We start from the raw sequence: 45,983 nt of genomic DNA, 5'->3' as shown, positions 1-45,983 counted from the left end.
TGTTCTTTGCTGTGGGCCGGGACGGTTGTAGGCGCTCCCAGCGCCGACAACCTAAAAATTCGTCCTGAATTTTTCCCTAGATTGGGGGTAACTCTGGTTTGTAGCTCATGATTGGACAGATACAATTAAGAGCAGTTGCAACATTGTCGTTTCTTAGACGTCTGTTGGCTCGATTAATCTTGCACTAGGCATTTCGTCCGATAACACATGAAGTAAATCATTCATGGATATAAAGGCGAAGTGCATTAGTTTATGATTTTTACACTCTTCTGTGCTATGCGTTCTGGCCGCATACAAATCAGCCCACTTGGATCCTGAAATAATCAAAGTCGGATACGTCCAGCTCGTGAAATTTTCTGTTGAACATTTTGGGAGTGTGTCAGGTAGATCAATAAGTCCATATGACTCATCCTCCCATTGCAGGGCAATCGGCTTGTCGAAAGTAAGCTCAAGATCCTTGCCACAGCCTCCAATAACTCTGGAAAAATACATGACAATAATTAAGCGAGCACCGTGCTCAGAAACCCATTGGTAGGATATGTCTGAACATGGAGCATCAAGATCTTTAAATATTTCCCACTTAATGATGATTATCCTTATGCGCCTGGGCGAATAACTTGGGCTTCCTCTTATCAGGCTTAGCCAAATATAGCTTCAGTATCCACGGTAAAGATCATTAAGGCAATGCGTCCATTCACGAAACCACTACGGATTGCTTCGTTTCAGAGGATCAATAAACAGGTGTTTTCAGTGGGACAGAGGTATGTCGCGCTTAAGTTTGGTACATCTCTCAGCATTGTGTGACGCCGCACCAGTACTCTTTGGTGTGGTCCGGGACGGTTGCAGGCGCTCCCGGCGCTGACAACCTAAAAATTCGTCCTGAATTTTTCTCTGGGGTTGGGGATTACGTCAATGTGGCGCAGACGATGAACAAGCGATTTCAGGTAAAGCTGAAAGTATGTCGCGCTTGAGTTTGGTGTATCTCTTGGCATTGTGTGACGCGCGCCAGACACTCTTTGTTGGGCCAAAGAGTGCCCAGAAAAGCCCTTTTTGTTCTTTGGTGTGGACCGGGACGGTTGTAGGCGCTCCCGGCGCCGACAACCTAAAAATTCGTCCTGAATTTTTCCCTGTGGGGGATGGAATATCCTAATTTGTAACTCGTTTTTGGAAATTTCCGAGTTAAAGCCTTAACTCTAACTCATAAGTTTCGGATAAAAATTTCTATGGATGAACGCCTCGAACACGGGCGAAGTTTACTGCGTCCGCGTGTTTTGACTTGTTACAATTATCTATCGAAGGTTTAATGCCTTAAGCAGACCATTGTGAACAACGGAGGTCTTTCTAGGTGAAAATACCGCTTTTTTTCGTCTATGCTTCCACGCATAGCGAGGACTATCAAATTTTTCCCATACATTACCAATCCAAGAAGTACTGAACATAATACCGAGTATTTTTTCGGCATGTTCTTCATCAAGCCCGTACTCCTCTAGACTTTCTTTGAAATTCTTAGTTTCAAATCTTGGTCCAATCTCCGACAATATAGCCTCAACATTACTCCTCACATCCTCTTCAACTAAACCTACAAGGGCGTCGCTCAATTCTGATGCAAACCACTCTGAATATGAATTAAGAGCTGAGAATACATCCTGATCAGTAAATGGTGGCTCCTTTTTGATGGACTGCATAGCCCTAAAGAAACTAATTAGATCCCTAGGCAAATATCTTGTGCTATCCAAGACAAAGAGAATACTATCTTTTCCGGCTATTTCTGCTGGGAACCATTCTTTCCATAAATACTTAATATCTTTGTTAAATCCGGAAAGGTGGGCTCTACTTTCAATGACCTGCAAAAGATAACTATCAAATGGCCTTCCTTCTTTATCATACCAATCCAGTGCTATTCCGTTATCGTTGGCTCTTTTTGTAAGGTTAGGGTCAGGCACCAAATCAAGCACTTCATCACGAAACAAAATTATTACCTTACTGTTATTGCCTTTCTCAGAAAAGAAGTTGTTAACCTGTCTTATTGCTGCGACTAAATCTGCTAAGTAACCCGCATAATTTCGGCCATTTCTCAACAAATAATCTAGACCATCAAGTATCAAAAAATGTGACGCTTCTATCTTAGGGAGCTCAGAAAGAGCTAATTCAATGGACTCAACTAATTCTGCTGGGTCTTTAACTTTTGAATCACTAGACTTATCATATTTTCCTTGAATTGAAGAAATTGTAGCGGAAAATTTGGCATATAGCCCCTTTCTTGAAGTCTCTTGAACTACTTGTATCAGACTTTTGGAGCCAAGCAATCCATATTTTTTAAGGTCATCAAATAACGCTACTGCGGAGCTGCCAGAATCATTTATTAACCCATTGTCTTGGTAAAGTGATACAATCCGAATGTACAAAAGAAGTTTCCACACGGTCACGCTACCACCGATTTTTTCTCCCGATGTTCCCCCAGTTTTCTTTAAAAGGTTGAACTCGAATTCTTCTAGGTCGTCTACATCACAAAAGAAATCCCACTGTGATTTCGACATCGCTTTCAACTTTGAGGCAAGTGCAGATTTACCTGCACCTTTAGGGCCATAAACAAGGTACTTATTTGGCTTGAATATTTCTTTAGTAATACTGTTTATATCAACATACGCCGCTTCAATTAATTCAGGCGCATGAATACGTTCCTCTTGTGCATCTGTATATTCAAAATTAATTTCAGAGAATTTCACTTAGCCCCCTATATCCTTATGGATTGTAACGATCATAACGCAACAGCGCGTTTTTCCGAGTCCGTTGCCGTGGCTTGTTTTGTAAGAAGCAGATTACGTAAGAGGATCGTATGATGATGGGTTATTTGACTTCCTTGCATCTGAACTCTACGTATTCCGCCGACATTGAGAATGTTTGTTCCTCACTTGAAGCTGCCTAGCGGTGGCTGCGTGCAAGCTCTCTTCAACTGCGACGCTAACGCTTCAAACGTGCCTGAAAACAACAAGCTTAATCAACTTTGTCTCATTACTAAAATTTGGTCAATCTTTGGATGTCAGATTTAGCCTAAAATCACATGCTGAATCACTTTGGGGCAATAACGAGTTACAAGCCCAAACAGTGCCACTCCCCCAGGGAAAAATTCAGGACGAATTTTTAGGTTGTCGGCGCCGGGAGCGCCTACAACCGACCCGGACCACACCAAAGAAAACAAGGGCTTTCTGGGCACTCTTTGGCCCAACAAAGAGTGTCTGGCGCGCATCACACCATGCCGAAAGAAGCACCAGACTCAAGCGCGACATACCTCACCCAGCCTTAAAAGTCACACTCGCTGCACGGGAATAACAGCTTGAAAATGTACATTGATGGCACTTCCTAGGGAAAAATTCAGGACGAATTTTTAGGTTGTCGGCGCCGGGAGCGCCTACAACCGCCCCGGACAACACCAAAGAACCCAAAGGCATTTCTGGGTACTCTTTTGCCTCAAAAGAGTACCTGGCGCGCATCGCACCATGCCAAGAGAACCACCGAACTCAAGCGCGACATACTCACCCAGCCTTAGAAACCGCACTCGCTACATGGATTCCCGCCTGTCGCGGGAATGACAGAGTTGATGTCATTGATGCATGACTGAAATCGCTTTTGCCCAACAAGAATATCTAAATTCAAGAAACCCACTCCCCCAGGGGAAAAATTCAGGACGAATTTTTAGGTTGTCGGCGCCGGGAGCGCCTACAACCGCCCCGGACCACACCAAAGAACAAAAAGGCATTTCTGGTTACTCTTTGTGCCAGCAAAGAGTCACTGGCGCGCATCGCACCATGCCAAAAGAGACACCAGACTCAAGCGCGACATACCTCCCCCGTACCAAAATCCCCAGCCGTACCTTTATGCACCCTAGCCCTGACGCAGTCTTAACTCCTTCTCCCGCCACTCCCGAAACAACGCATGACGCCGTCTCGGATAGGCCTGATCCATCATCAAAGCATCCGCAACCCACTCCGTGCGGAAGTGACGAAAATCCTGCCGCAGTTCGCACCAGGCGGCGAGTACCCTGCCCTGGGCGAAATAGCCGATCGCAAACGGCCAGATCACCCGGGTGCTCTCTTTCCCATCGGCGGCGCGATAACGGATGGCGAGTTTTCTTTCCAGCCGGATGGCCTTTCTGAACAGGGTGAGATCTTCAGTGGCAAGCTCAGCCGGCGAGCCGACGCGCAGCGGCACCTCATTGGCGCCCTGCACCAGATCGGCGGGGAGCACGGCAGTGACTTTCGCCAGTGCGGAGTCGGCGGCGCTGGCCATAGGCACATCGCCAAAGGCTGAGACCCAGCGGACACCCAGCATGATGGCGCTGATTTCAGCTTCAGTGAGCATTAAAGGTGGCAGGAAAAATCCGGGCTTCAGTACATAACCCATGCCGGGTTCGCCGTCGATCTGCGCCCCCTGGGCCTGCAGTGTGGCGATATCCCGATACAGGGTGCGAATGCTGATGTTCAACTCGTCGGCCAGCCGCTGTCCGCTGACAGGCTGACGGTGCTGACGAAGAATCTGGAGTAGCTGGAGTAATCGTTCGGTACGCATATGCAAAAGGATACTGCCACTTTCTGACAGTGTCACGCGCTAATCTCAGCGCTGTACACACCGACGATTAACTCACAGAGGAAAGAGAGAATGACACCTAACCTGTTGCTGCTGTATGTGAAAAACCCGGAAACAAGCGCAGATTTCTATAGCCGCCTGCTTGGCCGTGAGCCTGTGGCGGCGCACCCGACTTACGTAGCGTATGAGTTTGAAAACGGCTTTAACCTGAGCTTGTGGTCGGAACAGGCGCGCAATTTTGTCTCCGGCGGCGAGGGCCACCGCAGTGAATTCGCGTTTATGGTGCCGGGTGACGAGCAGGTCAGGGCGCTGTATGACCAATGGCAGAATGCCGGTGTCGTGATTGAGCAGCCTTTGCATGACGCGGTATTCGGCCTGACTTTTGTGGCACTGGATCCTGACGGGCACAGAATCCGGGTCTGCACACCGGATGAGTAACAGGGAATAAGCCCTTGACCAACAGGCGCATCAGCATGCGCCTGTTGTTATTTGTTGCGATGTCAGTGACGGTTGCGGGTATCAGTCAAAATCGCTGTACAGGCGGGGCACTGAAGGCGGGTAATCGATCGGTTGCCAGCGATCATTGAAGGTAAATCGGGTATACAGCATAAAATGGTTTGGCTCGTAAAAATCAGAGCGCTGCAAGTCCACGGCGACCCCGACATACCAGCGACTGCTGACCCGCTTTTCCAGTGCGCCTTCCAGTGAATAACCAAAACCGCCACCTTTATCTGATTCACCGTCCGACTGATAGGGCGCATCTTCTCGCGACCAGGAATTGGACACAGAAGCGCTGACCAGATAAGACCAGCTGCTGTCGTAGCGGCCATAATAATTCACCGGCAGCGACAGCGACACATAGCGCTGCGGGCTGTAATAGCCGCCGCTGCCCAGTGTGTACTCGCTCAGGTTTTTATCGTAGTCAAAATACAGCAGATTGGTGCCGATACTTAAACGCTGATCATCCGTGGCAATCAGTTTGTAATACCCGCCGCCCAGCAGGGCCAGCCGGGTGTTGTCGGCCACCTTTTCGCCAGTGATCAGATGATGTTGCACACTGCTCCAGAACCCGTACGGGCCGCCAATGTCCCAGCTGGCATTGAGTTTGACACCTGTGCTGACCACACCGCCCCAGAGTGTCCCGGCTGGGTCAGCATTTATTGCTCCTGAGTTACCATCAACCGGAGCAGATCCCGGCACACTCATCCCGGCATACGACAGCACACTGCTGGTTTCCGGTCGGCGCGACAAGGTGCCGGACACACCGAAATCGCCAATATCCCCCTCAAGCGTGACGCCGCCCACCCAGGTTGACTGCGCAAAGCCCAGCGGTGTGGTGCCGATATCGGCCTGCCAGTTGTCCGCCTGCCAGCCGATGCCAAAGGCCAGCCCGGTGTCACGGGCGCGCAGCGGCTCGTACTGCGCATTGGAATCGTCAAACTTGTCGTAATAGTCCAGATCGCCGGAGTCGAGTGAGACATAATCGGCCCGCATGATCAGATGGCCGTCCCATTGTTCGAGTGGGATCCGCGCTTCGATCGGCACCTGACTGGCCTTGTTTTCCCCGTCACGGGCGCTGTAATCCCAGCCGATGATGAGGTGGCCATCGCTGCGATCGCGCAGACGGTCGATGTCAGCTTTAACATTACGGGTCAGCCAGTAATCCTCGGCCTCTTGATACAGCGTCCGTAAATCGGGTGGTTGGGTCTGCACCACCTGTCCATCCGCGCTTTTTTCGATGCGATCCGCATTCAGTGCCTGATAACCTCGCTGCTCTGCCAGCGCCCACTGCTGATTATCCATCGCCAGGGCCATGCTGTTACGGTAATCCATCGCATCCGCGTCTGGCCGCTGGCTCAGTAAGCGGTTCAGTTCACGGGCTTTGTCATCTTCGCCCTGACGGTTCATCACAGGGGCGGCGGCCATTAATTGTCTGGCCGTCAGCAGGGTTCGACTGCCATACAGCTGCTCAGAGACCGGCTGATAGACAGCCTTATCTCCCAATGCGGCACTGGTTTGTAACACGCCAAGCCGGGCATCGGTACGGTAAGGCTCGGGGGCAGGTTTGGCTCCGGTGAGCACATTCTGATAAAGCGCCTGCGCCCGGCGAAACTGCCTTTGTTCAGTCAGGATCGCCGCTTCTGCCAGCAATCGCCGGGTATTAAGCGTACCCAATACGGCAAGCGATGTGACGTCCCGCTGCCCGTTAACACGCGCCTGCCCCTGCTTGTCCAGCCACTGATCAAAGGCACTGAAGTGCTCCAGCTCTATCATCAGCTCACCATAGCCAAGCTGGGCGGTGTCCGACCAGGCGTCGCTCGGGGTTAACTGACGGTAAAGATTCTCAGCCTGCTGGCGTTCGCCTAAACCGGCCCATGTCACCGCCAGCCGCGACAAAACGTCTGGCTGACCGGCATACTGCTGCGCCAGCGAATGCAGTTGCTGGCGCACGGCATCCGGGTTGGCCTGATAGCGGACAGACAGATCAGCCAGTGACTGATCAAGGCGCAGCCGCAGCAAATTACCCTGCATGGCCTCACTGCGTCTGGCAGCAGGCACACGAGACAGCACGGCAATGGCCTCATCGTCCCGGCCGGCCTGACTCAGGTATAAGGCGTAGGCGAACTGCATCTCCGGGTCGCGGCTGCCGGCGGCCCATTGCTGCATCAGAGCGTCAGCCCGGTTGCGCTGCCCGGCAGCGACTAAAGCATCGGCAATATCGCGACGCTGCCAGGGGGAGGAAGGATCCAGTTGGAGTAATTGTTTGGCAAATTGCTCTGCAGCCTGAGTGTCATTCTCAGCCAGCGCGCTGCTCAGCTGTTGCACCACTAACTGGCTTTTCATCTCCAGTAAGGTGCCGCGAATTTGCCGCCGCTGGGCCGGGGGCAACTGCTCTGCAAAGGTAATCGCCGCCGCCAGCCCCTGGCTTTCCAGTGTCAGATTCACTAGGCCGCGCACAATCTGCGCATTACCGGGATCACGCTGCAAAGCTTGCCGGTAAGCCTGTTCAGCGTCAGCAAATTTCTGCTGCTGCTGATACAGTTCTGCCAGTTTGAGGTAAGCATAGGGTTCAGCGGCATTCACTGGCATGGCTTTCTGATACGCGCGCGCTGCCTGATTCAGTTGGCCTTTTTGTCTCAGCGCATCACCTTCATCCAGATACGCCCAGTAAGAAGACGCTTCCACCAGCGACTGCCACTTACTGACATTGTCGGGATCATCGTCGAGCTGCTGCGCCTGTCGGAAGTAATCCAGTGCTTTACCCTGCTGCCCCTGGCGCAGGTACACCATGCCGAGGCCGCCCAGAATGTCAGGATCGTCCGGGCGCGTGGTTAAAGCGTATTCCAGTTGTTTTTTGGCTTGCGGGTATGTCCCTTGCTCTATCAGCGCCAGCCCCTGTAGTTTGGCCAGATAGGTGGGATCTTTGCGCAGCGTCTGCTCAGTTTCCCAGCGAGCCTGCGCATTGCGGTTGGCGCGATTGATAGCGGTATCAGACGGAAAATAGCTGGCGACAATGCCGTACTGTTCGGCCACTTCTGCCGATATCGGCTGCTGATCCAGCGCGCGCAACCAGGCATTGGCGGCCACTGTGCCGATATCCGAACGCAGTGCCAGCTGGCGGTAAGTCGCCAGAATCCAGGGATCGGCAGCATCGCGGCGGCGAATATGGTTTGCCAGCGCCAGCTGAAATGAAGGCACGCCGGGATACGCGGCATTGAGCTGCTCCAGCCCCTGCTTCACGCTTTCCCAGCGTTCACTGAGACTGCTTTCAGCCTGCAGGTATTCCAGCTGCAACTCGGCCGAGGGCATCCCATTGGGGAACAGCGCATCATAGGCTTTCAACGCTTGCTCATAACGACCGGCGCGCACCAGTAATCTGGCTTGCTGCAAGTCGGCTTTTTTGCGGCCGTTAATGGCAATCAGATCATTCAGCGCCTTGAGCTGCACCGACTGCGGCGAGCTGGCTCTTAACTGATTTCGGACTTCCTGGGCCTGCTGAAGCTGGTTTTGTTTGATCAGCAGCCGTGCCTGGTAATACAGCCCGTCCGGGTGCCGGCTGTCAATCGCCAGTAATCGCTCCAGCGCACTCTCAACGATATCATCGCGACCTAACGCCGTGGCCAGCTCAATCTGATTAACCAGAAACGCCACCGAACTGTTATCTGATGGCACGGCGGAAAATGTGGTCACCGCGTCTATCGGCTGATAGACCTGCTCAAGCTGCTGCGGTGTCAGAGGTGTTGCCGGCACAATACCGGCGTAAGCGGACAGGCTGATTGACCCGGCGCTGAGACCCAGTGCAATCAGAATACTTGCGTTTAGCGAAACAGTTACTGACATCCCTTTTCCCATGCTGGCTCCAGTTCACCCTGTACGCCGAAGCGATAACGTTGCTGGTGCCAGCCTTCGCCAAACAGCGCCAGCACATTGTCGTAATAATGATCGTCCTGGTTTCTGATGAGGTGCTGGGCTGCCCGCCCGGCCTGAGCCTGCAACAGCGAGGTTTCACCTGACGCGGCCAGCAAGGGCAGCATGGCGGCAGAAAATCCGGCACTGCCCTGCTCCTGATACTGGCCCGACTGAGTGTTCACCGTGCGTGGCGGGGCCGACAAAGCCGCAGTAGCCGCCACCATGGGCTGCATTGCCTTCACCAGTGTCGTTTTATCTTTCGAATCTTCGCTGAGCATGCCTGCCCATAAGTAGGTACGAATGGCGTTATAGCTGCCCACCGGCCCGGTTTGCTGATCTGCGGTGTAGCGGCCGTTGGCCAGCGTGGCCCAGTCCGGACTGAAACCTGCAGGCATAGTGCCCAGAATCATGGCAAGGCTGGTGCGGTACAGCGACGTCCAGCGGTATTGCGGGTAAAGGTGTGCCATCCGGGCAATCAGCTGCAGCGGCAGGTAACTCGGATTGACCCGATACTGACCGTTCTCCAGTTCAAACCCCACCGAACCCGGCAGCAGCACAGTGCCCAGGCCGTCGATATCCACGGTTTCTTCACGCAATATCCGGCTGGCCATCAAATGGCCCAGCGACTGGTAGTAATGGTTATTCCAGAGGCGGCCCGCTTCTGCCAGCGTGTACGCAATCCAGAGATCTGAATCTGAGGCCGGATTATCATCCAGCACGCCCCAGCGTCCCGATGGCTGTTTTCCCCACAGCCAGGCCGGCAAGCGCGCCGTCAGATCGCCTTCTGCCAGCTGGCTTTGCGTCCAGTCCAGCATGGCGGCAAAGGCCGGTTTGTCATTGGCTATCAGGGCAAAGAACAAGCCGTACGACTGACCTTCGGATGTGGTGATCCGGCGCTCGTCACTGCCATCGATCACACGGCCATCGTTCAGGTAAGCCGATTTGAACTCTTGCCATTGCGGCCATTCACAGCGGTTTGCCAGGCTGTGGGAACTGAACAGCAGACTCAGCACAATTATCAGGCTTTTCATGCCTCTTCCCCGCTGCGTGCCAGTCTTCTGGCGGCAATTTTCCGCAGCACCCGCCACAGGAAGACAGTGACAATCACCACCAGCAACACCGCCAGGCTGGCGACAAGCACAGGGTGATTGGAGAAGTGATACCAGATCAATTTCAGCACCGGCAACTTGCCGACAAAATAATGCTGGCCGACGTTATAACTGGCCACTTCCTGATCACGCAGGATCACCACAGAGCCTGACATGTGCTCCACTTTCCCCGAATCAATGATGGCATTATCCACCAGGCTGAATGCCTGCGGACTGGCAGCCATGATCGCAACCAGACTGCGCTTCTTGGTGAACGGAGATTCCATGCCTGTGATGGCGGCAAACTTGCCGCTGGCATTGACCGACACCAGATCGACAGCCTCCGGATTGTCAGACGCCCTGCCCAGCCAGTTCATGCCTGATAAGGTTTCGTTGCGGCCCGGCAGGCGGATCTGGCGCAACCCGGACTGCAGAACCAGATTCACCTGATCCGGTTCGCCAATCGCCTGAGTGAGTTCCTGTGCCACACCTATGCTCAGGATATCCTTGCCTTTCAGCGTCGCGCTGTCCCACTGGTCTGTCACCGTGACCTTGATAGCCGGGTAACCGACATCCGCACCCAACCGGCCCATGACATTCAAAAAGGTTTGCAGCGCTTCAACTGACGAAGAGGCGGGCAGAACCACTGCCGTGTCCGACAAGTCTGCCATGCGGGTAAACGGGAACCCGGAGGTTGCAAAGGAGCGCAGGTTCGGCATCTGGATATAATGCGGGAAGCCACTGAAATCAATGGTCGAGTCGCCGTCAACCACGGCATACTGTTTGCTCGGCTGAGTGATCTGGCAATTCCCCTCCGTGACAGAGGCAAAGCCAAATTCGAAATCGATGAAATTTTTACTGCCCACTTTGAACGCCGGAATCCGTACCCGGTCGCTGCCGCCCAGCAAACCGTCATCCAGTAATGGCACCCGGACACGCTTGGATTCACCACCCTGACCGGCTGTTGTCAGGTTGAACGCTTCGACAAACTCATCGTTGATCCCCAGAGTCAGCCGAGAGCCAGAGTTATCTTTCATTGGCGGCGAATAACGGTACTGCAGATCCATAGCAATACCGCGGCTCTGCCAGGTGAACAAATCCGGCGGCAGCTGAAAACTCAGCCGTACCGGTGGTGGGGTGCGGCCTTCCACCTGCAACTGACTGCGCTGTTCCACCAGCTCGGTGAACGCCACGGGCCTTGAGGTATCAACCCAGTTGGGCGCGTCATAAGGGACGCGCTGTTTGACCTGAAGCACCTGATTGATCTTCGCCATTGGCCCGGTTAACAACTGGGTACCCAGTGCCAGCCCCTGAACCGCGGTATTGAGATCCTGACTGTCGCGCCCCTGCACCAGCAGCAGCTTGACATAAGGGTTGGTCGGATGGGTGATCACCTGTAAATACGGCCCGTCGGCATCCGGGAAGTCACGCAGAAAATCGGGTTTATTGTCATTAGTGACAAACACCACAGCATGCTGCTCTGGCAGTTGATCGAACAAGAGCGAAAATTGCGCTCCCCGCCACCCCGACAGCGCACCAAAATGAGACGCCAACACACCCGCCGCTTTTATCTCCGGCAGATCATAGTCAGCCCCCATAATGACCGGCAGGGTTAACCTGCCAAAATCACGGGGATCAAAAAATGGCGCCGGCAATACACTCAAATCGCTTTCAAGCTGGGTTTTCTGCACAAACAGTTCGACCCGGCTGCTCTGGCTGATCTCCGCCCAGATACTGGCATCATTGGGGTTAGAGCAGGTTTTATGGGTGTTACCAATCAGCTCAAACCGGATCTGGTTATAGTTACTGAAATAACGTGAGTCCAGCGGCATAGACACGCTGCTTTTTTTGCCCTGCTGGCCATCCGTGACCGGCACGACCCCCATCAGCTCATTGTTGAGGTACACCTTGATGTGAGACACCAGTGCCAGCAGCGCCGGGGATGACGTGACATCAAAATGCAGGTTGGCTTTGGCTATCACCTCATCCAGACGCGATCCAAAGCCGACATTGGCGTTGGCTTCACTGCCGTAAATACCGATAGAGCCATTAAAGCCCAATTGTGAGAAGGGCAGATCTCGCTGGATAACAGCCGAGTGAATATGTGAAGGCGTCGTGACTCCCGCTGAATCGGTGTTAACTGCCGTGGCCTGCGCACTGGCCATTGCCGCCGTACCCAGACTGCTGAGTATGGCAACCGTTGTTTTTATTGTTTTATTGATTTTCATTTTTTAAGCCCTGTTGGGGACATTACGTGGTCTCAGTGACCAAATCAGGCCACCAAAGAGTGAAACACCCTGTGCCAGCGCAGCAACTGGTGCCGGGCTGTGCTGAATCAGGCGGCGGTATCCGTTCCAGCCGACCTGCAGCACAGATTTCATACTCGACATGGGCTTATCAGACTGATAAGACTGCTGCCACTTCGCCCAGATGTCTGCTCTGGCAAATGTACATTGCACGTACTGAATTTGCTGCTGCGTGCTGAGCTCACTGAGCTGCAGCCCCAGCATACCTTTGCCGCTAAAGGCGATGGTTGCCGGAAATACATAGGATTGCAGACCGCGACTCAGCACCACCTCCAGTATCTGATTCACCTGAACATCCAGACGCTCACTGTCCTGCTCACCCAGCTGGACTCGCAAGCCACTGAGCGAGAAATCTTTCATTTCAGCCTGCAGCAGGTGTCCGGATCTGAGTCTCACCGCCACCGGCATAGAAACGTCAACCCGGTGATCACGGCGTATTTGCTTGGCTTCAACAGCCACCGCCACTGCCGCGCCGAGGATCAGCAGGTTGTAGAGGGTCCAGACAATATTCACCAGCACAGTGGCCACTTCGTTCTCCGGCCCCCATCCCAACCGGTACAGGCCCATGCCGAGCCCAACCACATTCAGCAATACCAGCACCAGATAGGGCCGGGAAATCACCCAGTCATAATGGGATTCTTTAACCAGCCCGCCCTTGGCGGTGACATTAAATTGCCCTTTATGCGGGGCAAACAGTGCCACTGTGGTCGGGCGCGCGATATACCAGGCCAGGACGGTTTCATACACTTCACCCCAGAATGAATATCGAAACTCCCCCTGCATCCGCGAGTTGGTCATACTGGCATGCACCATGTGCGGTAACACGTACAGAATGATCGCCAGCGCCGGTGCATAAATAATGAAGCTGTGTAGCAATAAGAACGCCAGTGGCGCGGTCAGGAAAATGATCCTGGGAATGCCCGACAAAAAATGCAGCATGGCATTGGCATAACACAGCCGCTGGGACAGCTTGAGTCCTTTGCCGGTCAGCGGATTATCCACCCGGAAAATCTGCGCCATGCCCCTGGCCCAGCGGATTCGCTGGCCGACATGCGCCGACAGGGTTTCCGTTGCCAGACCGGCTGAAATCGGTTGTTTCAGATACGCCGAGTGATAGCCCAGACGGTGCATCCGCAGTGAGGTATGCGCGTCTTCAGTGACTGTCTCCACCGCTATGCCACCGACTTCTTCCAGTGGCCCTCGGCGCAGAACGGCGCATGAGCCGCAAAAGAAAGTGGCATCCCACAGATCGTTACCGTCCTGAATCAGGCCGTAAAACAAGTTGCCTTCGTTGGGCACATCGCGAAAATTGGCCAGATTACGCTCAAACGGATCCGGCGAGAAAAAGTGGTGTGGTGTCTGAATCAGCGCCAGTTTCGGATCTTTCAGGAACAGGCCCATTGTCAGCTGAAAAAAGGCTCTGGCCGGAATGTGGTCACAGTCAAAGATGGCCACAAATTCTCCCTGTGAGCGCTGCAGGGCATAGTTAATGTTGCCCGCTTTGGCGTGCTCGTTCGTTGGCCGTCGCAGATAATGCACGCCAACTTCCTGGGCAAAATCGCGAAAACTGTCTCGCTTACCATCATCCAGAATATAAATATTCAGCTTATCCTTTGGCCAGTCGACGCCCAGAGAGGCGTACACAGTGGCACGCACAACGTCCAGATCTTCATTATAAGTCGGTATCATTATGTCAATTGTAGGCCAAACTTTTGTCTCTGGTGGCAGTGCAACCGGTTTTCTGTTCAGCGGCCAGATATTCTGAAAGTAGCCTAAAATCAGCACGATCCAAGAGTAAGTTTCTGCCAGTAACAGTAAAACGCCCAGTATGAACGCCAGAGGATCGTCCCAGTTCAGCGTAGAAGAATAGCGCCACCACAGATAGCGGCACGAAGCTGTGACCGACAGGATGATCAACAGCAAGGTCGGAAAATGGCCTGACATTCGCCGGCACATCATGGCCAGCGCCCACAACAACAGAACAAACACCATCTGGGCTTCCAACCCGAACGGCACGGTAAAACAGATCATAGCAAGTGAGACCACTGCTATCAGCAGCAGAACATTGATCATCCGCCCGGTTTTGGTTTCTTTCAATACCGCTTTAAGATCTTCCGTGTCGGCGTCGGTCGCTTTTTTTTCCAGCCATTCAATAAGGCTGGCAATGCGCCCCAAGGGTAAATAGAAAATGCCTTTCACACGGCGGATCAGCTGTTTGGTGCCCGCCTGCAGCTGGGCTTTAAGATGGCCCGGCGATTGCGGCCTAACACAGAGCAGCCACAGGCTCTGCAGCGCAAAACGCACAGGATCCAGCAACGAAGGGGAAGCAAAATTGATGTGCGGGTAGTAAATCAGAGGTAAACGCCATGCAGGCACGCCGGCAATCTGCGGCTTGAGGCACACAAACGCAAAGGTAAACCACAACCCGAGTATGAGATTTCCTGTGTGGGAAGCAGGTGTATTGCGCTCGCGCTCATAAGCAAGCTTGTGCACTTTGAACTGCTCAATAACCCAGGATTTAAAAACCAGATTTAAGGTGTTGAACATAGGCTCAGGAAACACACTGGATGGCTGACAATTGCGACACGCACCAAAAGGCGAGTGACTGATAATCTTTTGCCGCCTGGCTGGTTGGGGCAAACTGCTGCACTGTGGTCAGATTTGCCACACTGTCCATCAGAGCGATGTCCCGGTGTAACAATACCGGTGACATTTCAGCGCCAAGCTCTCTTTTCATCACCAGCATGAAATCGCGGCTGATCTCGGTTTCAGGCTGATACTGATTGAGCACATAGCGCACTTTGGCTGAGACAGGCGCATCGTTAAAAACAGCCTGGGTTTCGAAAACATCTTGCAGCACGCTGTAACAGGCGGCATCAGGGGTTAGCACCACCAAAACGGTATCAAAAAAATAGCCAAAGGCTTCATCCTCCAGTAACGCCAGATCCGACGATCCCAAATGAATCAGTTGCCAGTGATCCTGATTGTCACCCACCTCAAACCGCCCGAGCGCTTCAAGGATCTCAGCCAGATAAGGGCCGCGGTTAGCCTCAAACTGTCTGGCGTTATGCAATGGCAGTTGGCCAAAAGGCAAAAAAGTCACACCATTGGGACTTTCAAAGCCCGCTGACTGCCAATCGGTATTCGCACACATGTGACTGGCCCACCCCTCAACGCTGGAAATAGGCAATCCGAGGTGTAAACGCAGCAAATTAGCATCAACAGCATCAACCACCAGCACATTTTTCTGTACTTGCACTAGTGCCTGTGCCAGATTTGCCGTGACTGTTGTCGCCCCGGCGCCGCCACGCAAGCTGAGAATCCCGATCCTTTTCATACCATATCGGCCTGGCTGCTGTTTTCAGTTCTGGCTTGCTTTGTCCCGTGAGGTGATTTTTTACTTTTTAATATCAACCACTTATTTTTTACTTTTGAATAGGTCTCGCTTTCATTTAATTCGACATAATCATGATTAGTCATGTTATAAGACGCATAAATTGCATCAACATCTTTCGCAGGCATTACCACAATAATTCACCACTACTTAATAGAATTTATCAATGCCATTAATACAAACTATATTTAAGTACATAATTTTCAAAGAAACAAACAGGCACTAACGTTTATTACATTATCGCCTGTTCATTATTAACATTTGGTCCACAAAAAAATCATGTCCCTATTTATTAGATTTAATACTTGCAGCTATAAACGCTAATGACTGTGACCGGAAAACAACGATAATATTACAGTTAATTATGTATGCCTTTCGGTTCATAATCAAATCTCATCATCAGTACATTGCCCACATGTAAAACGAACAGTTCTTTATAGGTTTCAGTCGGTGCAAAGATAAACCAGATGAATGATTCGACATTTTGAGTAAATTCTATATGATCTTATTATATTAGTAACATCTTTTTCTGTCGTGTTCTTACTGTGATGGTGCCTCTGCAAGCTTAAAGAAGCGGGAAAAGTGCCGATAGCGAGCAACTGGTATTTTATATGTCTACAAATCCAGACTTTACACACTTTGTCGAAATAAACAATTTTCCGTCTGTTTATGTCAATCTTTTTGCCCAAAAAACTCTGGCCATTAATTATCTGACATCAATCATTAAACATAATAAAAACAATAGTTTCACTTGCTTTACAAACAAAGATAATTTTTACTCCGGCCTGAGCGAGCAAGATGGTAGTCAAATTTCAGCGGCGTTACAGGAAAAGTGTAAGAAAATCTTATTTCTGAATCGGAATAAAAGCCAAAATGGTATCCATTTTCATTTGCTGCTCGATGATATCATCAAGTTAAAAGCCACGAAAAAATCGCTCGCCGTCCTTTTTGTACCGGATATATTTTTCGCCAATATTAATAAAGATAATCTCACTATTGTTTTAAAAAAACTTAACGATCACGCAACCAGCAATGATCTGACTATTCAACTTCTGGTGTACGGCTCTATAACCTCCACCTCACTGAAACCGGCGTTACTGGCACTGAACCACCACCTGGCGGGGCTGGCTTCCATGAGTATGATCAGTGACGACAAATACAGCTACCAGGTACATTTCTGGGCGAAATCCGATGGTGTTCAATCCGATAAAACATTCGTTGTGCAGAAAACGGCCCATGGCGTGCTGGCTGCCGTGCCGGTGTCAACACCCAATATTGCGGCACTCAGCAGCCAGGATGACACGGCGCTGATTGTGATGAGTCATGCCGTTGTGGATGACGATATCCCGCTTCCTGCGCATGTCCAGCTGGCGGCGAACAATGCAGAGATCATCAGTGATTTAACAACCCCACCTTCAACGACATTGATCTTGTCCTGCCAGTCGCCGGAGGAGATCCGTCAGTTGGCTGTCGACTGCCTGCATTTACGGCAAAAAGCCGGGCCGCGGCTCAAGATCATCATCAGAGAAGTCAGGCAGTGCCTGCGCTATGCCGATGAAACCTTCCTGCTGAGTGCCGGCGTGAACCTGATTGTACCTTATCACCTGCCCTTTTTAAGGATGATGAGCCAGGTTGATGCGATACAAGGGCAACGCATGACACGCCTGCTGCCAGACAATACTGAAGAGCTGCTGTTAAACGACCCGAACTATAATGCCAGGGGATACTTGGACAATCAGACTTTTATCCAATATTGCCATACTGTGATGCAGCAATTTACCTCGCCTCAGCTGGACGTGGTGTTGGTTAAACTCAAGCTGCTGCCAGGAATGCAACCGGATGAGTGTCTGCGGCTGTGCCATATCCGGCGTGATGGCGATGTGATTACCGCCTGCCACCATGCGTTATATGTTCTGTTCAGCGCCATTCGCCAAACGGATATCCATACGGCACTCAATAATATTTTTGATGCGCCGGTGCGGGATCTCTTCCAGACCGTTCGCGTCATCAGTGCGCATCATGATCTGGAAAAAGAGCTGGAAGTGGTCGGCAAAGAGGCACTGACTGTGTGTGCCGACATAAAAAAAATCACCACTGAACCGGCTATTTTTGCAGAAAACAATAGCACCGAGGATAAGATGACGGCCCTTTTTGCCGCACCCAAACGCATTCGATTAAAAGGTGAATCATGAACATTGATGATTTTCTGCTCACTGCAGGGTTAAGCCTGTTAACAGGCATGGTACTGGGTTATTACCTGCGCCACCTGATCACACTGGGCAAGCGTTTCCATCGCAAGTATTTCGGGCGTTCCCGCTACTTTGAACAAGACTGAATTTTATTACTAAGCAGAGACTATGACGATTACACTCTCTTCTCATTCATCACAGCAGGTTAAAGGACTGGGGTGGTGGAATGTTTATTTCATTGCAAAGTTCGCCCTGTATCTGCAGGGCACGATTGATTTCCATCCGCTGGAAAACATAGCGCTGGCTCTCTTTCTATTATTGCCGCTGCGTTCTCGCCTGCTGGCAGCCATCAAGATCGTCATTGCAGTACCTGCCGCGGCCTGGTTGCTGCACTATGATTCTTTTCTGCCGCCTTTAGACCGCCTGTGGGCGCAAATGAACCAACTGATGCATTTCGAATGGGGTTATCTGTTCGAATTGGCAGGCCGGTTTTTCTCTTTCCAGGCGCTGCTGGGCCTTTTTGCCGTTGGCATAGGTTATTACCTGCTCAATCGCTTTTTACGTGTATCGGTACTGGTCATGGCGGCGATGCTGTTTTTCAGTCTGCCATCCGGCCAGATAGCGCCTGTGATTGCAGATCAGGGCACGGTTGAGAACAATACCCCGATCACCCGGCCTGCCGGCAATGCCAATACCAATGCCAATGCCAATGCCAATGCAGCCAACGTGCCGGCGGGGACGGATGATGCCTCCCTGAACCAGTACGTGACTGAATTTTTTTCCCGTGAATCAAAACGACAAGTCCTGCTGGATGACAACGCCGTTAATGCAGCGCCCTTCGATCTCTTATTCCTGAGTATCTGCTCAGTCGCCTGGGACGATATCAATATCGCCGGGCTGGACGATCATCCTTTGTTTAAAGAATTCGATATCCTTTTTGATCAGTTCAATGCGGCAACCTCCTACAGCGGGCCAGCCGTGATCCGTCTGCTGCGAGCCAGTTGCGGGCAGGAAAGCCACAGCCAGCTCTTTGCGGGTGCACCGTCTGAGCAGTGCTATCTGTTCGAAAACCTGAAGCAGTTGGGTTTTGAAGAAAATCTGGTGATGAACCACGACGGGATCTTCGACAACTTCCTTGAATTGATTAAAACCGAAGGTAATGTGGTGGCAGATCTGATGCCACAAACGGGTTTTAGCCCGTACCAGAAGTCTTTTGACGGTGCACCGATTTACCGCGATAAAGACGTATTGAATCACTGGTGGCAGCAGCGCCAGCAAGCAGGCAGCGACAAAGTTGTGGCACTCTATAACACCATTTCCTTGCATGACGGTAACCGGATCATTCACGGTAACCAATCCACCGGGCTGGTGAGCTACAAATTGCGGTTGAAAAACCTGCTCGACGATCTGTACGCTTTCTTCCAGTCGCTGGAACAATCGGGCCGCAATATCGTGGTGGTACTGGTGCCAGAACATGGCGCAGGTATGAAAGGCGATCGGATGCAGATAACCGGGATGCGGGAAATTCCGTCGCCTTCAATTGTACATACCCCTGTTGGCTTAAGAGTTTTTGGCAAGAACATCGTCCGTACCGGCGAGACAGCGCGTGTGGCATCACCGTCCAGCTATCTGGCGTTATCTCAGCTCATTGCCAATGTTTTAGAGCAAAACCCGTACCTGAGTGGCAGCGTCGACCCTGCCTCGCTGATCAGTAACCTGCCAGCCACACCTGTGGTGGCTCAAAACGAAGGCTCTACTGTCATCAGAGTTCAGGGAAAAAACTACGTCACACTGGATGGCAGCAGCTGGTCTGAATACCCGTCGAAATAACCGACGGTACGCAATGGCATTGCCACGCCCCAACCGGGACGTGGCAGTTACAACGGCAGGTTGAACGACAACAGCGTGATTTTCAGTCATTTGCATAAAAAATAAATTAGAAAAGATATTATTATTTATCTTAACCATGCAAACTACCTCTCTTATACGCTTTCAGCATCAAGCTTAAATTCATATGAAAAAAAATATATTCACAAAACTTCTCGCAGTCCCTGTCACACTGTGTGTATTTATGTTCATACTTTTCTGGAATCAAATGTCTGGAAATAAAGACACACTTAATGCAATGAACTCAATCTATCTTGATCGTGTCATTCCTTTGCAACAATTAAAAACAATTTCTGATGCCTTTGCGGTTGATATTGTTGATGCATTCAACAAGTGGAATATCGGTACACTCTCACAGCAAGAACTGGAATTTTCCGTATTAAAAGCAAAAGACGTAGTTGCAGATACCTGGGAAAGCTATTACTCAACCCAGTTAACTGCCGATGAAAAATCCATATCAAAAACACTGACAGCTGAAATCGATGCTATAAAAAAAGATCTTGTTACACTTTTACGAGAGGCAAAAAACCAGCCTGATGCTAAACATCAAATCGTCCACAGAGTCTACAACCGTATAGAGCCTCTCTCTGATAAAATAGACAACTTAATTAACATTCAGATAACGACTTCTGGACAGATTTACCAAACAAGTAAAAGAAAGTATGAGGCAGATATTCAGCTGGGAATCTTACTGCTTATCGCTGCCTGTATTACCGGGTTCATTTTTTCATTCTGGATCATACGTAAGGAATTACGTGTACTGCCTGAAATTACTGACAGTATTCAAAAAATGTCTGATGGCGACTTCACTCCACGTAAAATGACGAAAGCCAATAACGAACTTGATTTGATATCGTCGTCCTTGTCTACACTTCAGCAAAGTATTTTCAGTATCATCCAGTCTTCAGAGCGAATTCAGGAGCAGTTAGCCGTAAACCAAACGCAAATATCGACAGTGATACACAGCAACTCAGAGAATGCCCAGCGCGAATTATCTGAAATAGAGCAAGTCGCAGCCGCTGCCACAGAACTGTCTTCAACCGCATCTGATGTTGCTCACAACGCGCACTCGGCGGAAACTGCAGCGACTGAAGCTATCACCATCATCAACGCCAGCTCAAGTACGCTACAACGCTCCGATTCTATTGCTGAAAGTGTCAGTGTATCCATGAAAGAGTCCGCACGAATAATCAACGAATTAAGAGAGCATTCAGAAAAGATAAGCTCAGTGGTGGATGTGATTAACAGCATATCAGAGCAGACCAACCTACTGGCGCTCAATGCCGCTATAGAAGCAGCCCGGGCCGGTGAACAAGGCCGGGGGTTCGCGGTTGTTGCCGATGAAGTCCGAGCACTTGCAGCCAAAACACAAAAGTCGACCATAGATATTCAAACAATCATCAGCCAGCTTCAGGAACAATCCAAACTTGCAGATGAACACATGAAACTCAACACAGACATGGTTTCAGAGTCTCAGGTTATTACTCAGGCCTTGTCCGATGCGTTCAAAACGATTTCAGAGCAGGTTGGACAAATTTCAGACGTCAATGCTTTAGTCGCTACCGCCTCGGAAGAGCAATCTTCTGTCACGAATGATATCTCTCACAGGCTGGAAGAAATCAGCCAGATCGTGCAGAAAAACTCTGAGAATGCCAGCCAGACGACACTGGCAAATAATGATATTTCGACATTAACCCAACGCCTCAGAAAAGAAATGGCTTTTTTTAAAGTCAGTTAATATACAGATCAGGCCCAGCACCGGGCCTGATCTATTAATAAATTACTTACTTGCCATACTTAAAGTGGCTGACATCTTGGGCATGGCGGTTTCGGCGTACCCGGCACTCTCACATAACCTAAAGACATACCATCGGTATACTTTCCGTCAGACAAAGTAACGCTGACACTATTTATACCTGGATTAGCTGGCGTAACACTGATCGTTGTATTGCCCTGCAATGCACTCAGGCTCACAGATGTCGAGGCAGTCTGGCCATATAAATCATCCCGAACACGAATAATCAAGCGGGCATTCACGCTGGTGTCCTTCGCTGCTGTTGAATATTTATCAATCAGGTACTGTATATTTGCCTGCACTTTGCCCGAAGCGTGGGTCGCACTTCCACTCACAATTCTTGGTTTTTTCTGTACCCAGACACCTTCAGCTGAACACATACCGCCAGCTCGGTTTATCCAAACCAGGCCGTAACCGTAAGTACGTGAAAACTTCATATTAAGATAGGAATTGGCATCGAGGTTTGATTTATCTTTGCCGACATAGCCGAACTCTGAATTGTTGAAATGCACGTTAGCATAGCGGTCAAATAAATTGCCTTTGGCACGGAATACTTCATCCTGAACCACATGCTTTGGCACTTCCACCCGCAAATAGTCAAACGAGTTGAAAAGGTTAATCAGCGACTCAAAAAAGTTGGCATATTCTTCCTGATTATAATCAGTTTGATCTGGGTTAGAAGGATCCGGGTAGGTTTGTGGATCATTATAAATATTGTAGCCACTCTCGACAGCACCCCTCACATCCTCTGATTTAAAATCATAAGATTTTACTCGTCCGTACTCACAGCCAGAGGGTAAATCAAAGTTACGAGCCTGAGCACTCACTGAAGTTACAGAGAGCGCTAAAGCAGCAAAAGTAAGACAGAATTTCAACTTCATTGTCATCATCCTTGTGATCGTTCTGAATGGGAGTTTCATAACCCCATGATATGCACATAAACACACGTGCAACATCGCGATTGAACAGAATCAGAAATGATTAGGCAAGAAGAAACGCATAATAACGGGAAATTATGAATAAATTTAATATATTGATCACATATGCATTTCATTAAATATAAGATTAGCTAAAGTGACAATGTCCCTCATGTATGGAGTCAAGATTTCAGTTTCATATGCATCACCCGCCCGTACTCCAGCCGAAATCTTCTTCCTTCGATGTGTTTTTATCGTGGCAGTCTTGCCTTTGATATGATTCTTATCATGACCACCCGGTAATTTCCCCAACCGGGGTGTGGACTTCACACGTACATTATGCAAGCATAGTAAACAATAAGCATATCATTTATGATTTTTATGGATCTGAAGAGGGTTAATCGAAAGTATTCTTCAGCACGCGAACGGGGATTCATCCTATTCTGTGCATGCTTCGTAAGTACTGATTATTGGGGTAGACCATAAATTTTATAAAATGATAAATACATGGATGCCAGACACAAGAGAATGAAGGTTAAGCTTCATGGATACGAATAGAGAAAAACTGACTTCTCTTTATATGCACAGTTGATGCAAACATACAGAACAAACTCAAGATTACATTGACAAAAACAATACAAATCAAATAGTTAGGTTATTCATGAACAAATTAAACTGGGACGATTTAAAATTTTTCCTCACGCTATATGAAACAAATACAGTCAGTGTGGCAGCCAATCGGTTAAATGTGAACTATGCAACAGTATCAAGAAGAATTGACCGGTTAGAGAATGCTCTAAAACTAAAACTCTTTGACAGAACACAGGATGGGTTCATTTCTACGATTGAAGGGCGATTGCTTTACGATAAATCCATCACTATGAGAGACAAAATCAACAGCCTCGAAGAAGAGCTCTCGCCTGAATCAAAGTTCAATCAAAATACTAAAATATCAATGGTTCCATTTTTAGCAGAACATTTCGTCATAGAAAATTTGCATAGCTTGCACCAGAGGTTTCCCGAATTAAGGTTTGAAATTGACACTTCGAGTCGAAATGTCAACATATCTAAACAGGAAGCTGATATCGCTTTACGGATGGAGTTGCCAGAAAAAGGCGAGTCCATTTGTAAAAAACTGGGTGAGATAGAATATGTGCTCTATGGTAACGAGTATTGGCTGGACAAACTCGTAAAAAATGAAAACGTCAATATAATTACATACTCTAATCTGTATAGTCATCTGCCAGAATGTAAGTATCTCATCGAAAAATTTGGAACAAAGTCAATACGAATTCAATCTGACTCTGTTTCAGCTCAAAAAAGAGCATCTGAAAGCGGTTATGGTATCTCGCTAATCCCAAGAATTGTACTTCGAAATGACTCCTATCCATTTATCAGGCCTTCGGAAGAAATATACCGTGAAATATGGATGCTAACCTCTAAGAAAACATCATATTCCACGCCTAAAAAACTTGTTATGGACGAGTTAGTCAGGATATTCAGAAATGCATTTTCGAAATAATAATAAAGCGACAACCATAATTATGATTGTCGCTTTATTTCACCTTACTGGTTAAACAAATAATTGATTAACTTTTTGACAGCTGTACCTTAAACGAACTTGGGACATGTTTATCTTTCTTTGTAGTTGACCAACGCGTATAGACATTATTCATTAGAAGTACTGCAATTGTTATGGCTGCCCCGACAATTTCAGAATGACTGATAGTCTCACCTCTTGCCATACCAATAGCAAAGGCTGTAATTGGCACTAAGTTAATGAACAGAACACCATTTATTGGTCCTAACGTGCTGATTCCATAGTTCCAGGAAAATACAGCGATCACACCTGCAAACGTGATAAGGTACAGCAGCTCCCATTTGACAGAGAATATCTGCTCCAAGCTTGGTGCATGTGTAATGCTTAACGAATTCGTAATTAAAGCAATAATTAAGATAGTAAACGCTCCAAGTATAGAAGATAACGCTGTATACCTGAGCACAGAGAACCCTTCAACGTAACTCGCTCCTAACGTGTACGTAACCCAACAGAAAGCACCTGAAAGTATCACAAGTGACGGTAATAAATTACCTCCTGAAAAAGCGCTCATATCACCTTTAGTTATCACGAGTACCACACCAAACAACGCGAACACGATTGATATCAAGGTAAATTTAGCGGGCCTTACTTTTTTCAGTGTCCACATCATGATTGCAGAAATTAAAGGCATCAGTGCCATGATAATCGCACCATGCTGCGCTTTGGTATAGGCGAGCCCCGCAAATGCCAGAATGCTAAAGCCTGCGAATCCAAACGAACCAAACAACCATAATTTGAAAACGCTTCGGCCCGGCAATAATGAATGAATACCTTCTTTCATAAATAACATTAAAACCAATATCATAGAAGCCGCACCATAGCGGATCAAACTGATATGAACTGCATCCATGGATTGTAAAGCATTTTTTGCAATCGGAAACATCCCTCCCCAAGACATTGCAGTACCCATCAGGCATAGAATTGCAATAATATATTGAGTTAAGCTTATTCTGTTTTTATGCTCTGGATTTGATTTATCATCTGACACATTTTTATCTTGATTCAAAACCAAGTTTTTCAACTCTTCATTTCGCACTTTCCCTGAAGGTGAGTAAGGAATTGAATCAACACGACCGACGCCTTCCAGTTTAACTTTCATTTTCTTGCAGATATATTTAATATTTCGAATAAGCTCAAAATCATCCACAACAAAGTCACTATTGGTAACAAACCCGCAGTGGACTGTATTCTTATTTGAAGGGATCATTGCGACATCTTTTATGCCTGGCAAATGTCTGACTTCATTCTCTAACTCATAAATATTTAAAGCACTTTCACCCTGAGCTCTGTTCCTCAAGTAGATATTACCACTGGAATCCATTTCACCGGTTTCAGCAGTGATCAAATATTTCGTATCACCAATAACAACAAATTCGGAATCTTGATTACCGTAGCTATCCATGTTCATATAACTGGCAATCGCTATACGGCCAACTTCATGGGCAGGAAGCACATTTCCATCCTTACCTATAACAAGAATGTTATTGCCGTCATATGCCCTGCCAACACTCGTAGGGTTAGTGATTAAGTCGCTAGGTTCAGCTAAAGCATTCACACCGGTTTCGGTCGTTCCATAGTATTCATGTATGACAGGACCTAGAGAGTTGATAGCCTGAAGCTTGGCCTGAGGATGAAAATGCTTACCTCCAACGATGATAAATTTTAAATTATTCTCTTTCGCAGAATATCCGCCATCCACATAGTGTCTCACAACCTCATTTAACAAAGGAGGCGTCATAGCACTGGTTGAAATCCATTCGCTTTTGAGAAGTTGAGCCATGTGTTCAGTATCATGTGGTTTGGCAACAATAACTGTCGCACCAAGTTGCATGAACAATCTGGACCACCCACTACCGGCTGCATGATATAAAGGCATTGCAAGCAAATGCCTGTCTTCTGATGAGAAACCATAGCGAGCAGTGAAAAATGAAAACCTTCGTCCATCAAATGACTTGTTTCGAATTACAGATTTAGGAACTCCAGACGTTCCCGATGTAAAAGAAATACTTTTAAAAGGTCTATGCTGCAGCTGAAGGCTATCAATAGTCTTGTCTGACTCACATGCCAATTCATCATAACAAATGCTATTTCTTACATTATTATCGATATCAATAATAGTTACCTGATTCGATAATCCCTGTATGTTTATGTTATTTTCAATACAATACGATGAAGAAACAACCAGGATTTTACACCCAGTAGCCTTCAGCATTGGTTCTAGCTTACTGGAATCCTGAGTATAATCGATACCTGTACATGGTATTTTTAACGTGGCAGCTGCAGACATCAAATAAATGAGTTCTATGCAATTAGGAGAAATGTAACACATTGATATCTCTGAATTATAGTCAACTTTACTTGCTAAATTCAAGGTGATTTCATTGACATCCTTATAAAATTCATTCCAAGTAATTTTTCTTTTTTCATAGATCAATGCGTTCTTGTCACCACGAGCTGATGCTATCTCTTTAATTTTCCCTAGTGGTATCATCTTAATTTCCTTCAACAACTAAAAGTGAAATATTATTTATCAATGAGCTATTTATTTTATCTAAGTCAAACTTACAAACCGTTTGCCCTGGTGTTAAAACCGGAGTTCCTGGAGGATATAAAATAAAGAATGATGATGAGACATCACCTTCTCTTATATTCATCTTATTTTTATTTGCTTTTATTTTCTTTTCCAGACACTCTAATCCAAGTGATAAATAATCGACCAACTCATCAGTTACGCCACAATGAAAGTTTAATAAAAATGATTTTTCATTGTATCGACTAATGTAAACACCTTGATTATTAAATAAATACTCTCTTATTTTTTCACCATTTAATAATGGGGAACTGCAAGTAATCCAAATCTTTGTGGGATCATTGACAAAGAATTCACTGTTCACTTCTAGCTCTTCAACCTTGAAATGATTAAGATTTTTTACTACAAAATTTTTTAATTTATCAATCAAGAAAAGTGTTCTTTCAGTGTACTGATGTCCATAGTTTTTAGCATGTACTACAGCCAGTTCAGTACTGGCCAGGATTGGATAACTTGGTGAGGTTGTATGGTTTCTATAATGACTGCTAATCATTTTATCAAGGCAATGATCTGAACCATAAACATTGATTAAGCTTGCTTGTCTAAATGAAAATAGTGACTTATGTATAGAGTGTACTACGATGAAGTTTTTATCATACTTCTGTGAAAGGCGTTTTGAGTTATAAATACCACTCTTTTCTTTCATATAGGGATCAAATGCTGACCAAGCTCCCCACGCTTCATCAATAATGATATTTTCTAATCTTGTCGCAATCTGGCAAACTTGATCAAGAAACCTACTCAAATCAAAACATACACCGTCATATGACTGACTATTAATTATTAATGTTTTGTAAGGGTTGTTCAGTTCTTCAGCATTTTTTAATTCGTCTAATATTTTCTCAGCGTTCCCTCTGTAAATACTTGACTCATTATTGCATAAAATATCTTCTACGAAATTCACATCAATATTAGAGGATTTCAAAGTAAAATGGATTGATTGATGTACCCCTTTCTGACATATCACTTTATCGTCATTCTTACATAATGCTTCAATGACAATGTTGTTTGCTATCGTTGAACCACAAGTTACAAATAAAGACAGATCTGAACCATATATATCAGAAATAATATTTGAGGATTCATCAATCACCCTGGAAGGGTCTGACAAACTGTCAAAAAAAGGTCCTGTTATTGACAACTCTAAATGCTTTATCTTTTCAAAAGCACTCAAAAAACCTTCTTCAAGTATTACATTTTTAATATTGCCCACATTTTGAATTGGCAGAGCATGAAAACTTCCATTCATCCTCTTCTTTGAACTTGCTAGCGATTCATATATTGGCAATCGAATCTTATCAACCATATAACCTCCTGTTAATTACAGTTCAATTTAAAATATTCTTATCACTATAACTATGAGAATTTTTGCACATAGGTCGTGCGCCAACAGTTGAAATGGAATTGTAGTGATAAAGAATTGCTACAAGAATTTTTGCTCATCACGCATGCAAAATTGTTCGTTAACTATTCCGATAAATTTTCTTAGACTAGGCTTGAATTTAAAAAAGGAGTCTACAATGAGTCATTTAAATACTTTACGGAAAATATCAGGCTTATCCGATAGCACGGTTGATTGGAACAATATAGTTCTTCTATATATAGACTTTCAAAATGAGTATGCTGACGGAAAGTTGAAGTTAGGCGAAAATGGTACACTTGCACTGGATAAAGCAAAAATGCTTCTTGATATTGCTCGTGATAAATCGACCCCCGTCTTTCATGTGTTGCATAAAGCGAGTTCTGCATCACCAGTGTTTAACTGTGAATCAACTATGTCTGATGTTATTCGATTAGTAGAACCATCTGAGAACGAACAAATCGTGCACAAAACCCTTCCAAACTCATTTTTTAACACAGAGTTAGAAGAGCTGATACGCTTGACTGGCCGTAAGCAAATTATTGTGGCTGGTTTCATGAGTCATATGTGCGTTACAGCAACAACTATCAAAGCTGTTGAGCTTGGATACGACGTTATTGTTTGTGAAGATGCTTGTGCGACTCGAAGTCTTCCGGATCAAAATAATAACGAGCTTGATGGGAAACTGGTTCATGATGTATCCATCGCGGCATTAAGTGATCGATATGCCACTATCATGAAACTTTCTGATTTTACATAACCTTCTGATCGGCGATCTCTTAACCCGATTCAACGTTAGAAATAAGATAAAAAGCAAATTTAACCTCCTTCTCTTTTGGAGGTTTTTTCTTTCTTACCGCAATAATAATTATAGTATCCGGCAATAGCCATCTCCCCCAGGGCGTAGAATGGGGGGCGTAGACAAAGGCTGAGATAACAAGATCACAGTTCAATTTCTTTCTTGCCATACAATGAGTTAATCGGTTCACATTTCAATTCAATTTCTCCGGTAACAGCATTTTCAGCGTTATTTTTTGTGCTATTTACAACTCACCTGGCTGGATGAAATGTCCGCATCAGGTGTGTGAATAACCATAAACAATAACTCGATCCGTTCGGGAGTTATCTCTCTTGCAAAGGACGGCAAAAGGAAATTGAAATGAGAACCTTACCTACGCTTATTGTTGGTGCGACGCTGATCAGCGCCCCCGCACTCGCCGACTGGCATTTCCGGGGCACTCCGAACCAGTGGAACGCGGCAGCAATGACACAAATAACGACCACTCACTATCAAACCTGCCAGACATTTCTGCAAGGAGATGCTACCGGCGGTCCCCGGTTTAAAATCGACCGCTACGGCAACTGGCAGGAAAGTTATCCCGCCGGCGATTACACGGTTGCCGGCGATCAGAGCTACCGGATCGACTTTTATAGCGACAGCCAGACAATTCTCACCACGCCGGTGGCCAGTTGCGACAGCCAGTCTCTGACGCAAAACTTCCCGGCACTGCACTTTCGCGGCACGGCAAATCAATGGGCCGCGGAGGCAATGACTCTGGTCGATGACCACACCTGGTCACTGTTGGTTCATTTTGACGGACAAACCAATCAGCGTTTTAAGTTTGACCTGACCGGAGACTGGTCGCAAAACTATGGTGACAATCTAAACGACGGCGTGTTAGACGCGTCTGGCGATGACATCTATACCCAGGTCAACGGTGGATATCTGGTCACAGTGAACGACCAGACGCTGAACTATACCCTCACGCCCGTGACCCCATGTACCTCAGATTGCACCCCGCTTCCCACCCTCGGCGCACAGTATCAGCCTGATAAAACCACCTTTGCGATCTGGTCGCCGGATCACAGCGATGTGACGGTTACCGTGAACGGCACAGAATACCCACTGAGCAAAGTGAGCGATGCCAACGGCTACACAGATATCTATCAGGTTGACGTCAGCGGCGATCTGCACCTGGCCGAGTACACCTTTAAAGTCAATGGCATTCCGGTGCGCGACCCATACGGGAAAATGGCAAAACCGGGCACAGGAGACAATGAAGCCATCAACATTGTAATGGACATGTCCCGCACTGCCCCTGATGGCGGCTGGGCTGAACGCCCGGCATTGTTGAACCGCGAAGATGCCGTGATTTATGAAGTTCATGTCCGCGATTTCACCATAGATGCCAGCTCTGGCGTCAGCGCAGACAAGCGCGGTAAGTTCCTGGGAATGGTCGAAAGCGGCTCCCGCTACAGCGGGCTGAAAACGGGGATTGATCACCTGGTTGATCTGGGCATCACTCACGTTCAGCTGCTGCCAGTCTATGATTTTGCCACCTGCGACGGACTTCCTGACAGCGATCCTTGTTACAACTGGGGTTATGATCCGCGCAATTACAACGTCCCGGAAGATCGCTATTCACAGGTACCGACCGACTACGAGGCTCGCGCCAGCGAGTTTAAAACCATGGTGAACGAGTTCCACAAAGCCGGGATCCGGGTCATCATGGATGTGGTGTACAACCACACTTATGCCAAAGAAATGTTTGAAAACATCAGCAGCCGCTATTACACCCCAACCGATCTTTCAGGTACCGGTAACGCCATTGATGCCGACCAGCCTATGGTCAGCCGCATGATTCAGGATTCACTGGCTTATTGGGTCGATGAATATGGCATTGATGGTTTTCGGTTCGACCTGATTGGCATTTTTTCTTTTCAGGAAGTGGAAAAGTGGGGGCGCGCGCTGAATCAACAATTCCCTGATCGCAATTTACTCCTTTACGGCGAACCCTGGAATGGTTACGCCAGTGATCCGAAAGAAGCACAACGTGTTCGTTACGGCACCACGCATAATATGGTGCAAGAGCATGTCGGCGTTTTCAACGGCGCGTATCGTGAAGCCCTGAAAGGGTCGAACGACGATACCCGGACGGGTTATATGTTCAACAATCTGGACAGCGCCGATGCGGGCTGGTCCATCTATGATGGCATGCGCGGTTCAGCGTACGATCCCAATGACAGCCGCAACAGCACCTGGTTCAGAAACTTTGCCGCCGATCCGGAGCAAAGCATCAACTATATTTCTGCCCATGATAATTTCGGCCTGTGGGATAAGGTGTATTTAAGCCTGTCGGGCAATGTTGTACAGAACAGCTCGCACCAGACTCTCAGCCTGACGCCACCGACCAGCCTCGATTATGCCAAACGCGTGGTGAATTTTGGCATGGGCATGGTGCTGACCAGTCAGGGCATCGGGTTTGTCCATGCCGGTGACGAATTCTTGCGGACCAAAACCGACAACGAACAGATGAGTTATCCGGATGCCTGGAATTTCGGTGCGCACGGCGGCACGCACAATACCTACAATGCGCCGGACAGCTTTAACAGTATCAAGTGGCAGCGCCGTGCTGATAACGCAGCGATCTATGATTACTTCAAAGCACTGATCGCGCTGCGCCGTAATCACCCAGGCTTGCGCATGACCACGAATCAGGACATTGCCAATTACCTTACGGCCTCCCGAGCGGCTGAGTTTGGCGGGCAACTGGTCACAGGTTTTATCACTTACCCGCAAGACACGCATAACCTGTTTGTGGTGTACAACAGCGGCAACAATCAGACCATCAGCTTGCCTGCAGGCGACTGGACGCTGGTTGCCGATGCATCAGGCGCCCGTCATCAGACTGGGTTATCCGGCAGTGTGGTGGTTGAAGGCACTGCGGTGACTGTGTTTACCCAACCCCGTTAATTGCCTTGGTGCGTGTCCCTGAATGAAGGGGCACGTATCCACAAACAAACAGAGATCAGACATTCAAAAAATAACGACAGGAATTGAAACGTGAACAAAAGGATTGCTCATTCCACACTCTCATTACTAATAGCCGCAGCGCTGGCAGGATGCGGAAGCTCAACCCCATCTGCGGACGAAAACCCAACCATTGCGCCTTATGCCTGTAACACAAACGTTACCGAGCAAAGCCAACAGCTACGGATTTACCAGATCATGGTCGAGAGCTTTATCGATGGTGACCCGAATATTGGTCATGGCACCGGCTACGGCACCAGTCATCATCAGGGTGATTTGCAGGGGATTATCGACTCTCTGGATGATATCCAGTCGTTAGGTGTTAATGCGATTTGGCTGACGCCTGTGTTTGAGTCAGTGGCCAAAATAGGCCAGGACCACTGGGCAGACCGTTTGGATGCCACCGGCTATTATGCCACCGATTATTTTTCGATAGATCCGAAATTTGGCACGATAGAGACCGCGAAAGCATTGGTCGAACAGGCCCATGCCCGGGGGTTATATGTGTTCTTTGACGGCGTGTTTGGTCACCACAAAGAGAATGTGGTGCCATCGCCAACCGGGAAACTGCCCGTGGGTGGCAGCAATCCGGTCAGCTACCCCGAGAGCCTGCCTTTTTATCAGGAAGTGGCAGCTTACTGGATAAAAACACTTAAAATCGATGGCTGGCGGTTGGATCAGGCTTATCAGGTGCCTCTGAAGGCCTGGCAGGATATTCGCCAGACAGTTGATGACGCATCGCAGTCCGTCACTTACATTAATCATCTTGGCGACACTGTCCATCCGCTGGGTTACATGGTGGCTGAAATATGGAATAACGAAAACGCGATCAATCAGACTGGTTATGGCCCGCAAGGCACACCGGGTTTGTGTTCAGCCTTTGATTTTCCGGTCCGCTACCGATTAGTGGAAACCTTCGCCGTGAATGAAAACAGTAACGGCGGCAAAGGCGGCAGTTGGCTGGCAGAAGGCATGGATTTACATCGGCTTTATCCCGATCATGCCAAGCCCAATCTGATGCTGGGCAATCATGATCTCGTCCGCTTTGGTGATTTGCTGCAACGGGGCAATATTGCAGAACCCAGCGATGATCAATACTGGCAGCGCCATAAAGCAGCGATATCCTTCCTCGCCGCTTATACAGGCCCCATCACCCTGTATTACGGTGATGAAATTGGTGATCAGGTTGAACATTTTGCCGGTAAAGTGCCGGGCGATATCTGCGCCATCCAAGGCTTATGTGATGATCATGTGGCCCGTTCCAGTGGCAAGATTGACGGCGTCAGTGCCACGCTGAATGCACGCCAACGCGATCTCAAAGCCTATGTCACAGAGCTGATGACAATGCGGGCGGCGCACCCGGCGTTATACCAAGGCGAACGCCTCAATATTATGGCCAATGACAAGGTGTATGTGGATCGCAAGCAAAAAGATCAGGACGCTGTCGTTTATCTGGTCAGCACCACAGACGCTTCGCAACACCTGTCTTTAAATGCGGAAATACTGGGCTCAGCCGGTGATTTGATTGACTTGCAAAGCGGTGAGCGCTTCCACGTCAGCAGTGGACACTACACTATTGCACTCAATGGCTTTGAAGCACGCTTCCTGCATATTGTCTCCCCAGTACAGCCTGCCGAGGATCTGACAGCCAAAGCCCTGATCTTAACGGGTACAGGCCTGATGGCAAAGTGTGATAATCCCACAGTGACTGAGCAAGGCCCGGTGAGCAAACCGCTGTATGTGGTGGGTGATTTCACCGATTCAGGGTGGAAGCACAGAGACAACCGGCAGTTCGAATACAAAGGCCAGAACCTGTACCAGGTGGTAACCAATGAACAGGCAGGCAGTTTCCGTCTGCAGTACGCCAGTAAAGACTGGTCGCCTCAGTATACGGCCGAAGGGCTGGAACTCCGGCCGGGTCAGAAAACACCGCTCACGGCTGGCAGCTATGGCAAAGACACAGCTGCCATGCTGCCTGAAACCGGACGTTATGTGTGGAGCCTGACTTTCCAGGATAACGGCTTACCTGACGCTGTGATGGTGTCGAAATGTGAGTAAACAATTAAATGGCGAGTGCGGTGCGCTCGCCATGATCGGCTCAATCAAAACGTCAAAATAAAAACACATCCGCCTGCAACCCGGCTTCTGAACCAGCATATTTCTGCCTCCAAATATTCTGATAGAATTAATAATAACTACTAAAAATATCAATCGCCTACTCAATAAAAGAAAATATAAAACATACTTTTTCACATTCATTTACAACCCATAAAAAATAGATTGTTTTATTGTGACTATTCACACATAAAAGATCTTTTCTTCTAGATTAAATTTTTAATTACACGATGATTGCGCTCGGGGCGAACAGTTGTATATTTTGATATTTATCAATATATAAAATTATTTATCCATTGAATTTCACCGATTTAGAAAAAGTCAGAATTTAAAAATACTGGTAATGCTAAATACATTCTATCCACCCACAAAAATCGACTCCATTTTAAAATGATGATTTTTATTTAAATATACATCACCACTCCCGGAGACATTATATGAAAGAAGTAATCTTTAATCGAAAATTACTTCCCTTATCGCTTGCCAGTCTCACATCCAAAATTGGCGACTTCGCACATGAGGTTGTCTTCGCGTTGATCACCATTGAGTTATTATCAGGCGATATATTCTATATTGGGCTAGTCTATTTTCTAAAATTTATCCCTTATCTCTTTTCCGGACCTGTGGGTGGCTGGATTGCCGATGTATTTCCATTCAAGAGAAACATGCTGCTCAGTGATACACTCAGGCTGAGTGTGACTTTCGTCATGTTTATCACTTACTACTTGGGCATATTGAATATAGCCGGACTGGTTGTCTGCGCTATGCTGATGACGATAGGACGCAGCCTGTTTCAACCAAGTTTCAGATCCTACCTGCCATTTGTGTTGAACAAAGAAGAATTACCTGCAGGAAACAGTCTGTTTCAAATCATCGAAGATGTCGCATCCATTATCGGACCATTGCTATGTGCCTTGATCATCTCTGTTGCCGACAAAAGTTTTGTCTTGCTTGCCGATGCAATCACTTATGCACTTTCTCTTATTTTTCTGCTTTTGTTGAAAAAGAATCAGACACACAGAGAGGAAAAACTTTCGTTTACCGCTTTGTTTACTGATACCAAAGAAAGCATATCGAATTTAAGAAATTATCAAACTGATTTATTCATGGTGATTATTGGTACGACTGCATGTGTACTCTTTACAGCCGCGCTGCTGAAGTATGTGCTCCCGGCTATCATTGTTGAACATTACCTGCGTGAGGAATTGGTTGGTTATGTCTTTTCAGTGATGGCAACAGGAACGGTCATAGGCGGCATTTTATATCCGAGAATTGTTAAAGACACGACACCAGAACTGGTGATGAAATCGTGGATGTTATATGGCGTGCTGTTTGTACTGGTGGCGATAGCTATTAACATCAACCAGCCTGCGCTGTTCACCTCTGTCTTCATACTGGGGTTTGTTGGCGCCATTGTGGATATTTCTATCATCACCAATATCCAGACCCTGTCCCGCCAGGGAGAGCTTGGCAAAAATTACGGCCTCTACTCGACCGTTGCTAACACAGGTGAATCCTTATCAGGCATTGTGGCTGGTGCTCTGACCATAGTAGCTGGCGGATTCTCTTTTATCTGCATGGCGACTTCCATTGTCATTTCGGCCAAATGGGCACTGGTTAAACTCAGAAAAGAAGAAAAAGCACATGAACGAACAGTGTAAAATCGCCCTTTGCCGGGAAGCAAAGGTGTTAATCGTTTCAGAAAGAACAAGCTTCGTCTCTACGCGAATGTATTGAGATAAAAACGATGCACGCTGAGAGAGAGCAACACGGAGACAGGAAGTTTATTCATATCGACATGGACTGCTTTTTCACAGCAATCGAGATGAGGGATAACCCTTACCTCCATAATATTCCCATCGCAATCGGCGGCAGTGTGTTGAGAGCCGAGGGGGGGGGTCACAGCGAAACAGATTGTGCCGTTGGATATCGGAATTGAAGGTGGAGAGCTGGATTTGGGGTTTGAGCGTTGGGAGATACTGAAGGCTTCCGAGAAGTGGACGCAGGTACTCAACTGAAATCAGACGCTATCCCAGGTGAGCATTCACTGCCCTAACAGGGTCTATCAATATGTGGGTCTGTGACTTACGCTGGCACAGAACAATGAACAGCCTCCCGCCAAGGTGTCCACGAGTTACAAAGTCAGATCACTCAAACCAACAACGTATGTTCTACAACAAGTAACGAGTTTATGTTCCCGCCACAACAGGGCCTCACTTGTGATACGAACGAAAAACTGATAACAATGAATACATTACCAATCATGTGTTGAATTTATGCTACTAAACGATCTTCTCGTGGTGATGAAAGTGGCGGAGCTTCGCAGTATCACAGCAGCCGCCAACAGTTTAGACATGCAACTCGCTACCGCGAGTGCCGCGCTTAAACGCGTTGAGAAAAATCTGGGACTTGAGCTGTTTATCCGTTCGACACGTCAGTTGCGGATGTCGCCCGCTGGCGAGCGTTACCTGCCTCAGTGCCAGCAGGCTCTACAATTACTCGAGAGCGCACGACTCAATATTCAGTCAGATTTGGATGAGTTGGGCGGCGAAATGCGGATTGCTCTGTCTTCCGATCTGGGCCGAAATGTCATTACCCCTTGGCTCAATGAGTTCCTTGATCAACACCCGAATCTCACTCTACGCAGTCACATAAGCGACAGTATCATCGATTTTTATCGCGATACCGTTGATATGGCTTTGCGTTACGGTTCACCCACGGAAAACAACCTGTATGGTTTTAAAATCTGTGATGTCCCTCGTTTGCTTTGCGCGGCCCCTTCGTACCTCGCAACGCATGGCACACCGTCGCATCCTCACCAGTTGGCGACACACAATGGCTTGTGCTATCAATTGAACGATGTGGTCCAGAATGAATGGCAGTTTGCCCATTACGATCAAACCATCAAAGCCAAACTGTGCGGGAATCGTATATCTAACGACGGCGATCTAGTACGCCGCTGGTGTGTATCCGGATATGGAATGGCCATCAAGTCGTGCCTCGATATGGCGGACGATTTGCTCAATCAACGAGTGATCAGTGTAATGCCTGGTTATACGCCGACGCCGACAGAGTTATGGTTAGTCTGCCCCAGTCGTCAGTCCATCACGCCCACCGTCCGTTTGCTGCGGGATTATCTCAAAACCCGCACTCAGGCGTTACTTTCAGCGCTCGCGGCGCGCCACCTCATCCCGAGCTAAGCGAGCAGCCTCTCGTTTAGCTTGGGATTAAAACGGGTGTGCATCAAGCCATGCTCGAGTCACTGTATCTAAGATTTGCCCCTCTCGACGAACCTGGTAGTCGAGATCAGCGATGATGGCGTTGGAGAAACAGAGTGCATCCAGTCGCGCCAATTGCTCCGGCGTAAACCGAGCGCGACGATCTTCACGTAATAACAGTACCGCGCGATCAACACCGCCCAGCAAACCCTTGGGGTCGTCCAAGTCGCGTATACGATGCTTATGATGCAAGAACTGGGGTTGCCACAGCGGTACCACGACCCATTGTTGGTGTTCGACCGCCTGTTCAAATGCACCAAAACACGCTTCTTCACTGCCGGTATGAAAGCGATAGCCCACCTCCTCCAGACCATACGCGACCATCATATGAATTGAGAAACGCGTGATCCCTGCGCCTGGATTAATGCCTTGAATATCTCGGTGCATTTTTGCTCGCACTTCCGGCTTCAGCAAATCCTCGACACTGGCGACCTGCTCAACCGGCACGTAATCGGGCACGCCCCACAGGGCATACGGTTGATAATGGAGGCCGAGCTCTAGCAACGGCACCTTGGCTTCGACTTGGCTTTTGTAGGTACCATGGCTGGATGGCAACCAAGCAGAGCTCAACATGTCCACCTCACCAGAGGCCAACTGCGCAAAGTTTTCCTGGTGCGGTGCGTACACGCGATCGACCTCAAACCCCATGTCGACGAGCACATGACGAACAAGTGAGGCCGTCACCCGGTGGAAGGAGAGATCCGTGACCCCTATTGTGATTGATTGTGGCATTACTTTTCCTCTTCTGACATAACCTTTCAGGTCGTGGCGATGTGAGCACCACCACGGCTGCGGCACGTAGTGCTCATCACTCCAACTTGAGGCGCACAATGCGATAAGGCTTGGTCGCCTCTTCCTCGCCCTCGTTCATGATTGGATGCAGGTGCAACGCATTTTGCGTGAGATACAAATAGCCTTTACCTAATGCAAAGCCATCAACCCAGTTGAGCAACTGATCATCTTGCGCGATCAGTCGATAGCCAGTTTCGTCGGCCACACCGATGGCATTTTTCTCCAGATCACCCACATAGGTTCGGCCATTCTTTGCCATCACCATGCCATCACTCGGTCGTTTTTCACTGTAAAATTCGATGGTTTTCGCAAGCTGCTCGGGCGCGAGCTTGGGATCAGCCAAAGCCGCAGTTGGGAGACGATAAATAGCACTGCCGTTGACCGTCCCGAAGTACACCCACTCATTATTGGTATCGATCGTGATGGGGTTGAGACCCAGATACACAGGATCGGATTTGCCGTCTTGGCGCTTCGTAGCCAACGCCGACCCATCAATATTGATTTGATGCTGAGGCGCCATCAACGCTTTGTTCGATTCCAGCACGCGCCGCGCCTGACCGGTATTGAGATCCACCACCACAAATGCCGGAGCGGCCGACCCGGCGATGTTGCCTAAGGTGGTGTCAGCGATATACATCAGATTACGCGAAGTATCGAGGGCAAAGTCCTGAAAGAAAGAGTTATCCACCATCACTGAAGAACTGAGCGTGAAACGCTTAGCAAGCACATGGTTGACGCTATCCCAAGCGACAATCTGAGCGGGCGTAGTGGCACTGCCCATATCCAACATCCAAACCGTCCCCTCTTTCGTGCTATCAATGCCAATGACCGACGACAGCCCCACTTCCCCGATCTCAGGTCCATCGGCCCAGTCCTCGGTAGGAAACGGCCGTGTTGTGCCGTCGTCTAGCAACTCCATCACTCGATATTTTGGGTTTTCCAATGGATGCATTGACATGATCAGACGTCCTTGCTCCGTGACGGTCAGGTTGCCCGGGCGTGTGCCATTTAACTGTGCAACTACCTCTAAATCCGTCGCTGTAGCCACGTTGGATCCTATCGCAGCCATGAGGGCGATCCCTGTTTTCAGTATGTTCATATTGTACCTCTGTAAGCTCGCACACTCAGTTTGGGCTCTATGTGAATATGTTTCGACAATACGCGAGATATTCAAACCTAAAAACAAGCTAATGATTGAATAATTATCAAATATTATTTGAATATTACGGAGGGGATACCTGTCGAAGGGTAAGAGTTGAGGGGGTAGTGTTCAGAGTTTTGTGTCTTTTCCTACACGTCCTAAAAAAGGGAGAGACACATCATGGCTGATAAATACGAAATTGATATCCAGGCATTCGCTAAAGCGCTGCAGTCCGGGCAAAACCTCAATGGCAAGGATGGCCCGCTCACGCCGCAGATCAAGCAGATCTGGTTATACAATTATCATCTTAAACTACTAAAGTGCTCAATTAAAAAATCTACAAACAAACGAAGTCGCTTGGGTTGATACTGGCGACTCAGGTAAATCACATTCAAATCCGCACCTGCTGAAGAGGTCGATGCGTTGAAGTTCTTCATGTAGCCATTCAACACCGTCACTAAACGCTGCTTTTTGATATCTTCTTGCACATCTAAAATCGATTTCAACGCAATACCCGCCCCATCCAACGCCCATTGACGAATCACTTCACCATCATCAGAAAAGCGCTTTGGCAGCACAGTGATGACGTTGTGTTGTTCTTCATCTTGAAAATGCCATGTTTTCAGTTCTTCATTGCTGCGAACCATAGCTAAACAATCGTGCTGTGCTAAATCTTGCGGCGTAATCGGCGTCCCTTTCTTTGCCAAGTACTGAGGAGAAGCGCAAAGCACTCGGCGACTGGATGCAAGCTTGCGAGAGATAAGATTGCTGTCGGCCAGCTCCCCGTATCGGATAACGATATCCAAACCGGATTCTGCCAAGTTGGATAAGTTATCGTTCAAATACAGATAAGGGATCACTTCGGGATAAAGCTGATTAAATTCCGACAGTATTGGCGAAATGTATTGCTTGCCAATATCACGAGGAGCCGAGATTTTAAGTGTCCCGCGCACTTCTTTGGTGCCAGTTTGGAGTAAGTTTTCCGTCTCTTTTACGCTGTCGATAATTTCCAGACATGCCTGATGGTACATCGCGCCAGAGTCCGTCAACGATATATGCCTTGTACTGCGATTAAGCAATCTCACCCCATAACGATCTTCCAGCGACTGTAATCTTGCCGTGACCGTTGCTGGCGATAAGCCTAGCTCTCTGCCAGCCGCGGCCAGCCCTTGGTTCTTCACAATGCTGGCAAACAGCGTCATATCTGAAAACTTGTCCACGATCTCTCCTTAAATTTCATTATTCATCTTAGCTGAATAATAAATTCAAATATTACCCAATTATCAAATTCACTCCAATACATATACTGACCCCATCGAAACAAGATTGGAGAAACAAATCATGAAAACAGAAAAAAGCGTTTATGTCGTACTGGGTGGCACATCAGGTATTGGTGCTGAACTTAGCCAACAACTTGCAAGCGAAAATGCGGTTGTCCACGTAGCCAGCCGTAAAACAGGTTTAGACCTCAGTGATGAACAATCGGTTTACCACTACTTCGAAACCATTGGTGCTTTTGACCATCTGATCGTCACAGCAGGTTCTTATGCTCCTGCGGGCAAAGTGATGGATGTGGAAGTATCCCAAGCAAAATACGCTTTTGATACCAAATTTTGGGGCGCCATCAACGCAGCTAAACATGGAGCACGCTACATCAAAAAAGGCGGCTCAATCACACTTACTTCCGGCATGTTATCTCGCAAAGTTGTCGCGAACACCTATGTAAAAACCGCTATTAACGCTGCCATTGAAGCAACCACGAAAGTACTGGCGAAAGAATTGGCTCCTATCCGAGTGAATGCGGTCAGCCCGGGTTTAACCAAAACCGAGGCGTATCAAGGCATGAACGAAGACGACAGAAATGCCATGTACCAACGCACGCAAAATAGCTTGCCAGTAGGCAAAGTTGGCGAAGCCAGTGACGTTGCAAAAGCTTACCGACTTCTGATTGAAAACAGTTACATGACTGGCGCCGTAATTGATGTCGACGGTGGTGCACTGCTTGGCTAACACCAAATAGAAACAAGGTGCCATCGCAACAAAAATGCATGGCACCAATGGGTTCAAACTAAATAAAAAAAGAGACTCCCCATGAATAAAGAAAAAATGCCGCTGCAGGTATGGGTCTTAACGCTTGCAGCTTTTGCTATCGGTACCGCGGAATTTGTTATTGCAGGAATTCTTCCTCAAGTCGCCAACTCATTGTCCATCACAGAAGGGCAAGCGGGTTACTTAATCAGTGCCTACGCGCTTGCCATTGTGTTTGGCGGTCCACTACTTACGATTTACTTTGCACGCTTTAACAAGAAAGCCGTGCTGGCTGGGCTAATGGTGTTGTTTATCCTCGGCAACATATTGTCTGCTTTCGCACCAAACTACTTTGTGTTGATGGTAAGCCGAGTGATCACTGGCTTGGTTCAAGGCCCTTTCTACGGCATTGGTGCCGTGGTAGCGACCAATTTGGTTTCAGAAAAAATGGCAGGTCGCGCGGTCGGACAAATGTTCGCAGGATTAACATTGGCTAACGTTTTAGGTGTGCCTGGCGGTACTTGGATTGGCTTGCAATTCGGCTGGCACACCACTTTCTTAACCGTTGCAGCTTTTGGCTTAGTGGCTCTGTTCTTCATCACTTCAGTGGTCAAATCGACCGGTCATGGCGAAGCAAAAGATGTCAAAGCGCAATTGGCAGCGTTCAAAAACCCAATGCTACTTATCAGCCTTGCGATCACTGTATTTGCTTGGTCGGGGTTCATGACTTTGTATGGTTACATCGCCCCTATCGCCATGCACATCACTGGCTTTGGTGAAAGTGCGGTGACTTGGATTCTGGTTATCGTTGGCGTCGGTCTGATTGTTGGTAACACCATGGGTGGCCGTTCATCAGATAAAAACCTACAAAAAGCCTCCATGTTCTGGGCTATCGCGATGATTGTTTCACTAATACTGGTCGGCTTAACCGTAGACAACAAAGTACTGTTCATCGCCACCGCCTTTGTGTTTGGTATTGCTTCATTCGCTAACGTACCAGCGATGCAGCTTCGAGTAATGAACCACGGTGGTGAAGGCCAGGAATTAGCGGCGACGGCAAACATCTCAGCGTTCAACTTAGCCAATGCCTTTGGCGGTTTCTTAGGCGGTATGGTGCTCGATAGCCAAATGGGCGCGGGCATGATCCCTTACGCAGCCATCATTGTTCCGCTGATTGGTTTGCTATTCATCGCCAAGGCGAACCGCAAAGAAAGCAAACAAGCCGAGTTAGCTCCAAGCTTCAACAACTAATTTCATCCCTACTGGTAGCCCTGACTTAACGCCTCCCGAACAAGCGGGGCTGTCCAATACGAATCAATAGGAAAACACTATGAAACTCTACATTTACGAACATTGCCCATTCAGTGCTCGCGTCCGCTATGTTGCTGGCATGCTGAATATCCAACTCGACGTCATCAATATTGCTTATGACGACGACAAAACCACAACGGACCTGATTGGAACCAAACAAGTACCACTTCTTATCAAAGACAACGGTGAAGCGATGGCAGAAAGCCTAGATATCATCGCTTACTTCCTTGAACTGGCTACATCAAGTGAAACAAGCCAACCGTCACAACAAGTGTTGGATTGGCAAAAAATCGCGTTTCTTCCACTGCAAAAAGTGGGTTACCCAAGGTGGTCAAATATGGATTTACCAGAGTTTGCCACTCTGTCAGCGCAACAAGCTTGGCGCGCCAAAAAAGAAACTGCCGCACTCAATTTTGATGCGCTCCTACAAGACACACCAAACATTGCCAAAGAGGTAGAAGCGCTCATCAAAGGTGCGAAAAGCGTGTTGAATCTCGATGCCTGCCAGCATGTGACTTTGGTAGACGAAGCCATCCTGTTTTCTATTTTGCGTGGGTTCTTTAGTGCAACAGAAATCCAATGGGACAACACAGTGAAAGATTGGATGGAATCTGTAAGCAATAAAACCCAAGTACCACTACTTCAGTAAGGAACCGACCATGAGCAAACTTTTTGAACCAATACAGTTAAAACAACTGGCTCTACAAAATCGCGTAGTGATGGCACCAATGACCCGAGCACGCACTAGCCAACCGGGTAATATTCCAAACCCAATGATGGCGACTTACTACAAGCAACGTGCGACTGCGGGCTTAATTATCTCTGAAGCCACCCAGATTTCAGACGATTCACAGGGGTACTCGTTCACGCCAGGCGTATACACCGATGAGCAAGTGGCAGGCTGGAAAGCAGTCACTCAAGCAGCAAAAGAACAAGGTGCTGCAATGTTTTGTCAGTTGTGGCATGTGGGCCGAGTATCGCACCCAACATTCCAAAAAGGCGAACAGCCTATTGCCCCATCGGCACTCAAACCGGTAGAAACCCAAGTATGGATTGCCGACGAACAAGGTAATGGCAATATGGTCGATTGCGTAACGCCACGAGCCATGTCCCAAGCCGATATTGACCGTGTGGTGAGTGATTTTGCCTATGCCGCTAAACGTGCGATTGAAGCCGGCTTCGATGGCGTCGAAATCCACGGTGGTAATGGTTATCTGATTGATCAGTTCCTGCGTACCAACTCAAACCACAGAACCGATAACTTTGGTGGTACTCGCGAAAACCGACTTCGCTTTTTATTGGAAGTGGTCGATGCGGTGAGCGAAGCCATTGGTGCCAACAAAGTGGGAGTACGACTCGCTCCTTTCATTACTTTTAAGGACATGAACTGTCCTGACATTGTGCCGACTATCCTCGAAGCATCGAAACAACTTCAAGCTCGCGATATTGCGTACCTGCACCTATCTGAAGCGGATTGGGACGACGCTCCAGTGATTCCAGAGAGTTTCCGAATCGAACTGCGCGAATACTTCACAAACACGATTATCGTCGCAGGCAGTTACACCCAAGATCGCGCTGATGAGGTACTTGAGAAAGGTTATGCTGATTTAGTGGCATTCGGACGCCCATTTGTTTCTAACCCAGATTTGGTAGCGCGCTTAAAGCAACAACAGCCTCTGGCTGAACTGGACGGCTCAACGCTATTTGGTGGCAACGAGAATGGATATACGGATTATTCAGTACTGGATTGAATAATTGATTCTTTACTAGAGGCCTAAAAACGGAGTGGATCCCAGTATCGGGTTATCAAGCTCTGCCGAAGCAAGAGGAAATATAACTCGTTACATTTCCTCTTGCTATTACAGCCAACTCAGGCCTCATCAGTATAACGAAGGGCTGGCTCCCAATGAATCTGAAGGCTGTATTGCGAAATACTCTAAACTGCGGCCAATTTTAGTTGACCACTACAGTTATGACTGACTCAACAAGGGATCTCGAGCTGATGGTAGAACCTAGCAAACCTTTACGTATCACCGCTTTATTGCTCAATAACGTCCCAAGCACCGCGATAACCGGTCCAGCAGAGATGTTAATGATCGCCGCCAAACTAGCAGGGCTTCCCAAACCAGAAGTACATTATATTTCCCCGTACGATACGCACATTCAAACCTTTGCCGGATTGACGATTGCCTTTCCCACACCATGGCAGCAGGTTGATAAAACAGATATTTTCTTGCTCGGTTGCTGTGGCGAGCCGAGTGATGAGACCTACCTGCTGCCAGAGACAATCAAAACATGGTTGACGCAGCAACTGGTTGATAGCCAATATGTCGTTTCCTTATGCACGGGCACTTTTTTATTGGCAGAGCTGGGGTTGCTCAATCATCGTAGCGCCACCACCCACTGGGCTCATGTAGCGTACTTTCGTGAACGCTACCCCAGTGTCAAGCTGATGCCCCACCTAAAAATCACTCATGAGAGCCCGTTTATCTGCTCGTCGAGTGTGCGGGACTATTACGACGCCACTTTGTTGATCATTGATGATCTGTTCGGCAGTGAGCATCGTACGCGCTGCGAGCGCTACATTGGGGGGGATATTTCCTGTATGACGCGGATCTGCCTGACCAGTTTCGGCCAATATCGGCAGCACAATGACACTCTGATCCATGAACTGCAAGACTGGATGCATCATGAACATCCAGGCAATCTGACCGTGGCGCGATGCGCGAGCAAGAGTTTTTTGAGCGAAAAACAGATGACGCGACGGTTCAAAGCGGCAACCGGCGACGTTCCGGTTAACTATATTCAACGTCTGCGTCTCTCTTACGCACGGGACAAACTGAGTACGACTAAGTTGAACATTGAGACCATCAGTCGCCAGGTGGGCTACAGCAACATCAATCATTTCCGATTACTGTTTAAGAAATTTTATGAAATGACGCCAACACAATACCGTAAAGTTACGCAGTCATATTGTGAACACAAACCCGCCCACTGAAGCCGGGGCCTATCCGTCAACGTTCGATCAAGACTACCTTCTCACCACGAATGATTTGGTAAACGGCTATCTTGTATTGGCGTAGGTGCACCCCAGAGATCTAGTGAGTTAGAATGCTGACAACGCAACCTTAAGCCTTTGATAGGTTCTCATGCAGCACTGCGCAATTACCAAATGAATATTGACCTCGCTCTGCCAGATTTCTTCTTAGTAGGCTGGCCACTCTCGCATAAGGCCCCTTAAAAAGGCGAAAAGAATGAGCCCACATCTTGCGAACTCATCCTTCACTCCATTAAACAACATCAAATAGGAATTAATGTCCAGGTCCGAACCCTGCAATACAGTCAATAAAGTCTTTAATACTTATCTTACTGCCCTCTCATAGACAT

30 protein-coding genes and 2 pseudogenes are annotated in these 45,983 nt (G+C 48.0%); 18 read left to right on the top strand and 14 right to left on the bottom strand.

From position 1 onward, the window contains the following. Positions 1-1,289: 1,289 nt before the first annotated feature. Both L6J37_RS19915 and L6J37_RS19910 read right to left on the bottom strand, forming a co-directional pair. Positions 1,290-2,726 (bottom strand): P-loop ATPase, Sll1717 family, encoded by a 1,437-nt coding sequence (locus tag L6J37_RS19915; protein ID WP_237796346.1) that lies wholly within the window; start codon positions 2,724-2,726, stop codon positions 1,290-1,292. A gap of 1,156 nt (positions 2,727-3,882) precedes the next feature. Continuing rightward, positions 3,883-4,602, bottom strand: a complete 720-nt coding sequence (locus L6J37_RS19910) for a helix-turn-helix transcriptional regulator (RefSeq protein ID WP_237796345.1) — start codon at positions 4,600-4,602, stop codon at positions 3,883-3,885. Positions 4,603-4,656: 54 nt separating this feature from the next. Here L6J37_RS19910 and L6J37_RS19905 point away from each other — a divergent pair, with 54 nt between their 5' ends. Next, entirely contained in the window at positions 4,657-5,022 is a 366-nt protein-coding gene (locus L6J37_RS19905) for a VOC family protein (RefSeq protein WP_192017251.1), read from the top strand. Positions 5,023-5,103: 81 nt separating this feature from the next. Here L6J37_RS19905 and L6J37_RS19900 read toward each other — a convergent pair whose 3' ends face one another. Genes L6J37_RS19900 through L6J37_RS19875 form a run of 6 tightly spaced genes read right to left on the bottom strand, consistent with a single transcriptional unit; the run spans position 5,104 to position 15,910 of the window. Beyond that, positions 5,104-8,925, bottom strand: a complete 3,822-nt coding sequence (locus tag L6J37_RS19900) for a cellulose synthase subunit BcsC-related outer membrane protein (protein WP_237796344.1) — start codon at positions 8,923-8,925, stop codon at positions 5,104-5,106. Beyond that, positions 8,916-10,025 carry a cellulose synthase complex periplasmic endoglucanase BcsZ gene (gene bcsZ / locus L6J37_RS19895; RefSeq protein WP_237796343.1) on the bottom strand — a complete coding sequence of 370 codons (1,110 nt, stop codon included), beginning with the start codon at positions 10,023-10,025 and terminating at the stop codon, positions 8,916-8,918. Before bcsZ ends, L6J37_RS19900 begins: the two co-directional genes overlap by 10 nt. Continuing rightward, entirely contained in the window at positions 10,022-12,310 is a 2,289-nt protein-coding gene (bcsB, locus tag L6J37_RS19890; RefSeq protein WP_237796342.1) for a cellulose biosynthesis cyclic di-GMP-binding regulatory protein BcsB, read from the bottom strand. The genes bcsZ and bcsB overlap by 4 nt, the downstream gene beginning before the upstream one ends. A gap of 3 nt (positions 12,311-12,313) precedes the next feature. Beyond that, positions 12,314-14,935, bottom strand: a complete 2,622-nt coding sequence (bcsA, locus tag L6J37_RS19885) for a UDP-forming cellulose synthase catalytic subunit (protein ID WP_237796341.1) — start codon at positions 14,933-14,935, stop codon at positions 12,314-12,316. Between the two features lie 4 nt (positions 14,936-14,939). Next, entirely contained in the window at positions 14,940-15,725 is a 786-nt protein-coding gene (gene bcsQ / locus L6J37_RS19880) for a cellulose biosynthesis protein BcsQ (protein ID WP_192017256.1), read from the bottom strand. Further along, positions 15,722-15,910 carry a hypothetical protein gene (locus tag L6J37_RS19875; RefSeq protein ID WP_225445319.1) on the bottom strand — a complete coding sequence of 63 codons (189 nt, stop codon included), beginning with the start codon at positions 15,908-15,910 and terminating at the stop codon, positions 15,722-15,724. The genes bcsQ and L6J37_RS19875 overlap by 4 nt, the downstream gene beginning before the upstream one ends. Before the next feature lie 483 nt (positions 15,911-16,393). Here L6J37_RS19875 and bcsE point away from each other — a divergent pair, with 483 nt between their 5' ends. The 4 genes from bcsE (at position 16,394) to L6J37_RS19855 (ending at position 21,596) form a co-directional block, all read left to right on the top strand. After that, the gene (gene bcsE / locus L6J37_RS19870; RefSeq protein ID WP_192017258.1) at positions 16,394-17,974 is read left to right on the top strand and encodes a cellulose biosynthesis protein BcsE; all 1,581 of its coding nucleotides are present in this window, start codon (positions 16,394-16,396) and stop codon (positions 17,972-17,974) included. After that, positions 17,971-18,117, top strand: a complete 147-nt coding sequence (locus L6J37_RS19865; RefSeq protein ID WP_192017259.1) for a hypothetical protein — start codon at positions 17,971-17,973, stop codon at positions 18,115-18,117. The genes bcsE and L6J37_RS19865 overlap by 4 nt, the downstream gene beginning before the upstream one ends. Positions 18,118-18,139: 22 nt before the next feature. After that, positions 18,140-19,801, top strand: a complete 1,662-nt coding sequence (gene bcsG / locus L6J37_RS19860) for a cellulose biosynthesis protein BcsG (RefSeq protein ID WP_237796340.1) — start codon at positions 18,140-18,142, stop codon at positions 19,799-19,801. Positions 19,802-19,985: 184 nt separating this feature from the next. Continuing rightward, on the top strand, positions 19,986-21,596 hold the full coding sequence (locus L6J37_RS19855; protein ID WP_269093574.1) for a methyl-accepting chemotaxis protein: 1,611 nt from the start codon (positions 19,986-19,988) through the stop codon (positions 21,594-21,596). Positions 21,597-21,655: 59 nt separating this feature from the next. On the opposite strand, the gene L6J37_RS19850 is transcribed toward L6J37_RS19855, so the two are convergent. Further along, on the bottom strand, positions 21,656-22,534 hold the full coding sequence (locus tag L6J37_RS19850) for a hypothetical protein (RefSeq protein WP_192017262.1): 879 nt from the start codon (positions 22,532-22,534) through the stop codon (positions 21,656-21,658). Positions 22,535-23,231: 697 nt separating this feature from the next. On the opposite strand from L6J37_RS19850, the gene L6J37_RS19845 reads away from it, so the two are divergent. Next, on the top strand, positions 23,232-24,092 hold the full coding sequence (locus L6J37_RS19845; protein WP_192017263.1) for a LysR family transcriptional regulator: 861 nt from the start codon (positions 23,232-23,234) through the stop codon (positions 24,090-24,092). A 67-nt stretch (positions 24,093-24,159) separates the two neighbouring features. Here L6J37_RS19845 and L6J37_RS19840 read toward each other — a convergent pair whose 3' ends face one another. Both L6J37_RS19840 and L6J37_RS19835 read right to left on the bottom strand, forming a co-directional pair. Beyond that, complete coding sequence (locus L6J37_RS19840; RefSeq protein ID WP_237796338.1) at positions 24,160-26,661, bottom strand: AMP-binding protein; 2,502 nt, start codon at positions 26,659-26,661, stop codon at positions 24,160-24,162. A gap of 1 nt (position 26,662) precedes the next feature. Further along, positions 26,663-28,066, bottom strand: coding sequence for a lysine decarboxylase (locus L6J37_RS19835; RefSeq protein WP_237796336.1), 1,404 nt, complete (start codon positions 28,064-28,066; stop codon positions 26,663-26,665). Positions 28,067-28,280: 214 nt separating this feature from the next. Between L6J37_RS19835 and L6J37_RS19830 the strand changes: the two genes are divergently transcribed. The 6 genes and pseudogenes from L6J37_RS19830 (at position 28,281) to L6J37_RS19810 (ending at position 37,246) form a co-directional block, all read left to right on the top strand. Beyond that, positions 28,281-28,880, top strand: a complete 600-nt coding sequence (locus tag L6J37_RS19830) for an isochorismatase family protein (RefSeq protein WP_237796335.1) — start codon at positions 28,281-28,283, stop codon at positions 28,878-28,880. A 399-nt stretch (positions 28,881-29,279) separates the two neighbouring features. Beyond that, positions 29,280-31,874 carry an alpha-amylase family glycosyl hydrolase gene (locus L6J37_RS19825; RefSeq protein WP_237796334.1) on the top strand — a complete coding sequence of 865 codons (2,595 nt, stop codon included), beginning with the start codon at positions 29,280-29,282 and terminating at the stop codon, positions 31,872-31,874. 90 nt (positions 31,875-31,964) lie between these two features. After that, positions 31,965-33,989: an alpha-amylase family glycosyl hydrolase gene (locus tag L6J37_RS19820; protein WP_237796333.1), complete on the top strand. Its 2,025-nt coding sequence runs from the start codon at positions 31,965-31,967 to the stop codon at positions 33,987-33,989. Between the two features lie 494 nt (positions 33,990-34,483). Beyond that, positions 34,484-35,707 carry an MFS transporter gene (locus L6J37_RS19815; protein ID WP_237796332.1) on the top strand — a complete coding sequence of 408 codons (1,224 nt, stop codon included), beginning with the start codon at positions 34,484-34,486 and terminating at the stop codon, positions 35,705-35,707. Positions 35,708-35,793: 86 nt separating this feature from the next. After that, a pseudogene (locus L6J37_RS21460) lies at positions 35,794-35,919 on the top strand (Y-family DNA polymerase); the annotation flags it as partial. A gap of 403 nt (positions 35,920-36,322) precedes the next feature. Continuing rightward, a complete protein-coding gene (locus L6J37_RS19810; RefSeq protein WP_237796331.1) occupies positions 36,323-37,246 on the top strand; it encodes a LysR family transcriptional regulator in 924 nt (307 codons plus the stop codon). A gap of 27 nt (positions 37,247-37,273) precedes the next feature. Here the strand turns inward: L6J37_RS19810 and L6J37_RS19805 are convergent, their stop codons facing one another. The 3 genes from L6J37_RS19805 to L6J37_RS19795 all read right to left on the bottom strand — a co-directional run bounded on the left by L6J37_RS19805 (position 37,274) and on the right by L6J37_RS19795 (position 40,477). After that, positions 37,274-38,056 carry a glycine betaine ABC transporter substrate-binding protein gene (locus tag L6J37_RS19805; protein WP_192017269.1) on the bottom strand — a complete coding sequence of 261 codons (783 nt, stop codon included), beginning with the start codon at positions 38,054-38,056 and terminating at the stop codon, positions 37,274-37,276. 76 nt (positions 38,057-38,132) lie between these two features. Continuing rightward, on the bottom strand, positions 38,133-39,215 hold the full coding sequence (locus L6J37_RS19800; RefSeq protein WP_237796330.1) for a major royal jelly family protein: 1,083 nt from the start codon (positions 39,213-39,215) through the stop codon (positions 38,133-38,135). Between the two features lie 344 nt (positions 39,216-39,559). Further along, on the bottom strand, positions 39,560-40,477 hold the full coding sequence (locus L6J37_RS19795) for a LysR family transcriptional regulator (protein ID WP_192017270.1): 918 nt from the start codon (positions 40,475-40,477) through the stop codon (positions 39,560-39,562). A 121-nt stretch (positions 40,478-40,598) separates the two neighbouring features. Between L6J37_RS19795 and L6J37_RS19790 the strand changes: the two genes are divergently transcribed. The 6 genes and pseudogenes from L6J37_RS19790 (at position 40,599) to L6J37_RS19765 (ending at position 45,594) form a co-directional block, all read left to right on the top strand. Continuing rightward, positions 40,599-41,267, top strand: coding sequence for an SDR family oxidoreductase (locus L6J37_RS19790; RefSeq protein ID WP_237796329.1), 669 nt, complete (start codon positions 40,599-40,601; stop codon positions 41,265-41,267). Between the two features lie 81 nt (positions 41,268-41,348). Beyond that, the gene (locus L6J37_RS19785) at positions 41,349-42,536 is read left to right on the top strand and encodes an MFS transporter (RefSeq protein WP_192017272.1); all 1,188 of its coding nucleotides are present in this window, start codon (positions 41,349-41,351) and stop codon (positions 42,534-42,536) included. A 79-nt stretch (positions 42,537-42,615) separates the two neighbouring features. Continuing rightward, the gene (locus L6J37_RS19780; protein WP_237796327.1) at positions 42,616-43,245 is read left to right on the top strand and encodes a GrxB family glutaredoxin; all 630 of its coding nucleotides are present in this window, start codon (positions 42,616-42,618) and stop codon (positions 43,243-43,245) included. A gap of 10 nt (positions 43,246-43,255) precedes the next feature. Then, positions 43,256-44,347 carry an alkene reductase gene (locus tag L6J37_RS19775; RefSeq protein WP_237796325.1) on the top strand — a complete coding sequence of 364 codons (1,092 nt, stop codon included), beginning with the start codon at positions 43,256-43,258 and terminating at the stop codon, positions 44,345-44,347. A gap of 11 nt (positions 44,348-44,358) precedes the next feature. Continuing rightward, positions 44,359-44,557, top strand: a pseudogene (locus L6J37_RS19770) (IS3 family transposase); the annotation flags it as partial. A 41-nt stretch (positions 44,558-44,598) separates the two neighbouring features. Next, positions 44,599-45,594 (top strand): GlxA family transcriptional regulator, encoded by a 996-nt coding sequence (locus L6J37_RS19765; protein WP_192017275.1) that lies wholly within the window; start codon positions 44,599-44,601, stop codon positions 45,592-45,594. The last annotated feature ends 389 nt before the right edge of the window (positions 45,595-45,983 follow it).

Origin of the sequence: Photobacterium sp. WH77, from assembly GCF_022014395.1 — a bacterium.
Taxonomy (GTDB): Bacteria; Pseudomonadota; Gammaproteobacteria; order Enterobacterales; family Vibrionaceae; genus Photobacterium; species Photobacterium arenosum.
The sequence above is the reverse complement of the archived record's forward strand: the minus strand, read 5'-3'. Positions and strand labels throughout refer to the sequence as shown.

What these genes read in the sequence shown, in the direction of transcription:
- L6J37_RS19905 (WP_192017251.1), top strand. Translation starts at nt 4,657, where the DNA reads ATGACACCTAACCTGTTGCTGCTGTATGTGAAAAACCCGGAAACAAGC.
- L6J37_RS19900 (WP_237796344.1), bottom strand. Translation starts at nt 8,925, where the DNA reads ATGTCAGTAACTGTTTCGCTAAACGCAAGTATTCTGATTGCACTGGGT.
- bcsZ (WP_237796343.1), bottom strand. Translation starts at nt 10,025, where the DNA reads ATGAAAAGCCTGATAATTGTGCTGAGTCTGCTGTTCAGTTCCCACAGC.
- bcsB (WP_237796342.1), bottom strand. Translation starts at nt 12,310, where the DNA reads ATGAAAATCAATAAAACAATAAAAACAACGGTTGCCATACTCAGCAGT.
- bcsA (WP_237796341.1), bottom strand. Translation starts at nt 14,935, where the DNA reads ATGTTCAACACCTTAAATCTGGTTTTTAAATCCTGGGTTATTGAGCAG.
- bcsQ (WP_192017256.1), bottom strand. Translation starts at nt 15,725, where the DNA reads ATGAAAAGGATCGGGATTCTCAGCTTGCGTGGCGGCGCCGGGGCGACA.
- L6J37_RS19875 (WP_225445319.1), bottom strand. Translation starts at nt 15,910, where the DNA reads ATGCCTGCGAAAGATGTTGATGCAATTTATGCGTCTTATAACATGACT.
- bcsE (WP_192017258.1), top strand. Translation starts at nt 16,394, where the DNA reads ATGTCTACAAATCCAGACTTTACACACTTTGTCGAAATAAACAATTTT.
- L6J37_RS19865 (WP_192017259.1), top strand. Translation starts at nt 17,971, where the DNA reads ATGAACATTGATGATTTTCTGCTCACTGCAGGGTTAAGCCTGTTAACA.
- bcsG (WP_237796340.1), top strand. Translation starts at nt 18,140, where the DNA reads ATGACGATTACACTCTCTTCTCATTCATCACAGCAGGTTAAAGGACTG.
- L6J37_RS19855 (WP_269093574.1), top strand. Translation starts at nt 19,986, where the DNA reads ATGAAAAAAAATATATTCACAAAACTTCTCGCAGTCCCTGTCACACTG.
- L6J37_RS19850 (WP_192017262.1), bottom strand. Translation starts at nt 22,534, where the DNA reads ATGAAGTTGAAATTCTGTCTTACTTTTGCTGCTTTAGCGCTCTCTGTA.
- L6J37_RS19845 (WP_192017263.1), top strand. Translation starts at nt 23,232, where the DNA reads ATGAACAAATTAAACTGGGACGATTTAAAATTTTTCCTCACGCTATAT.
- L6J37_RS19840 (WP_237796338.1), bottom strand. Translation starts at nt 26,661, where the DNA reads ATGATACCACTAGGGAAAATTAAAGAGATAGCATCAGCTCGTGGTGAC.
- L6J37_RS19835 (WP_237796336.1), bottom strand. Translation starts at nt 28,066, where the DNA reads ATGGTTGATAAGATTCGATTGCCAATATATGAATCGCTAGCAAGTTCA.
- L6J37_RS19830 (WP_237796335.1), top strand. Translation starts at nt 28,281, where the DNA reads ATGAGTCATTTAAATACTTTACGGAAAATATCAGGCTTATCCGATAGC.
- L6J37_RS19825 (WP_237796334.1), top strand. Translation starts at nt 29,280, where the DNA reads ATGAGAACCTTACCTACGCTTATTGTTGGTGCGACGCTGATCAGCGCC.
- L6J37_RS19815 (WP_237796332.1), top strand. Translation starts at nt 34,484, where the DNA reads ATGAAAGAAGTAATCTTTAATCGAAAATTACTTCCCTTATCGCTTGCC.
- L6J37_RS19810 (WP_237796331.1), top strand. Translation starts at nt 36,323, where the DNA reads ATGCTACTAAACGATCTTCTCGTGGTGATGAAAGTGGCGGAGCTTCGC.
- L6J37_RS19805 (WP_192017269.1), bottom strand. Translation starts at nt 38,056, where the DNA reads ATGCCACAATCAATCACAATAGGGGTCACGGATCTCTCCTTCCACCGG.
- L6J37_RS19800 (WP_237796330.1), bottom strand. Translation starts at nt 39,215, where the DNA reads ATGAACATACTGAAAACAGGGATCGCCCTCATGGCTGCGATAGGATCC.
- L6J37_RS19790 (WP_237796329.1), top strand. Translation starts at nt 40,599, where the DNA reads ATGAAAACAGAAAAAAGCGTTTATGTCGTACTGGGTGGCACATCAGGT.
- L6J37_RS19785 (WP_192017272.1), top strand. Translation starts at nt 41,349, where the DNA reads ATGAATAAAGAAAAAATGCCGCTGCAGGTATGGGTCTTAACGCTTGCA.
- L6J37_RS19780 (WP_237796327.1), top strand. Translation starts at nt 42,616, where the DNA reads ATGAAACTCTACATTTACGAACATTGCCCATTCAGTGCTCGCGTCCGC.
- L6J37_RS19775 (WP_237796325.1), top strand. Translation starts at nt 43,256, where the DNA reads ATGAGCAAACTTTTTGAACCAATACAGTTAAAACAACTGGCTCTACAA.
- L6J37_RS19765 (WP_192017275.1), top strand. Translation starts at nt 44,599, where the DNA reads ATGGTAGAACCTAGCAAACCTTTACGTATCACCGCTTTATTGCTCAAT.